Genomic DNA, 52,184 nt, shown 5'->3' with positions numbered 1-52,184 from the left:
ATATCAGAAAGCTTCTTTAAATCAGAAAAAGAGGGCTTCCTCTCTCCCCTCTCCCACCTTGAAACCGTTAGCAACTTATAACCAAGCAAAGAAGCAAACTCCTTCTGCGTCAAACCTTTATTTTCCCTCAATTCCCTTATTTTTTTCCCAATAATATCCATTCTTAATTATATAGTAAAAAATTTAAATTTATCCAATTCGGATTAATTTGATTTTATTTATCCAATTTGGATTAAAATTAAAATATGGAAAAACTAAAAGTTATTTATACTGGTTTTCCTTCACCTGCAAGGGATTATGAAGAAAAGCCTCTTGATTTAAATAAATTTATAGTTTCAAATCCCTTTTCCACTTTCTTTATGAGAGTAGAAGAAGATTTTGAAAGGGAGGGTATTAAAAAGGGTGATATAATTGTTGTGGATGCATCAATTGAAAAATTTGAAAATAGATTAATTGTGGCAGAATTTAAAGGTGATTTTGTAATAGGAAGAATTATAAAAGAAAAAGGTAAAAAATTTTTTATTTCAAAAAGTATAAAGGAAGAAATAAAAGAAAACATTGAGTTTGAAGTTTTTGGTATTATAACTTTTCTAATAAGGAAGCTTTAAAATGGCTATAGGTGTTATTGATTGTGATAATTTTTATGTTTCCTGTGAAAGAATCTTTAGACCTGATCTTAAAAAAGTTCCATGTATTGTTCTTTCAAATAACGATGGCTGCATAATAGCAAGGTCAAAGGAAGTTAAGGAAATGGGTATTCCAATGGGTGCTCCTTATTTTAAATATAAGAATATAATTGAAAAAAATAATATCTTTTTATTCTCATCAAACTACACCCTTTATGAAGAAATTTCAAATAGGGTAATGGGAATAATAAAAAGTTTTGCAAAAAAAATAGAAGTTTATTCTATTGATGAAGCCTTTATTGACCTTGAAGGAATTGAAAATAAAGAAGAGTTTTTAAAAAATATTAAAGAAAAAATTGAAAAATGGGTAAAAATTCCTGTTTCCATAGGAATAGGTGAAACAAAGGTTCTTGCAAAAATTGCTCTAAAATTTGCCAAAAAAAATGAAAATAAAAAAATTTTTAATATAATAAATCATCCTGAAAAAGATGAATTATTAAAGAAAATAGATGTGGAAGATATATGGGGAATAGGACCTGTATCAGCAAAATTTTTAAGAGAAAAAGGAATTTTTAATGCCTATCAATTTAAAAATTTGAATGAGGAATGGGTAAGAAAAAACCTCACTCTCAGAGGATTAAAAATACTTAAAGAAATTAAAGGAATAAAATGTTTTGAAATAGAAGAAAATTTAGAAAGAAAAGGTATAAGTTCGTCAAGAACCTTTGGAGAAAAAATAGAAAAATTTGAAGAACTAAAGGAAGCAATTACATACCTTATATCAGTAGCAGCAGAAAGATTAAGAAGCGAAAACCTTCTTGCCTCTAAACTTCATATCTTTATAATGAGCTCCCCCTTTGAAAAAAATTTTTATTTTAAAGATATGGGAATAAATTTACCATCTCCAACAGCTTATACACCGGATCTTGTTAAATTTGCTGAAAAAGTTTTAAAAATAATTTTTAAAGAAGGAATCAAATATAAAAAAGCAGGTATTTACTTTTGCGGACTTATAAAGGATGAGAAAAAAATAAAAAACATATTTTCTGACAAATTCACTTTTACTGAAAAAAAGAAAAAGATAATTTTTACTATAGATAAAATAAATAAAATATTTGGAAGAGAAACCATTTATCTTGCTGGAGAATTTATAACAAAAAAATGGGACATGAAACAAATTTATAGATCAAGAAGGTATACAACAAGATGGGAAGAGATAAAAGGGGTAAAAGTTTTATAAATATTAAAAAGGACTCATTCCAAGAAAAAGACGGGAAACCAAACTGGCAGGTAAAAAAACTAAAATTTCAAATAAGGGTATTCTCAAAAAACTTGAAATAAATATAAGCCCTGCAAGTAAAAAAAATCCATAAGGCTCAATCTCCTTATATCTTAATTTCCATTCAAAGGGTAAAAAAAGTATAAGAATTTTTGAACCATCTAAAGGAGGTATGGGCAATAAATTAAAAAAAGCAAGAATCAAGTTTATTACATAAGCTGAGAGAAAAATTTTATAAAGATAAAATAAAAAAAGATTTTCTGTAAAAGGAAAAAGAAAGAAGATTCTCAAAATAAGGGAAATTATAAAGGCAAGAATTAAATTGGAAAGAGGACCCCAAATTGCAACCTTCGCCATATCCTTTTCAGGGTTTTTAAAATAAAAGGGATCAACAGGAACAGGTTTCGCCCATCCAATGTGAACAAGAAATAAAAATATAAAACCAAGAGGATCAATATGGGAAAGTGGATTTAAAGTTAACCTTCCTGAAAATTTCGCTGTAGGATCACCTAATTTGTATGCAACTAAAGCATGCGAAAACTCATGTATTGTAAGTGCTATTAAAATTCCAGGTAAAAAAATCAAAAGGTTTACAATATCAAACATTTCAGAATTTTATTATAAATTCTGCTCTTCTGTTCTTCTCTCTTGCTTCTTTTGTGTTTTCATTAACCAAAGGTCTTGAGTCTCCAAAAGCGGAAGTATAAATTCTTTCAGGTGGTATATTCTCTTTTGTGATTAAAAATCTTACAATCTCGGTTCCTCTTCTTGCTGATAGCTCCCAGTTTGTTGGAAATAAATCCTTTTTCGTTTGAACAGGAATATTGTCGGTATGGACCTGAATTTCCAATTCTTTATAAGGAAATTCCTTTATAATTTTGGCAAGTTTAGAAAGCTTTTCTTCACCCTGTTTTGAAATCACATAATTACCTGGTAAAAAGATTTCATCAGTTGGAATTATCACTTTCATCAAACTCCCCTCTGATATTACTTTAAATTCTTTTGATAGCTCCTCTTTTGCCTTTAGAAGAGGTTCCGGTAAATTAAGAGAAAATGTATCTTTTTTCATAGGATTTAGATTTTCCAATTCTTTTGAAATTTTTAAAACTAAAAATTCATTTTCCCTTTTTAAATCCTTATTTTCAAGCTGTAAAGGGACAACTACAAAAAAATAACCGAATATCAATAAAGAGATGAGAATTAGAAATATTAAAAACAATAAAATATTTTTAAATTTCAATACCCCCCTCCTCAAATAGATATCTTTTTATTTTCTGTGTTGTTGTTTTTGGAAACTCCTCATCTCTCAGGGAAAAGGATCTTATCTTTTTATAATCAGCAAGTTTTTTATTCACTTCTTCTATCTCTTTTTCAATCCATTCCCTTACCAAATCTTCAGTAACATCAACATTTAGTTCTTTTGCTCTACTATCAATTTCCTCATAATTGGGGTATATTATAGCATGTATAATTTCTGTTTTAGTTTTTGGGTGAATTTTTGCCAGAACAATGCATTCTTTAATAAAAGGAGATTCAAGTAATTTTTCTTCTATTTCTTCAGGATATATATTTTTACCACCTTTTGTTACTATAACTGATTTTTTCCTTCCTGTAATATGAATATAACCATCCTCATCTATATACCCTAAATCTCCTGTTAAAAACCAACCATCTTTAAAAACTTTTTCTGTTGCCTTTTTATCCTTGTAATATCCTAACATAACAATGTCACCTTTAACAGCTATTTCACCAATTCCATTTTCATCAGGATCCATGATTTTTACTTCAACACCAGGAATAGGTGGTCCAACAGACTCAATTTTATTTTTACCTTTTGGAGGATTAACTGAAACCACAGGAGAAGTTTCTGAAAGACCATAACCCTGATATATAGGAAATCCTAATTTCTTGAATCCCCTACCTACCCATGGTGGCAAAGCAGCACCACCTGAGATTATATATCTGATCTTTCCAAACCCAATTCTCTCCCTTACTGTTTTAAAAAAAATCTTTGAAGTTTTCTCTCTTGTTATAGGATCTAAAAAATTTGTTAAAAGAGACATAAACTTAAAGAAAGCCTTCTTACCAGGTGAAAGGCTTTTTATATTTTTCTGAATACCATTAAACAACTTTTCAAGCAATAATGGCACTGTAAGAAATATTGTAGGCTCTGTTTCTCTCAAATCTTCAAGAAGCTCAGTTGGCTTTAAAGACCTTGCATAAGTTATTTTTGCCCCTACATATAAAGGTGCAAGAAAACCACATGTTCCCTCAAAAACATGATGAATAGGCAAAACAGAAAAAAGATGATCATTTTCATTAAAATCAAAGACCTTTAAAACTGCTTCAATGTTACTAATAATATTTTTATGAGAAAGCATTACACCCTTTGATGTTCCTGTTGTCCCTGATGTGTAAAGGATTATTGCAAGCTCATTTTCATCTCTTATAGCAGGATATTCAAGTTTTTCTTTAAAAAAAGAAACTTCTTTAAAAGAAAAAGTGCTCTCTTTTCCATTAGGAAAAGAAATTATCCCTTTTAAACTCTCAATTTTATCTTTTATTTCAAGAATATCAGACACAAATCTTTCACTCACAAAAATAAACTTACATTCTGAATGTCTCATAAAATGCTCCCAGTCATAAGGACTTGCTCTTGCATCAAGAGGAACACAAACTCCACCTGCCCATTGTATTCCCAAATAAGAAATTCCCCACTCAGGACAGTTTTCACCTAAAATTGCTGCTCTATCACCCTTTACAAAGCCTTTTGATTTAAGATAACCCCCAATAGATTTTATCATTTCAAGAACCTGCGAATATGTGAAAGTTTCAAAGGTATTTCCCCTCCTTATCCTTGAAAGCATTTGATCTTTTGAAATGGAGTAACCTCTCAAAAAAATATCTGCTATTTTTTCCATAAAAGAATTTTATCTTAATTTATTTCTCAAATTCCACAATTTTGCATATTTAATAAAAGTATGAAAGGCAGAACATACAGCAAGTATGAAACCTTGAAATCCATCAAGGAATCCGAGTTTTAAAAAATACATTCTTACAAAAAAATAAAAAGGTCTTAAGGTTAAATCAAAAATACTCACTCTTTTACCTTTTTCAAAAAGTTCTCTTGCTGAGAGTTCTGTGTAAAGATTTAACTTTTTTAAATAATGAAAAAGATCAGGATCTGTATAATGGATAATCCTGCCTTTTTTTATTCTTTTAGTTTTTCCGTAAATTAAAACTTTTTCATGAACAATGTTATCAGAAATTCTTGCTTTTCCTTTTTTAAAAACCCTTAAAGAAAAATCAGGATACCATCCTCCATGATATATTAATTTTCCAAGAAAATAAGAAATTCTATTCAAAAATAATCCATCAACTTCATTTTTTTTTATTTCTCTTTTAATTTCTTCTATAAGAATATCTTCAAGGACTTCATCAGCATCAAGGAAAATTACCCAATCAGAATTTACTTTTGAAAGAGCAAACTCTCTCTGATTTTTGAAATTATCAAATTTTCTTTCAAATAACAAACAATTTTTTCTCTTTACTATATCAATCGTATTATCTTTAGAACCTCCATCAACAACTATTATTTTATCACAGAAGGAGAGAGAATCAATTGCTTTTTCAATTGTATTTTCAGCATCAAGAGAAATTATTACACCTGTTATGTTGAACATCAATTAAAATAATTCAAAAATATTTTTCAGTCTCTTCTTTCCAGTTTTTCAAGTAGGGATCTTAATTTTTCAGCTCTTTTTGGATGTCTCAATTTTTTTAATGCCTGGGCTTCTATCTGTCTTATCCTCTCCCTTGTAACTCCAAATATTCTACCTACCTGTTCAAGTGTCATTGGTGGATGATTACCAAGACCGAATCTTAACTTAATAACCTTTTGTTCTCTCTTTGTTAAAGTTGATAGAACTTCTTCAATTGTTTTTTTAATAATTGCCTCTCGGGCAAGCTCAGAGGGAGATTTTGTAAACTGGTCAGCAATTACCTCTTCCATAACTCCCTCTTCATCTTTTCCTATAGGTTTATCAAGAGAAAGAGGCTGATGGGAAACATCAAGAGCTTGTTTTACCTTTTCTTCAGGCAAACCTAAAATATCTGAAAGTTCCCTAACAGTTGGTTCTCTTCCGTAAGTTTGTAAGAAATCCTTTTGTGCTTTTGAAATTTTTGTTAAAGTTTCTATCATATGAACAGGAACTCTTACAGTTCTTGAATTATCAGCAATTGCCCTTGTTATTGCCTGTCTTATCCACCAAGTAGCATATGTTGAGAATTTATAACCTTTTCTGTAATCAAATTTTTCTACAGCTTTTAAAAGACCAATATTTCCTTCTTCTATTAAATCAAGAAATTCAATTCCCCTATTCATAAACTTCTTAGCAGTCCCTATCACTAATCTAACATTTCCTTCAACCATCTTTTTCCTTGCATAATTATAAGCCTCTTTTGCTTTTTCTATTTCTTCTTTAATTTTTTCAAGTTCTTTGTAAGAAAAACCAAGTTTCTTTTCATATTCTCTTATTGAATTTTTTAAAACGTTTAATGTCTCCTTAACTTTATTTATTACAGGGTCATTATTTGAATTATCTTTCTCCTTTTCCTCTAATTCCTCTTTTAATCTTTTATATTCTAAATTTAAATTTTCAAGGGTTTTTATCTCTTCATATAATCTATCAACATTTTCCTGAACATAACTGAATTTCGGAACTATTTTTGTAAATAATTTTTCAAGTTCTTTTTTTTCTTCCCCATCTAAATCCTTTAAATTTTTCTTTTTATTTTCAAAAACATCTTCATAAAATTTCAAAAATTCCTCTATACCCTTTTGTACTCTCTTCTTTTCTTTTCTGTTAACAACCTTATTTGTCCAGTAGCTTGAATCAACTTCCAGTATTTCCTCAGGCTGCAATTCAAGGTCCTTAACTTTTCTTAGGAAAAAAACAAATCTTTTTAACCCAAAATCAGTTTTAAAAAGAATCTCCTTCATTTTTTCCTTAGAATCAAAAATAGTCTTTGCAAGAGCTACCTCTTCTTCCTTTGTCAGAAGTCTTAAATTGGAAATCTGCTTTAAGTAAGTTTTGACAGGGTCATCCTTTACCTTAATCTCAGGTTCCTCAATCTCTCTTTCTTTTTTTCTTTCATCTTCTTCAACAATCTCTATTCCTTCTGCAAATAGTGCCTCAATAACCTCATCAACAAGATTAGGAGGTAAATTGGTTGTTAGGTCATTTAAATCTTCCTGTCTTATTTGTTTATTTTTTTTGGCTTTTTCCATAATCCTATCTATAACACTCTGAATTAACATCTGTTCAATCTCTTTTCCTTCTATTTCATTATTTTTTTTATTTTTAATTCTTTTACTGTTTTTCACTGACATTTTTCCTCCTTTTCTTTTTGGCTAATAGGATTTGAACCCTTACTTTCCTTATACTCATTCCACTCCTTAAAAATTTTTTCTTTTTTCAATATTCTCTTCATTTTTTTCTCAAGCTTCTCAAAAGCAAACTCGTAAGGTTCAACCTCTCCTTTTTTTTCAAAATTTAAAAACTTTTCTCTTGCTTTAAATATTGCTTCCACCACCTTTTTCCTTTCATTATCACTTAACTCAAAAAGAAGCTCCTCCAGTGTGTTTCCTTCTCGAATTTTAATTAAAATTCTTTTTAAAAGCTCACTCTTAAATACCCTTTCATCTATACCTCTTTTTTCAATTTCTTCTTTATTAAATTTATTAAAAGAAGCTATTATACCAAAAAGACTGAACTCTGAAGGTAAAGCATCCTTACTTTCATTTTTTTCTTCTCCTAAAAATTTAACTTTTGACCTTATATATTCCGGAGATATTAAAAATTTTTCTGAAACTCTTTTAATAAACAATTCTCTCTCAAGCTCAGAGGGTATATTGGATATAAACTCTATCATTTCATTGAGGAGAATACTCTGAGCATAAGGATCATAAGGAATATTTTCTGGAAGAAGAGCATCAAGAAAATTTTTAGAGGAACTCAAAACTTTTTCCATTTCTTCCCTACTCTCTTTTTTTAGGTAAGAATCAGGATCTTCATTAGGAGGCAGTTCTGCGATTTTAACCTTCAAATTCGTTTTAAGTAAAAAAGGCAAAGTTCTTTTCATTCCACGTTTTCCTGCATTATCTCCATCAAATAGTATTATAATAATATCAGCAAATCTCTTCATAATCAAGGCTTGTTCAACTGAGAAAGCTGTTCCAAGTGGTGCCACAGTATTTTCAAAACCATTTTCAACCATCCTCATTACATCCGTATAACCTTCTACAAGTATAAGGGTATTTTCCTTTTTTGCCTTATTTTTGGCAATATCAATTCCATATAGATTTTTACTTTTCTTAAAAATCTTACTATCTGGAGAATTCAAATATTTGGGTTCACCCTCAAAGGCTCTTCCTCCGAAAGCTATACACTTAGAAAAAGTATTAAAAATAGGAAAAATAATTCTATCCTTAAAAAAATCCTTTAATACCCCTCCTAAACCTGTAATAAGACCAACTTCAAGGAGAAGTGAGGGGTTTATCCCCTTTTCTCTTGCTTTTTTAAGAATATAATCACCAGAAGATGGTGCATAACCTATTCTAAATCTCCTTATTGTATTTAACTTAAAACCCCTTTCTTCAAGATAGTTTCGTGCTTTTTCTCCTTCTCTTTCAAATAAAATCTTTTCATACTCATTAAGAGCAAATTCAAGAACCTCAAAAAGCTTTAAAATTTCCCTATCCTCAGAGATTCTATCTTCCTTTAATTTTATTCCAGCATCTTTTGCAAGTTCTTTTAAGGCTTCATACTTTGATATACCTTCTATTTCAGAGATAAGATGAACTAAATTCCCTGACTTTCCGCACCCAAAACAATAAAAAAGACCTCTTTCAGGATCAAAAGAAAGGGAAGGTTTTGTATCAGGATGAAAGGGACATAAAGATTGGTAATTTTTACCGCTCTTTTTCAAATCAAGATATCTCTGAGCTACTTCAAGAGGAGAAATTGAAGATATTATTTCATCATAAATATTCATGTTTTTTTAAATCTAATAACAGTTACTCCATCACCTCCTTCATTCCATGAAGGGTGAAAATATTCCTCTACAAAATCTATATTTTTAATAACATCAAAAACCATTTTTTTCAAGATACCTTTCCCTTCACCATGCACAATTCTAACTTCATTATAACCTGCTGCTCTTGCATCATAAAGGAACCTTTCAACAAGTTCCTCAGCTTCTTCCTTTTCCATTCCCCTTATTGATAAAACTCTGGAAGGTAAGGGAATAGAATAAAGGTTAATATCAATTTCCTTATGAATCTTTTCTTCAACCGGTTCTCTCAAATAACTCACAGGAACTTCCATTTTTTTACCTTTTACATCAAGAACCGCCTTATCACCTTTAATTTCCAAAAGTTTACCTGTTACTGAACTTTCCTTAACTGAATAAAAGCTACCTATTTCTAACCTTGAGGGGATTCTTTCTTCAACTTCGCTCTTTTTTTCTTCTATCTTTTGAATCGCTTTCTTTAAAATTCTTTTATCCTTTTTTTCTTCAAATTCCTTTAAAATCTTACTTATTTCTTTGTTCCATTCTTCAATTTTTCTTTTCAGTTCCTTTTTATATTCAGATTCCAGTTTTTCTCTTTCTTTTTTTAAATTTTCTCTTTCCTTTTCTAGCTCCTTCTTTTCTTTATCTATCTCAGCTTTCATTCTATAAATCCTATCAATTATTTCTGTAGATTCAGGCATTTTTTCAAAAATTGATTCAGGTAAATTACATTTTCTTGCAACGAGCAATGCATAACTGGGAGAAATTTTCATTACCTCAATCTTATATGTAGGTGATAGAGCTTCAAGATCAAGTGTAAAAGCGGAAATCAAGACTCCTTTTTCTTCTCTTAAATAAGATTTAATTTTATCATTATGAGTAGCACATATAGTTTTAATATTTTTATCTCTATATTCTCTTAATATACCAATACCAAGATTTCCACCTTCTTCTGGGTCAGTATTCCCCATGAATTCATCAAGAAGAACAAGTTTATCCTTAAAACTTTCAGAAAAGGATTTTTTTATTTCTTCAAGATAAAGAGTAAAACTTGAAAAACCTTCCTCTATTTTGCTTCTCTCTTCAAATCCAGCCATAAAAATTTTTTCTGGAATATAAAAATAACTTTGTGAAGATGAGGGAACAGGTATTCCTCTTTTAATCATTTCTATCAAAAGATAAATGGTTTCAAGAAAAGTAGTTTTTCCTCCACCATTTGGACCTGTAACAAGTAAAACACTCTCTTCTTCAGGAATTTCTATTGTGTACGGAACACATTTATTTTGTAGTTTTATTTTAAGTAAAGGATGATAAGTATTTATCAATTTGAATTTCTTTTCTTTTCCAAATTGTGGAATCTCACCTGAAATCTTATTTGTAAACAAAAACAGGGAAGTATAATAATCAAGTTTTGAAATGTAATACACCAGTTCAGAAATTTCCTCCTTTAAATCATTATATTCAGAAAAAACTTGATTCACTATTTTTCTTTCCTCTTCTTTTTCCATATCTTCATAATGTCTAAACTTAGAATTAAGGGTTACTATGTCTTCAGGTTCAACAAAATAACTTTCTCCGCTCCTTGAATAGGCGATAAGTTTTACATTTTGAGGTAAAGTTTTTAAACATATGGTAAATCTACCTTCCTTATAATAGATTTCTTCATCCCTTAAGATATTTTCCTTTTTGTACTTTTCAATAGAAATCTTAATCCTTCTTTCTATTTCCTGATAAAGCTCTCTCTTCTTTTCTCTTATCTCTCTCAATGCTTGAGATGCAGTATCCTTTATATTACCCTCATCATCAAAAGTCATTTCAAGTTTCTGGTAAAAAGATAAAATTTCATAATCGAAAGGTAAATATAAATCTGCATCTTCTTTAAGATTTTCTATCTCTCTTCTTATCTCAATTACATATCTTAAATAATTTCTGAACCATACAAAATATCTGGAAATAGATGTCCCTGCTTCTAATTTTTTAAAATCAGGTAAAGAAAAGTTTTTCTTTCTTAGTAAAACACTGTATCTTTTAAACTCTTCAAACCTTTCTTTAATTTTTTCGATATCATTTTCTTCACTAATATTTTTTAAATAATCCAATCCACCTTCGGTCTGTAAATATTGGGAAATAAATTCTAAAATTCTCTTCAAATACTATTTCTTAAGTTTTTCCTGAATTTGCTTTAATCTTCTAAGAACTCTTCTCCTTGCTGTGGCAAGCTCCTTTTTCCTCCTTTCAGATGGTTTTTCATAATGTTCTAATCTTTTTACCTCATCCATAATCTTATCTCTGTTTAAAATTTTTTTAAATCTTCTTAACATTTCTTCAAAACTTTCTCCTTCTCTTAGTTTTACTCCTGTCATAACTTTTTTCCTCCTTGCAGTTTAACGGGAATAGAACCCTTTATCCAGGAGGCCATCCCAAAATTCTGCCTCCCAGTATATGAAAATGTAAATGAAAAATACTCTGCCCCGCCTCTTTGCCATCATTTATAACAATTCTATAACCTTCTCCGAGATTTTTTTCAAGTGCTATTTTACTTGCAACTCTTAACAAATGCCCAATTAAATAACTATCTTCTTCTTTCACATCTCTTAAAGCACTAATATGCTTTTTGGGAACAATCAGAATGTGGACTGGAGCCTGTGGATTTATATCCTCAAATGCTAAAGATAAGTCGTCCTCATATACAATTTTTGAATTTATTTCTTTTTTTATGATTTTACAAAAAATACAAGCCATTATACATTCCTCCTTTCAGTTAAATATAGTAAAATGATTCCTGCAAATAAAAGTGCGGTTTCTGTTCTTAAAGTTCTTAATCCAAGATTCCACTCTTTAAAACCTTTCTTTCTCAAATAATTTATTTCTCCATCTGTAAAAGAACCTTCAGGACCTGCTACTATAACAGCCTTATTAAAATTCTTTTCCTTCAATTCAGGCATTGCTTTTATCCTTTCATTCAATAGAATTTTAAAATCATAGTCACTTACATAATCACAAAATTCTTCTAATTTCATAGGTTTTTCAATTAATGGTAATACACTTCTCCTTGATTGTTTCATAGCTGAAATTGCTATCTTATTCCATCTTAAAAACTTTCCCGCCCCTGGTTCTACCTCTGTTCTTTCAGTTAAAAGGGGAATAAACTTACTAACTCCAAGTTCAGTCCCCTTCTCTATCAAAAGTTCCATTCTTTCACCTTTCAAAATACCACAAGCAAATGAAAGTTCAAAGGGTATTTCATTAGGTTTTCTTCTTTTTTCAATAATATCACCCTCTGCATAACCATCTTCAGTTTTAGTAAGCAAAACTAAATATTCATCACCCTCTCCATTTACAACTTTTATTATATCTCTTGGTTTTTTCCTTAAAACTCTATATAGATGGTTATACTCCTCACCAACAATAAAAACTTTATTATCTTTTATATCACTTTTTTTAACATAAAAGTATCTTATATCCATTACTTTTTAATTTCCAATAATTTTTTTAAAATTTCTTTTTCTTCTCTTGAAACTTCCTTTGGAATCTCTACATCAATCTCTACAAAAAGATCACCCTTATTACCATTTAAATCCTTTAATCCTTGACCTTTAATTCTTAGAATTTCTCCAGTTTGAGTTCCAGGGGGAATTTTAAGTTTCAGCTTTTTACCATTTAAAGAATCTATTGATAATTCTCCTCCCAACACAAGAACTGGGTAAGGAACTTTTACTTTCATTTTCAAATCCTTACCCCTTCTTTCAAACCTATCATCTTTTATCTCATTAATTACAACTATAAGGTCTCCAGATTTACCTCCTCTTAAACCTGCATTACCCATACCTTTTAATCTCAACATTTGGCCTTCTTCAACTCCTGCTGGAATATTTATCTTAATCATTTCTTCTTTCATTACTCTTCCTGTACCCTTACAAACTTCACATAGATCTCCTATCACTTTTCCAGCTCCTCTACATGTGGGACATGTAGATTGAGTCACAAAATGTCCAAAAGGTGTTCTACTTTCCCTTCTAATATAACCTGTCCCTCTGCAAGTTTCACATGTTTTAAATGATTTAGATTTAGAGCCCGTGCCTCCACAGGTATCACACCTTACAAATCTTTTTACAAGAACTTTTTTAGATACTCCTGAATCAATTTCCTGTAAAGTTAAAGATATTTTTATTCTTAAATCTTCACCAGGTTCTTGAATGAAATATTCACTCTTTTCTCTTTCTCTCTTCCCTCCAAAAAGAAAATCAAAAATTGAGGAACCAAAACCAAACTCTTCAAAAATTCTTCCTATATCGCCAAAAATATCTTCAAGATCTTCAAAATGAGAAAAATCTCTCCACGTAAAATCTCCTTCTCTAAAAACTCCTGCACCTTTTAATCCTTCATGCCCATATCTATCATAAATCTTTCTTTTCTCCGGATCACTCAATACCTCATAAGCCTCTGATATCTCCATAAATTTCTTTGCTGCTTCTTCCTTATTATCAGGGTTTCTATCAGGATGATATTTTAAAGCTAATCTCTTATATGCTTTTTTTATCTCCTCCTGCGTTGCATCTCTACTAACCCCGAGTATTTCATAATAATCCTTCTTATTCATCTATTTTTTAATCAATAACCTCGTAATCTGCATCTACTGTTTTATCTTTTCCCTTATCCTCCTTTTTTTCTTCTACTTTTTCTTCTGGTGGAGTCCTCATACCCTCTGCACTTCTTCCTCTTCCTGAATAAAACTCAGCACCTCTTCCACGCTGATAAATTTCCTCTGTTGCCTGATACCAGACTTCTTGTAATTCTTTCATTTTATCCTTAATATAACCCGCATCATCTTTTTTCATAGCTTCTCTCAGTTCATTCAACTTCTCCATTACTCTGCTTTTCTTACTGGAATCAATCTTATCACCAAGATCTCTGAGTGATTTTTCTACAGTGTAAATAAATGAATCTGCCTGATTTTTTGTATCTATAAGTTCTTTTCTTTTTCTATCCTCCTCCGCATGCATTTCTGCTTCTTTTATCATTCTTTGAATCTCCTCCTCAGTTAAACCTGATGAAGAATGAACTCTTACTTTTTGTTCTCTTCCTGTTGCAAGATCTTTTGCTGATACATGTAAAATTCCATCAGCATCAATTTCAAATGTAACCTCAATTTGAGGAACACCCCTTGGAGCAGGTGGTATACCGTAAAGTTCAAATCTTGCAAGAGACCTATTATCTTTAGCCATTGGTCTTTCACCCTGTAATACGTGAATAGTAACAGCAGTTTGATTATCCTGAGCAGTTGTAAAAATTTCAGATTTTCTGACAGGAATAGTAGTGTTTCTTGGAATTATAACAGTCATAACACCTCCAAGTGTTTCTACCCCAAGAGAAAGAGGTGTAACATCAAGAAGGACAATATCTCTTTTTACTTCACCTGCAAGAACTGCTGCCTGAATTGCTGCACCCATTGCTACTACTTCATCAGGATTAACACCTTTATGAGGTTCTTTTCCAAAGAAACTTCTTACAGCTTCCTGAACTGCTGGAACTCTCGTCATTCCTCCAACAAGAATCACCTCGTTTATATCAGAAGGTCTCAATTTTGCATCCTCAAGCGCCCTCTTACATATTTCTATTGTTCTATCTATCAAATCTCTTACCATTGCTTCAAATCTTGCCCTTGTTAATTCTCTTTCAAGATGTTTGGGACCTGCAATAAAAGGAAGTGATATAGTTGTAGTCATCATTGTTGAAAGTTCAATTTTGGCTTTCTCCGCAGCTTCCTTTAATCTCTGCATTGCAGATCTATCCTTTCTCAAATCAATTCCTTCCTCTTTTAAAAACTCCTCAACAAGCCAGTCTATAATTCTCTGATCAAAATCATCACCACCTAAATGAGTATCACCATTTGTTGATTTTACTTCAAAAACTCCCTCTTCTGAAAGTTCAAGGATTGATATATCAAATGTTCCTCCACCTAAATCATATACAGCAACTTTAATATCTTTCTGCTTATCAAGACCATAAGCAAGAGCAGCAGCAGTAGGCTCATTAATAATTCTCAAAACTTCAAGCCCTGCTATTCTACCTGCATCCTTTGTAGCCTGTCTCTGAGCATCATTAAAATATGCTGGAACTGTTATTACAGCCTGAGTTATCTTTTCACCAAGATATTCTTCAGCACTTTCTTTTAAATACCTTAAAATAAATGCAGAAATTTCAGGAGGGGAATATATTTTATCTCTTATTTTAACTCTTGCATCATCATGCGGACCTCTTACAACTTCATAGGGAACTCTCCTAATCTCCTCCAGAACCTCATCATACCTTCTACCCATAAATCTCTTTATAGAATAAACTGTATTTTCAGCATTAACAATTGCCTGTCTTTTTGCTATGCTTCCCACTATTATCTCTCCTGTTTCTCTAAAAGAAACAACAGAAGGGGTAACCCTTCCACCTTCTTTATTCGGAATTACTTTTGGCTCATTTCCTTCCATAATTGCAAGACAGGAGTTTGTGGTTCCAAGATCTATACCAACCGCCTTTGCCATATTTTATTCCTCCTTCTCTAATTCAGATTTTTCGGGAATTGAACCCATTTCTTTCTTTTCTTCTTTAAAAACACCTACAATCACTTTAGCTGGATTTATTGCTTTACCCATAAATTTTAATCCTCTCTGAACACTTTTTATTATTTTTTTGTCTAAACTTCTATCAGAAACTTCCTTTAAATCAATAGCTTCATGAAACTCTGGATTAAAATCCTCGCCTTCTACTGGTTCTATTATCTCACCCCCTTCCTCATTTAATATATTAATAAATTGTTTGTAAATCATTTCTACACCTTTTTTAAGATTAAGAGTATCATTATTATTTTCATTAATTATTTCTAATGCTCTTCCTAAATTATCAATTGCTAAAAAAAACTTTTGAATCAATTCTTTTTTTCCTTCATTTTTAGCTCCTTTAAACTCTTCTTCTTTTCTTTTTTTAAATTTGTTAAAATCCATAATTGCACGGGTATAGAGTTCTCTAAACTCTTCTGCTTCTTTATAATTAAAAAGTAATTCTTCTTTAATTCTTTCAAGCCATTTCTTTTTTTCCATTATATTTAAATACTATTAAAGTAAATTTTTTTCAAGTTTATAAAGGTATATTTCCGTGTTTCTTTGGTGGTAAACCCTGTCTTTTATTTTTTAAAAGTTTTAAACCTTTTATAATCCATTTTCTTGTTTTACGAGGTTCAATAACATCATCAATATAACCGTAAGCTGCCGCATAGTAAGGATTAGCAAATTTTTCCCTGTACATTTTTGCAAGCTCTTTCCTTAATTCCTCCGGATTTTCTGCTTCCTGGATCTCTTTTCTGTAAATAATGTTTATTGCACCTTCAGGTCCCATAACAGCAATCTCTGCAGTTGGCCAAGCTAAATTTATATCTCCCCTTACCTGTTTTGAAGATAACACACAATAAGCCCCCCCATAACTTTTTCTTGTTATTACTGTAATCTTAGGAACTGTTGCTTCACAATAAGCATAAAGAAGTTTTGCCCCTTCCTTTATAATTCCCCTATGCTCTTGATAAACACCTGGTAAAAATCCGGGAACATCCTCAAAGGTAATTATAGGAATATTAAAAGCATCGCAGAATCTAACAAATCTTGCTGCTTTAATTGAAGCATCAACATCAATAGCACCTGCAAGATGCATTGGTTCCTGAGCAACTATTCCTACACTGAAACCCCCAATTCTTGCAAATCCAACTATTATATTTGGTGCATATTTTTCATGAACCTCAAAAAAAACTCCATTATCAACAACCCTTTTAATTATCTCCTTCATTTCGTAGGGGGCATTTGGATCTTCAGGAATAATATCATCAAGCTCTGGATCTTCTCTTTCTTCAGGGTCTCCTGTATCTATGAAAGGCGGCTCCTCCATATTGTTCTGAGGCAAATAAGTCAAAAGCGTTCTTATTCCACCCATAACTTCTTCCTCACTATCATAAACAAAATGAGCAACACCACTTTTTTCTGCATGAACATCAGCTCCACCAAGTTCTTCAAAAGTAACATCCTCATGTGTTACTGCCTTTATAACATCAGGACCAGTTATAAACATGTAACTTGTTTTTCTTACCATAAAAATAAAATCTGTTAAAGCAGGAGAATAAACTGCCCCACCTGCACAGGGTCCTAAAATTGCTGAAATCTGTGGAACAACACCTGATAAAAGAGTATTTCTTAAAAATATTTCTGCATAACCTGCAAGAGAAGCCACACCTTCCTGAATTCTTGCACCACCTGAATCGTTAAGACCAATTACAGGTACTCCAATCCTTAATGCAATATCAAGAATCTTTTTAATTTTATCCGCATGAGCAAGTGAAAGTGTGCCACCAAAAACTGTAAAATCCTGTGAAAATACTAAAACATCTCTTCCATGTATCTTAGCAAAACCTGTAACAACACCATCACCTAATATCTTGGGGAGATCAAATTCTGTGATTCTGTGTGTAACAAACATATCAATTTCCTGAAAACTACCTTCATCTACAAGAAGTTCTATTCTCTCTCTTGCTGTCTTTTTACCTTTTTCCTTATGTTTTTTTATTTTCTCCTCTCCCCCTCCCTTAAGGGCTTCTTCTCTTAATTTTTTTAATTTTTCAAATTTATCCATGGTATCACCTGAATTTTTCCTTAGTATCCAGAACAATTGTAACAGGACCTGAATTAACATGATAAACTTCCATATAAGCCCCGAACTCGCCTTCTATAACTCTCAAATTACTTTCTTTTAATTTACTAACAAAAAAATTAAACTTCTCAATCGCCTTTACTTTCTCTTCAGAATTGTCAAAGGAAGGTCTATTACCTTTTTTAATATCTGCACATAAGGTAAAATTAGAGATGACAAGTATATCTCCACTTACATCTAAAACACTCAAATTCAACTTTCCCTGATTGTCATCAAAAATTCTCAAATTTAAAATTTTATTAACTGCCCACTCAATCTCCTGAATCGAATCATTTTTACAGATACCCACAAATAAAAGAAGACCCTTATTGATACTCAAAACTTTGTTCTCATTAATATTTACATAACCTTCTTTTATTCTTTCAATAACTATTTTCATCTTACAAAAAAGTATAATCTTTTAAGCAAAAAGGTTCTATCTTCCCTTTCAAATCCTCTTCTTTTTGATATAATTCTTTCAAGTATTTCAATAGTTTTATCATATTCCCTTTTACTTATTCTATAAGGAGTTCCATCCTTTCCTCCATGGGCAAAAGAAAACCTTGCAGGATCTGTATAATCCGGTTTTTCTCCATATAAAATAACTGAAAGAAGGGTTAAGGCTCTTAAAGTTTTTTCACCCACTCCTTTTATTAAAAGAATATTTTCAAATTTATCAATATTTTTCTTATAAAAATTTATATTAATCTGATAAATTCTTTTCTTATCTAAATCACTTAATTTGATTTCATGTCTAAAGGGCATTTTATAAATTTCCTTAATTCCCCCTTCTTTAATCAATTTCAAAATGTTTTCTCTTATTTTTTTATTCCTTTCAGACACAAGATTTAAAACTGATTTTTCTTTTTTTTCAGCAATTATTCCTGAATGAGGTTCATTCGTTAAATCTACCAAATTTTTGGAAAAAATATGATATCTTCTTGCAGTTCTTTTCAAAGGATTCATTCCCTGCTGAATAGTTAACCAGTTTCCTTTACTATCAAACCAGAAGGTATGATGATAGAGAGTGTGCCCGTCCTGAACACAAATATTATCAATTTTCGCAGTTAAACGGGAAAGATTGATAAATTCAGATGAATTAATATTAACTTTATCACTAAGTTTTAAAATTTCTTCAGGTGTTTTTAAAGCTACTTTACCTTTTCCTCCAGTTATGTATATGGGGATATTTCTCTCTCTAAAACCCTCTTTCAAAGCACCTGTTAGAGTTGTTGTAAGTCCTGAAGAATGCCAGTCAAATCCAAGGAAACAACCAAAGCTTTGAAACCATAAAGGATCAGAAAACTTTTCCAATATTAATTCTGTGTCAAACTCTTCAAGCATGTATTCAACAATCAGGGATGATAATTTTTTCATTTTTTGAAAAAGCCATTCCGGTGCTTTTCCGGAATGTAAAGGTAAACTAATTATATCCATTTATTTTTATGGGAATTTAAAAGCAATCTCCAATCTGAAGTGTCCCAATGGATGGGGCCAAATTCCAAGAACTTTATCAGACAAAAGAACCCTTTCATAGGGGTGATATAAAAATATGCAAGGTGCATCTTCTAATATTTTCTTTTCTATCTCCTGATAAATTTTCTTCCTTATTTCAGGTATTCTAACTCTCCTTGCTTCTTCAATCAATTTATCAACAAGGGGGTTTGAATATTTTGCTTCGTTAGCTCCTGATTTAATAGAATTTGAATGATACATTGGATAAACAATACTGTCAGGATCACCAGTGTCTGCTACCCAACCAATTGTATGACATTCAGTTTTATCTAAATGAATAGATTCAAGAAATTCTTTCCATGGTTTTACTTCAAGTTGAACTTCAATTCCAAGCTTTTCAAAACACTCTTTAATAAACTCAGCATTTCTCCTGTATGCTATACTTTCAGAAACAGTAAGTTTTATTTTAATGGGTAATTTCACTCCAGACTTAGAAAATTCCTCTTTTGCTTTCTCAATATCAAACTCGTATCCTTTTAAATCAGGATTATAAACCTCTGATGAAGGAGCAAAAATTCCATTAGCCTTTATTGATCTACCTTTTAATATTTCCTTTATAAATTTCTCTTTATCAAAAGCATAATTCAAAGCTTTACGAAAGTGAATGTTATTAAAGGGATACTTCCTGTTATTAAAATCAAGCCTATGAATTGAAAGTTCTGGGACTGTTTTTATTTTCTGGAAATAATTAGGTGCTTTTTCCTTTAAAATTTCTTCTTCTTCATAGGAAGGCTCAAGCACATCTAATTCGCCTTTTAAAAACATATTTAAAAAACTTATTGTTTCTTTTTCTTTAATTAAAAAGATAATCCTATCCACATTAGCTCTTCCTGCAAAATAATCATCAAAAGCCACAAGTTCTATATACTCATCCTTTTTATAATCTTTAAGAATAAAAGGACCCAAACCTATTAAATCACCATTTTTCTCTCTTGTAATAGCTGCATTGACAAGAGAAAGATTATAAATAAAAGGAACAAAAGGATACTCAAGTTCTACTTCTATTCTATAATCATCTACAATTCTTATACCCTCAACAAAATTTTTTGTTCCTTCAATAAAATCCTTAGCTCCTTTTATCATATCAAAATAATTTCTGTAATTTCCTCTTAAAGTTCTCATCAAAGAATCTCTGACATCATGGGATGTCATAATTTCTCCATTATGAAACTTTACATTTTTTCTAAGGTAAAAAATATATAGTTTACCCTCTTTTTCTATTTCAAATTTTTCGACAAGAAAAGGTATTACTTTACTTGAAATTGGAGAAACCATAAATAAAGACCTGTGAATATTTTCAAGAATTGTGTTACTTGTAGCATCCGTTGCCATGTAGGGATTCAAATTAGCAGGATTACTATTTAGAGGTAACCTCAAAACAATTTCCTCTACAGATTTTTCTTCAAGGTAATCAATATGCGGTAATCTCCTTATTGTATCCTCTTTAACATCTGATATATTCCTCTTTGTATCTCCCATCAGCTTTTCAATATCCTTGAATTTTAGTGTCAATTGATTTATGAATTCTTCAAGCATCTCAAAGGTGTCCTTAAATTTTTCTATATCCCTTCCTATAATATCTGTCATTTCCCCTATCTTATCAAAACTTTCTTCAAGTATCTCAATTTCTTTTTTCATATCAAAAAAACTTATGTCCTTTTCATACTCAGTAAATAAACTCTCTTTAGCTATCGCTAAGCTTGTAATTTCTTTTATAAATCCTATAATCTCATCTGACAAAGATATAGAATTTCTGACTCTTTCTTTGAGCTCCATAGATAGGGGATCTTCTTTTATACCTGCCCTTGCTGTTTCAACTGATGAGTAAAGGGAGAGAATTTCTCCGTCTTTTAAATCTTCTTTCATCTGTCTCAAATACTTTAAAAATTTAAAATCGGTTCTTTCAAAATTAAAAGATTCTCGATAGGAAATTAAATAGGAAAAAAACTCATTTATAACTTTATCCATATTATTAATTTGATCCAGATAGTAAGAAACATTTAACTTGAAATTTTTAAGAGTTAACTCTTCTAAGTCCTTTATCCTTTTATCCTGGATTTTAATTTTTCCAACAATACTCCTTAAAATATCTAATTTTTTCTCCCATTCATCCTTACTCTTTTCAAAATTAGAAAATCTACCACTTAATTCTTTTATAATTAAGTCTATATTATTTGAAAAAAACTCGATCTTATTCTTTAGTCTCTTTTTAAGATAAGTAGGTGATGAGGAAGCTAAATCCATTATTTCATAAAGAGATTCAAGAATTTCTTCATTCCCTTTAAAAATCTCTGAATAAATAAGCACTTTCTCGGCATCATTAAAAAGGAGGGTACTTTTTGTTTCAAGATCTATTATGTTCCTAAACAATTCATCTAAAAGAGTTTTTCTCTCTGAATATATAAAAACAAGATCCTTTAGAGTATTCAAAAAATTCTTTATAGATTCTTTTAATTTTTCAAATATCTCGCTTAAAATTTTTTCATATTTATTTAATTCTCCAACCAGCTCCAGAATTTTGTTTTGTTTTAGTTTTAAAGACTCAAAATTATCTTTAATCTTTCCAACATCCAAAGAAAGAATTTTTGCATGCGATATAATCCTCTGTGCTAATTTTGATAATTCTTGAGAAACCACAGATAAACCTTTACCTTTCTCTCCAAGATGATAAGCCTTTATTTCAGAATTTCTTGAAACAATCTCTATATAGTGAATCTCTTCTAGCAATTTTTCAGTATTCTCTCCCAACTTCTCAAAGAATCTTAAAACCTTTTCTATCCTCTCAATTTCTTTGTTGTAAAAGGAAAGATAAAGAGGTAACTTATTATAGATTTTAAGTAACTCTCCTTCAACTTTACTGGAAATATCGCCTATTTTTAATGTTACATCCTCCATTTCTTTGAACATGTCAGTCATTTTTTTAAGCTCATTCTGTGTGCGAATTTTTATATTCTCAATTTTATCTCTTTCTCCAAAAACATAAAGACCGAGTTCGTAAAGTTTTTTAAAAAAATCAAAAACTTTTTGAGCCCTATTCATATATTACAAAAGATATATAACCAACAACATAACCCCATGATTTTTCTTTTATAACATCTTGTGAGGTTGTCATATATAAAACTTTCCTTCCAAATTTACCGTTTCTAAAAATTTTTAAAAGAACATATATTGCAGAAGCTCCACAGGCCATAATCTTTTCCTCCATTATTCCATTAAAAAATTCTTGGGGATCACCTCTTTCAAGTATTTCCTTTGAATGTATATTCACATTTTTACAATCTCTATAAGAATAACCGTGATAAAAATCCGAACTTGCAATTACAAGTGTCTTATCATCTATTTCCTTTTTTAAAACTTCTGCTATAATATCAAGAGTTTCTCTTTTGAATGTTCCTATTAGAATAGGAACCAATTTAAATTTATCTTTAAATTTATACTGTAAAAAGGGAACCTGAACTTCAAGGGAATGTTCATTACTGTGATAAATAGAATTAAATTTAAATACATCGTAATTTTTCAATCTTTTTTCAAAATCTAAATCAATTTCTACTTCACCTAAGGGAGTTTGCCATCTCTCATTTTCATCAAGGGAAGCATAATTAAAAGAATAATGATGAGAAACACCTAAAATTACTATTCTTTCATAATAATTTTTAAGATTTTTATAAACATATGAAGCTGTTTCTCCTGAGTAAATATAGCCTGCATGAGGTGTTATAGCTGATTTAATTTTTAAATCAATATCTTCAACATTTTCAAATAGCATACCTATTAAATTTTCAAGTTCTTTTTTTTCTGAGGGATAAAAAGCACCACTTACTGCAGGTTTTCTAATATTCATAAGATATACCTTGATACATCTTCCTCCTTTAATGCTTTTGATAATATTTCATCAACATAGGAAGCTGTAACCACATAAGGATTTCTGTCTAAATAAGGCATTCTAAATAAAGCATCTTCAAGAACAAGGTTCATCACAGTTTGCAATCTTCTTGCTCCAATATCTTCCATTTTTTGATTTGCAAGGTAGGCGTAATGCGCTATATTTTTAATTGCCTCTTCCTCAAACTCTAAAGTAAATCCCTCTGCCTCAAATAAAGCTTTAAACTGTTTCAAAAGAGAATTTTCAGGTTCAACCAAAATCCTCTCGAATTCCTTCTCACCAAGTGGATGTAACTCTACTCTTATAGGAAATCTTCCTTGAAGTTCAGGTATCAAATCCTGAGGTGAACATTTACTGAAAGCACCTGCTCCTATAAAAAGAATATTATCAGTTTTTACAACACCATACTTTGTCCATACACTTGTTCCCTCCACAATTGGTAAAAGATCTCTCTGAACACCTTCTCTTGAAACAGACGGTCCATGCTCTTCCCCCTTACCTACTATTTTATCAATCTCATCTATAAAAATTATACCTTTTTCCTGTGCAAGCCTTAGTGCTTCCTGTTTTACTTCTTCAATGTTGATAAGCTTATTTGCAGCTTCTTGAGTGTAATATTCAAGTGCATCCTTAACTTTCATTCTCTTTATAACTGTCCTCTTTGGGAAAATATCTTCCATAACATCCTGTAAACTCTGAGCAATTGTATCCTGACCCAAGGGTACTGGAATAACAGAAACAGGAGATTGTTTTACTTCAATATCAATTTCTCTATCATTATAAAATCCCCTTCTTAAATGTTCTCTTATTGTCTCTCTTGGAGAAAACTGAGTTCCTGCAAGTATTTCTATAATTTTATCCTCTGCAAGTTCCCTTGCTCTATTTTCCACTTCTTTCACTTTTTTCTGTCTCAACATATTAAAAGCAACCTCCACTAAATCTCTAACCATACTCTCTACATCCTTCCCAACATACCCAACCTCAGTGTATCTTGTAGCCTCAATTTTTAAAAAAGGCGAACCAGTAAGCTGAGCAAGTCTCCTTGCTATCTCAGTTTTTCCAACACCTGTTGGTCCTATCATAAGAATATTAAAGGGATGAATCTCTTCTCTTATCTTACCCTTTACTCTCATTCTTCTCCACCTATTCCTCAAAGCAATAGCAACTGCTTTTTTAGCTTCTTCTTGTCCAACAATATATTTATTTAACTCCTCAACTATCTCAAAAGGGGTCTTTTCCTCGTTATAATATTCAATCATTTCTTTATTGTAAAGTATTTTATATCCTTAAGTGAACCAACTCTATCTTCATTAAAAATTGGTTCAACTATGTCCCCTGTATCTATCTCAGTATCAGGATCAAGAAAATGTATTATTCCACCTTTAGCATCAGGAACACCAATTAGGGCAATTTTTTGAGGCTTATCAAGAGGATTTCCATCTAAATCAAGATAAGATTGAGTCATAGCAAGAACAACAAAGGGACCTTCAACATCAACAAATTTCTCAATTCTCTCAAAACAATCCTCACAATAAATTCTTGGAGGCAAAATTATTGATTCACAATTCTCACAGTAACTTCCTTTAATTTTTCCCTCTTTTAACCCATTATAAAAAATTTCTCCACCATTTCCCACAGTATAAAGCCACCAAACCGGAATATCACCTTTTTGCACTTTTACATCACTTAATCTTTCAATAAAATCTTTAAAGGGCATTTATTTCCTCCTTTTTATCGGTTTAAAATATAAAATATCTGTGATTGCTCCTTCCCTTTCATGTTCTTTTTTCCAGACTGCTTTTACCCTTACACCTATATCAATATTTTTTAAAATCTCTTCCAAGGAATCACCTGCTTCACCTATTTTATGTAATATTCCTATATTTTCTGAAGCACCATCAAGTCTTATTACAGCAGGAATTTCTGGTTCCTCTCTTCTTGAAGCATCCCAGTTAACATAAGAAACAGAAAAGGTAAGAATTTCACCTTCATCTTTTAGTAAAATCCATTCATCAGTTGGTCTGAAACAGATTTCACAGAACATCCTTGGCGGAATAAGAACCCTATTACAGGAATAGCACTTTCTTGCCAGAATTTTACCCTGTTTTAAACCCTCAAAAAATTTAGTTAGAGCTATTCCACAATCCCATTCATACTCAAGTTTACTTTTCCATTCCACTTTAAAAACTTTTTCAAAATCTTTTGTATCCAGTGGTGTTCCTTTAAATTCCATTTTTTTACCTCCTATTTAGATAAAATAACAACTGTTCCAACCTGCATCAAGTCTCCCCATGCCTGTGCTAAACCTCTCTTTACCTCTCTTTTAACCTGCCTCTTACCTGCTTCTCCTTTTAATTGCAAATAAATTTCAATAACCTTCATAAGTCCGGCAGCTGCTATCGGATTCCCAACTCCTAAAAGACCACCTGAAGGACATGAAGGAATCCCATTTTCCGTATCCCTGTCCCAGAAACCTTTTTCAAGTAATTTAGGTGCCTCACCTTTATCAGCAAGCAAAAGACCTTCAAGATGATGAAGTTCCTTGTAAGCAAAAGGATCATAAGGTTCAACTACATGAATCTCTTTTCTTGGATCTTTTATTCCTGCCATATCATAGGCCATCCTTGCTGCATACTCTACATATTTTGGATAATAAAGATCCCTATTTGTCCAGTAAGAAGTATCAAGACACCATCCTACTCCTTCAATCCATATGGGTTTGTCAGTTCTTCTTTTTGCTTCATGTTCTGATGCAATTACAATAGCACAAGCCGCATCTGTTACAGGTGAAACCATTAATCTGTAAACTGGATAGGCAATAACTTCTGAATCAAGAATATCTTTAACAGTGTACTCACCAGCAATTCCCTTCTGACTGCATGGGTGATCCATTCCATTTTTCTTATTCTTTACAGACACAAGAGCAATTGTTTCGAGGGGTATTTTATGAACTTTCATATATCTCATCATTTCAAGAGAGAATATCCATAAAAGATTTACTCCTAATGGTCTTTCAAGGAACTGATCATAAATGGAGTTAAAAGCACCTTGAGGATGTGGCATACAGGAAGACATTTTTTCTTCAGCAACAACAAGGCATGTATCAAAAATACCACTTGCAACAAGATAAAAACCATGAATTATTGAAAAAACACCAGAACCTCCTCCAACATAAGACCTCATATAGGGTTTTCTTTTACCACCTGCTCCATCTGAAAGCCAATCACCTTTCATATGAACTCCATCAAAAGTATCAGGTGCTGTTGCCATTACAACACAATCAATCTCACTTATATCCATTTTTGCATCTATAAGAGCCATCTTTGCTGCTTCAAAGCTAAGCTCCTTACCTGTTTCTTTTGCTCTTCTCATAAATTTTGTCATCCCTGCACCAAGAATTGCAACTTTCTGTGCCATTTTAACCCTCCCTTTTTAAAATTAAAACTCCTCCACTTGCAGAAGGAAATCCTTTCCATGACGCAACTAAAGCCGTCTCAGGTTCTCTTAATTGAACATTTGAAGCACTTCCCCTCAACTGTAAAATAGCATCATATATAGCCCTTGCACCATTCATTAAAGAAAAATTTCCATTACCTAAATTTCCACCTGTAGTATTCACAGGTAATTCTCCACTTAAATCGTAAAAACCATCTCTCATTAGCCATGCTGACTCTCCATACCTTGCAAGAGATAATGCTTCAAGATGCTGTAATTCCTTGTAAGAAAAAGTATCATCAATCTCTGCAAAATCAATTTCTTTAATAGGATTTCTAATACCTGCCATTGAATAAGCTTTTCTTGCTGCAACACTCAAATATTCCGCATCACCATCCCATCTTTCAATATTGGGTGTAAACATTCCAAAACCAACTCCCTGGATTTTTATAAAGTCTCTATTTCTTTCTTTTGCTATTTCTTCATTTGCTAAAACAATAACACATGCTCCATCAGCATTGGGAGAAATATCAAGTTCCCTTAAAGGTTCAGATACAGGTTTTGAAAGAAGAACTTCCTCAGGAGAAATTATAGAACCAAAAGGACTTCTCCCAAATAATAAAGCATTTGCCTTATTTTTTGCAACCACATGAGCAGTATCCAATTCATCATAACCTCTTGAATCAAGAAACATTGCCATTTCAAGAGCTATAAGTGCATAAGGATTTATTTCAAGAGGTCTAACATATACAGGGTCTAAAGCCATTGCAAATAAATGATGATGATTTTTAATATTTGATAATTTAGAATGAGCTTCAAGGACACCAATTTTAAAATATCCTGTTTTAATTTGAGCATATAAAGAAGCAATACCTGTAATTGCATCAGCGCAAATTGTATGAACTGGCTTCAATACCGCACCAAGTTGATCAGGAACATATTCATCAAAAATTGATGTTCCTTCTTCAAAATCTTCTGATAAAGAAACGAAAGTATCAACATCTCTTGGTTCTATTCCAGCATCAAGATAGGCTTTCTCTGCTGCTTCGTAAATAAGTTCTCTAAAACTTACATCAGGAGAAATTTTACCTCTTAAAGCAATTCCCACTCCTATTATGTAAACATTCATTTTACAAAATAATATTAAAGGGGTTAGAACCTTAATAAATGATTATAAAACAAACTATGAACCAGTGGCAATTGAAAGTGCAAAAACTTTTTCAGAACCTTTTGATTTTAAAACCTTCGCACATTCTTCAAGGGTTTTCCCAGAGGTTAAAACATCATCAAAAAGTAAGATTCTTTTATATTTTACTTCATTGCTTTTAATAACTTTAAAAGCATCCCATACATTTTCTTCCCTTTTTTTAAATTCTTTAATTCTTGACTGAGGTCTTGTTGGTTTCAGTCTTATTAAAATATCATTTCTATAATTTATTTTAAAAATTTTTTTAACACTTTCAAGAATTAAAACATTCTGATTAAATCCTCTTTCCCTTTCCTTTGAAGGATGAAGTGGGACTGGAATTATCACATCAAATGGAGGCAAAACTTTTTCAATTCTTTCAATCACAAAGGGAACAAAAAATTCTGAAATTTTTGTATACCTTCTGAATTTATAACTTTCTATAAGCTCTTTAATTATATCATTATAATTAAAAATTGCATAAACTTCATCAATATATTTTAATTTAATACTGCATTTATGACCCTTTAAACTCCTTCCGCATTTTTTACAAAAAGGTGGATGTATTTTTGACCTTAAAATAAGTTCTAAACAACTTTTGCAGAAAAATTTATCTTCTTTTAAATTTTCACAGATTAAACAAAGAGGAGGAAAAAAGAAATTTAAAATATCTTTAATAATAGATTTTAACACACTTATAATTATAAAATAATGAACAAAAAAATTTACATCTTCCCTACCTGCCTTGGAAATTTAATTTATAAAAATTTAATTAAAAAAACAAAAAAATTTCTTCAAGAAAAAGAATTTGAAACTCAAATTTTAAATAAACCTTTTTGCTGTGGACAGGTTTTTTATAATACCGGAAACTTTAAAAAAGCAAAAAAAATTGGGAACTTAATTTTAAAGGAATGGGAAAACAAAAAAATTTTATTCTTTTCCGGCTCCTGTCTTGAATATGTCTTAGAAAATTTACCCTTACTTACAGAGAAAAAAATTTCTTTTTATGCTGAAGAAATTACAAATTTTTTAATCAAAGAGAAAATAATTGAATTACCTTATTATTTTCATACTTCCTGTCATTTTAAAATTTTTAAAAACAAAAGACCAGAATTTCTTGGTTGCTGTGGTTTCGGTGGTGTATTCTCATCCATTTATCCTAAAATCTCTGAAAAAATTCTTAAAGCAAAATATAAAGAAAAGCAAATTATCTCAATAGAACCAGGATGTTCCCTTCACATGAAATCAAAGGGATTTGAAATAATTCATCCTTTAGAAAAAATTTTATTTCATGGAAAGTAACAGAGTTTTAATAAATATAAAAAGGGCTTTTGATAAAAGAAACAATGCAATCAAGGAAATAAATTTTGAGGAATTAAGAGAAAGGGCAAGAAATATAAAAGAAAACTCTATAAAGAATTATAAAGAACTTCTAAAAATTTTCATAAAAAAAATGGAAGAAAAAGGAGCAAAGGTTTTTTTAGCCAGAACACCGGAAGAGGTAAAAAGCGTAGTGAAAGGAATTCTTGAAAAGGAAAAATCAAAAAAAATAGTTGCTTCAAAATCTATGACTCAAGAAGAAATTGGGTTAAAAAAATTTTTAAGAAAGAAGGGTTATGAGTTTAACGAAACTGATTTGGGTGAATGGATATGTGACCTTGCAGGTTCACCACCTAAACATATTGTAGCTCCTGCAATACACTTTTCAAGATTTGATGTTAAAAATCTTTTTGAAGAAAAATTTAATGTTAAGTTAAGTGAAAATATAGAGGAACTTACAAATTTTGCGAGAATAAGATTAAAGAGAATTTTCGAAGAGGCTGATACAGGCATTTTAGGAGCAAACTTTGTTTTCGCTAAAGAAGGAATAATTGGATGTTTTGAAAATGAAGGTAACCTTGGAAAAACTTTTTATTTTCCAAAAACCTGTATAACAATATTCGGTATTGAAAAATTTGTTGAATCAGTCAAAGACTTTCCAGTGTTTTTAAGAATTTTACCAAGGAGTGCAACGGGTCAGAGAATAACATCTTATGTGCATTTACTTTCAGAAAAAAATGAGGGAAACTGGTATATAGTAATTCTTGAAGGTAAAAGAGGAGAAATTGCAATGAGTGAAGAATTTAGAGAGATACTTTACTGTATAAGATGCGGAGCCTGTTCAAATATATGTCCTGTGTATGGAGTTGAAGAAGCTGAAAATTACAAAGGACCTTATAAAGGACCAATAGGGATATTATGGAATGCTCTTTTATATAACTTTTACTCAAATGCTTTCTATTCCACCTTATGTGGTTTTTGTGATACTGTATGCCCTGTTAAGATAAAAATCTCTGAGAAAATTAAAAGAATAAGAAAAGAAAAATATTTACCTTTCAAAATTAAACTATTTTTAAAAATTTATTCAATTTTGAATAATTATCCATCTTTACTAAAAACTCTCTCAGAAAAAATTCCAATTTCAATTGTAAGTCAAATTTTAAAAAATAAAGAAAAAATTCATTATCAATATTTTGAAGATTTTACAGAGGAAGAAGAAAAAACAGAACATGAAAAAAACTTTGAAAAGAACTGGAAAGAGGTAAAAGGGGAATTTGGGGAAAGGGGAAAAGAATTCAAATTAGAGTATGCTATTTCTGAAACAGGAACCTGCATTTTAAATTCAAGGGATTTTAAAGATTTCTTTAATGAAGAGGAAGTATTTTTCAGGATAAAAAGGGAAAAAATATTAGATTATTTTGAAAATTTTTTTGAGGAAAAATTTAACTTTAATGGGAATTTACTTTTTGTCAGCGGACCATCAAGAACTGCTGATATAGAAAAAAAATTAATACTTGGTGTTCATGGACCCTGGAGAACCTTTATTAAGATAGAAGATTAAATTTTTAAAGCTGCCAGATTTCCTCTTCAATTTCTACATTTAATTTAAACATATAAAATTGCGAATCAAGAACTTTTTCTCCCTTTTCAAAACCCTCTAATCTATAAGGCACATAATCTTCAGTAAACCAGAATATTTCTTCATTAAAACCATAGAATTTTTCAGGATTTAAAATTTTAACCTTTATTTTTTTACCCTTAAAACCTTTTTCTTCAAAATTACCTATATATTCCATTTCATACCCTTCATCCATGTATTTTAAAAATCTAAGGTAGACACCACTTATTCCAGCATCATAAGTTTTAAACCCCCTTATAGATACTACTCTTCCATCATCAGGTTTTAAAGTTAATACAATACCTTTAATTAAACCACCCTTTCTGCCCCTAACTATATTTTTTTCAGGATTATACATTGCTTCTGAATCTTTATTTTTTCCTTTTAGAACTTTTAATCTTGTCCATAAGGGTTTTTTAAAGTAAACAAAATAAGAAGCCTCTTCAATTTTATCACCTTTTTTCTGAAAGGTGTTATATTCACATATACAGGTTTTTATAGATTCCCATTTTTCCTTTACCTTAATTTTAAATTCATCAATATCTATCTGGGTTTGAGATAAAATAAAAAAAATTGTTGTAAAAAACATAATTTTTTATTATAATTTTATTTTGGAGTTGAACCTGGTTCTATCCCTACTATTATAAAAAAAGCAAGATTAAAAAACAAATAATGAAAGATATAAAAATTAAAACACCAGTTGATGAAGAAACAATTTTATCAATAAAAGCAGGTGATCCAGTTTATATTTCAGGTATTATATACACAGCAAGAGATGCTGCTCATAAAAGGATGCTTGAAGATTATAAAAGTGGTAAAGGTCTTCCTATTGATTTAAAGGGTCAGATAATATATTATGTTGGTCCAACTCCAAGCAAACCCGGACAGGTAATAGGTTCTGCAGGTCCAACCACTTCAATAAGAATGGATCCCTATACTCCTTTTATCCTTGAAATGGGCGTAAAGGCAACAATTGGAAAAGGAGAAAGGACTCCTCCAGTTATTGAGTCTCTTAAGAAGTTTAAAGCACTTTATCTTGTTGCAGTAGGAGGGGCAGGTGCTTTAATTTCAAGAACAATAAAAAGGGTTAGAGTTATTGCTTATGAAGATCTTGGACCTGAGGCAATAAGAGAGCTGGAAGTTGAGGATTTTCCAACAATTTGTGCAATTGATGCTTACGGAAACAACCTATTTGAACAAGGGGTTGAAAAGTTCCGTAGAGAATAAAATATTTGTAGGCACATCGGGCTGGGCTTATTCATGGAATGAAGGAGGTAATTTTGAATGGTTTGTTAAAGAAAGCAGTTTAAATGCTATTGAATTAAATGCTTCCTTTTACAGATTTCCACTTTCTTCTCATATAAATTCCTGGGCAAAGAAAACTTTTAATTTAAGATGGAGTGTTAAGGTGAATCAATTTATAACTCATGTTTTTAAATTTTCTGAAAAAGCTTTTTCTACATGGGAAAAATTTAAAAATCTCTTTAAACCCCTTGAAAACTTCATAGATTTTTATCTATTTCAAACACCACCTAATTTTTCTGATAAAAATAGAGAAAAATTGGAAAAATTTATAAAATTTACAAATTTAAAGGAAAAGTTTGCCTTTGAGCCAAGAGAAGAATCCTGGTTTAAAAAGGAAAATTATAAATGGGCAAAAAATCTAAATATTACTTGGGTTTCAATGGATGCACCTATATTTCCAAGAGATATTATAAATCTTAACGGAATAGTCTATTTAAGAATGCACGGTAGAACAGACTGGTACTCCCATTGTTATGAAGATGAAGAATTAAAAGAAATTGCTGAAAGAATTATGAAAACAAAACCAGAAAAAATTTATGTATTTTTTAACAACAATCATTCCATGCTGGAAAATGCAAGAAGAATGAAAAAAATACTTGAAAATTCTGTTTAAAAAATATTTTTAAAATTACTATTCTACTCTTGGAAGTTCATCAAGGCTTTTTAAACCAAACATTTTCAAAAATTTCTCTGTAGTTCCATAAAGTAAAGGAGCTCCTTTTATTTTTTTTCTTCCCACAACCTTTATAAGTCCTTTTTCAAGCAAACTTCTAAGTGTGAAATCTGCAGATGCTCCCTTTAAAATTTCTATCTCAGCTTTTGTAATAGGCTGTTTATAAGCTATTATTGCAAGAGTTTCAAGCATTGCTTTTGAAATTCTAAAAGAATTCTCCCCTCTTAATTTCTTTACATAATCAGCATAATCTTCTTTCGTATACATTACATAACCACCAGCAACTTCAAATATTCCAAAAGCTCTTTCTTTATATTCTTCCTTTAATTTCTCTATTTCCTCCTTTACCCTTTCCTCCCCAAATCCTGTAATATTTGAAATCTTCTTTAAGGTAAGAGGCTTTGATGAGGCAAAAAGCAATGCCTCAATAATTCTTTTTAAAGACCTTTCATCTTCCATTTTTCTCTAAAATATAAAAAGAATATTAAAGATAAAAAAGAATCAAAGAGAAATTCAAGGAAATTATTTTGAAAGAATCTCATAAATGTTATAAGGGAAAAAATTAAAGAAAAAGATATGAAAAAAAGATATTCCTTTACATCAATAAATTTAGGTGTATAAAAGCATATTGATATTAAAGCAAAAAAAGAAGAAATTGAAGAAGCAAGTGCAAGTCCTACATAACCCATAAATTTAAAAAGTAAAGGAGCAAAAACTAAAAAGGAGGTCAGCATATTAAAATGGGAAATATTTGCCTCAAGAATTTTTTTCTGTGAATAAAAATAATTCAAATGAACATTAAAAAGAGAGGAAGGAAGAATACCAATTGAAAACATTATAAAAGCAAGAGCAGTTTTATAAGTATCAAGGGTTGTAAACTTACCCCTTTCAAAAAATAATTTCACAATAAAATCAGAATGAATAATCAAAATTAAAGATAAAGGAAATAAAACAATTAAGGAAAATTTGTAAATTTTTTTAAGATAATCGAGTTTTCTTTCACTTTCACTCATATAGGGAAGGGAAACTGTTGCAAGACCTATTCCGAGTATTGCAATTGGGAAATGTCTCAATCTGAAAGAATAGGATAGATAGGAGAGTTCTCCTTCAGGTAAATAGGAGGCAAGGAATGTTGTAAAAATTATGATAATTTCATTTGTTAACATTGCAAATAAAACAGGAATTAAAAGTTTAAAAAAATCTTTGATTTCAGGAATTAAAATATTTTTTGTAAGAAATAATTTTATTTTTCTTATTACAAAAATAAATTGAAAGAAAGCCTGAAAAAAAGACCCTGCAACAACAGCAATGGAAAGAGAATAGAGAAAATATTTACCTTTTAAACGAAGAAAAGAATATGTAAAAATTCCTATGGCAAGAAAAGTAAGATTGAAGAAAAAAGGTGCAAAGGAAACAGGAAAAAATTTTTTCTCAGAATTTAAAATAGAACCAAAATAACCTGCTAAAATAATAAAGAAAACAAAGGGAAACATAATTAGAAGAGTATTTTTTGCATAAATAAATTTAAATTCAAAATTTTTAAAACCCGGTGCAAAAATTAAAATCAAAATTGGTGAAAGTAATATTCCAATAATAGTAAAAAATAAAGAAACTGAGAAAAAAATTGTAAAGGTCGAACCAATAAATCTTTCATATTTAACAAGATCTTTTTTATTTTCCACAAATAAAGGAACAAGGGAAACCTGCATCATCTGTTCTCCAATAAAAATTCTTAAAAAGTTCATTATTCTGAAAGAAGCATAAAAAACATCTGAAAGATGTGTGGCACCCAGAGAATAAGCAAGGAACATTTCCCTTAAAAAACCAAATATCCTTGAAAATAAAGTTCCTGTTCCAAAAATTAAAAGGTTTTTTAAAGTTTTTGACCCTACTTTTTGACCTCTATTATATCCTCTGGAATCCATTTTTTCCAGTCTGCTCTTGATGGTTCTTCAGGAATTGATGAATAAACCAAAAGATAATTACCATCAAGATTTATATCCACAAAAATAAATTGAATTTTTCTTTCACCGGTATAAATCCAGGATTCCCAGGCTCTTTCACTTTCAGGATAATAAGAATTATTAACATAAGAGGGTTTACCATATTTTATAAGTATTCTACCACGATCTGTATTTCTCCCTCTAAGTTTTAAACCCATAGAAAAATTTTGATCAGCAAAATTTATTCTGTTAACAAGTTCGGTAATAAATTCATTTGCTTCTGTTTCTGGATCAGGATCAAACTTTTTCCAGAATTTTTGGACAAAGAGTTTTTTCCCATTAAAATCAGTTATTCTTTTAAACTCCTCCATTTCTTCATTTGAAGCAAAATAATCTATAAAAAATAGGTAATTTTCATAAAACTTTCTCACATTTTCTTCTTGAAGTTTTTTCTGAGAAACATAACTGAATTTTTCTTCCTTAGAAAATAATATATTCCCATTTTTAATCACACTTATCACTAAATTAAAATCACCTGTTCCCAGTTTATATAAGGGTATCCTTGCACTTGTTTCACCCCTTTGAACTGGAGGAGCTTTTTCTTCTTGTTCATAAATTTTTTCTCCATCTTTAAAAATTTCATATCTTAATATCTCATCACCTTCAAAACCATAAAGTTCATAAAAATAGTGTAAGGAAGTATCAGGAAAAACAAATAAAAATGGCAATCTTATTTCAAATCCAAAATTTTCTCTATTAAAGAAATAATCCTCCTTCTTTCCTATTTGAGGGGTTATAAATATGTCAGAAATAAAAGGAAAATTAATTTTTAAGTCTTTCCTAAAATTCACCTCTCCAATTTTTGTTTTTGTTGAAAATTTAACCTTTATCTCGTAATTACCATCTTCAAGGTTTAAAGCAAAAACATCATAAATTTTTGTTTCTTCAGTCGTTTTTCCTATTTTAAAAGTCTTTGTCCACTTTTCACTTCCCCCTTTTCCCCGTGAAACTTCTTTCCAAATAACCTCAATATCAAATTTACCCTCTTCAAAACCCATCTTTTTTTCAAGGGAAATCTGATTAACATTCAAGGAGTAGTAACATTCAACTGTAAAAACTTTCCCTTTATAAACTGCAAAGGGGAAAAGATGAAACTCAAAATTCCCCGTTGATAAAAAAACCTCTGAAATAAGAAGAAACACAAACATATCAGTATTGTGGATCTATTTCTCTTAAATCATTAATAAGCTTATAATCACCGAAACCTGTTTTATCAACAAAAATAAATCTCAATCTGAGGTTGGTATAATACCAAATCTGATAAGGATAATAACCAAATTCAAAGGGATGGTCTTCTATAAAATCTGGAGGACCGAATCTTATATAAATCCTTCCTCTATCAGTTTTATATCCTTTAATTGGACCTGAAAAATTCTTCATTACATATTGAAATCTTTCAAGAAATTTAATTTCCAGTTCATTGTAGGGTGTTACAGGATCTATATCTCTTCTATCCCAGAAATCTCTCCAAGCCTTTTCCCTTTCCTCGGGTTTAACATTTAAAAGTTCTTCAATATCACTCCTCTGAAATATTATGTTTAAAGCATCTACAATATCATCCCATTCATAAATTGAAAACAAATCTAAATTTTTTAATAAATACTCATCTTCAAATTCAACCTTTCTTTTTTCTGAATTAAGTTTTACCTTATATTTCAAAATTTCTTCATTAAATTCTAAAAGGTTGAGAGTTTCAAAAATCCTATTTATTCCTCTTTTAAATTCAAAGGAGAAACTTTTAAAAATTTCATTTTTTTTAAAAAATATAATCTCACCCTTTCCTTCCTCTTTTGAATCAAAATTTATCAAAATATTATAAAGAGAATCCGAAAGTGGCGGTTTCTTGTATAATACAGTGTCTCCATTTTTTTTAAAGAAAATTATATCACCAAATTTAACAAAATCTTTATTAATGAAAGTCTTTGAAAAACTCCATCTTTTTTGAGAATTAAGGTCAGTAACTTCAATATTTATTTTATTTACACTTTTTGAAACAGTAATCCATTTTTCAAAAACAATTTTATTTTCCCTTTCTCTTGTTTCCTCATATTTTTCAAAGGAGAACCTTTTAAAAAACCTTACAAAATATTCATCCTTATCTTCTGTTGTGCTATTTATATCAATCCTAATTCCTCCTGAAAATTCCTTTTCCTCTTTTTTAAAAACAAGAATGTAAGGAGAAATTTTAATATTTATTAAAATTGAATCTCCATCTTCATGAATTTTCTTAATAACGTAAAAATTAATTGTATCAGGAGTTATATAGGAGTATATAAAAGTAAAATAAAAAATCTTAAAAAAAAATATCACCAGTTAAATCCTCCCAACCCTGAAAGCATTGACGCAAAAAATGCAGAAGCTACTATTGCTACAATGAAAATAATAATACCTAAAATTATTCCCACAATTATTAAAATTCCAATTAACTGAAAAAGAAATCTAATTTTTGAATGATATTGAATTAAGTCAGCTTCACTTTTTGATATGGAAGCTCTTTCTGCTGATGAAGCTGCCTGAAGTGCAACTATTCCTATCCATATAGGAATCCACGCAATAAGTATACCTATTATGGTTATTGCCTCTAAAATACCTGCTATTATATTAACTATACCAAAAAATTTAATCCAACCTGTTCCCTTTGAAGCACTTTCATAGATATCCATTTTATTACCTCCAAACTAAAAGGGATTGAACCATCATAATTATTTTAAGATAATTAAAGGGAAAGTGTAAAGGTAATTTTTGAGAAAATACCAAATAAAAGTAAAATACCCAGAATAAAAAGAAAAAGACCAGCTATAATTTCAACTTTTCTTAAATGCTTTCTAATTTTTAAAAACATTAAGAAAAAGAAATTAATAAAAAGACCTGAAATGATAAAGGGAATAGCAAGACCAAGGGAATAGAAAGCTAAAAGAAAAGTTCCTTTTAAAGGAGAAGCTGAAGTGGCTGCAAGAGCAAGTATTGCGGAAAGAATTGGACCAATACACGGAGTCCAGCCAAAACCAAATCCAAATCCAACAAGAAAAGACCTTAAAAAAGGTAAACTTGATTTAACTGGATTTAATTTTTTTTCCACATCAAGAAACTTAAATCTTAATATCCCAATAAGATGTAAGGAAAGAAGAATTATAAAAATTCCCGCTACTTTTTCCAGAATAAATTTTTTTTCAATAAAAAAAGATCCAATAAAAGATGAAGCAAATCCAAGGAATAAAAAAATTGTTGAAAAACCAAAAACAAATAAAAGAGAATGAATTAGAATACCAAAAGAAAAAGAATTACTATTCTTTAATTCTTCAATAGATGCACCTGTTATATAGGATATATAAGCGGGAATTAAAGGCAATATACAGGGAGAAAGAAAAGATAATAATCCTCCCAAAAAAGCTGTTAATATAGAGGGTGTTTCCACAGGTAATAATAACATTATAAAATATTAATTTGCAAGGGCTTTTTATAAGTATTTATAATAAAATCTATGGAAATACCCAAAAAATACAATCCAAAAGAGGTTGAACCCAAATGGGAAAAATTCTGGACTGAAAAAAATCTATACCAGGCTGGAAAGGGTAAAAATAAAAAACCCTATGTTATAATGATGCCTCCTCCCAATGTCACAGGAATGTTACATATGGGTCATGTTCTAAATAATACTTTACAGGATATCTATGCAAGGTATATGAGAATGAAAGGATTCGATGTTTTATGGCTCCCTGGTGTAGACCATGCTGGTATTGCAACTCAGAATGTGGTTGAAAAAGAATTGGCAAAAGAAGGAAAAACAAGATTTGAGCTGGGTAGAGAAAAATTTGTAGAAAGAGTATACGAATGGAAAGAAAAGTACGAAGAAATAATTAAATCTCAACTTAGAAGACTCGGTTGCTCCTGTGACTGGACAAGGTACAGATTCACAATGGATGAAATTATGTCAAAAGCTGTTCTTGAAGCCTTTGTTAGACTTTATAAAAAGGGACTAATCTACAGGGGTAAATATATTGTTAATTTCTGTCCAAGATGTGAAACAACCTTATCAGATGAAGAAGTGGAAAGAGAAGAAGTAAATGGAAAACTTTATTACATAAAATATCCACTTGAGGAAAAAGATAAATTTGTTACTCTCGCAACAACAAGACCTGAAACTATGCTTGGAGATACAGCAGTTGCTGTTCATCCTGAGGATAAAAGATATAAGGACTTTGTGGGAAAATATGCAATTTTACCTTTTATTGGAAGAAAACTAAAAATAATAGAGGATGAATCAGTGGATCCTGAATTTGGAACAGGTGCTGTTAAAGTTACCCCCTCTCATGATCCTGTTGATTTTGAAATAGCAAAGAGACACAATCTACCCTTTGTTACTATTATGGATACAAAAGGAATAATAAATGAAGAAGGCGGAGAATTTAAAGGTCTTGATAGATTTAAAGCAAGGGAAGAGATAGTAAAAAGGCTCCAAAGTATGGGACTTCTTGAAAAAGTTGAGGACTATAAAATTAATCTCGGTAAATGTTATAGATGTGATACAGTAATTGAACCCTATCTTTCTGAACAATGGTTTTTAAAAATGAAAGAAATGGCGCAAAAGGCTTATGAAGCAGGTGAAAAAGGAGAAGTTAGATTTTACCCACCTTCATGGAAAAAACTTTATGATTTATGGCTTTTAAATGTTAGAGACTGGGTAATATCAAGACAGTTATGGTGGGGTCACAGGATACCTGTTTATTACTGTGAAAACTGCAAAAATGAAATGGTAAGCACAAATAAACCTTCAAAATGTGATAAATGTTCTTCAACAAAAATAAAACAGGATGAGGATGTTCTTGATACCTGGTTTTCTTCATGGCTATTCCCTTTTTCAACTCTTGGATGGCCTGAAAAAACCCCTGATTTAGAAAGATATTATCCCGGCTCTTTACTTGTAAGTGCATGGGATATTCTCTACTTCTGGGTAGCAAGGATGATTATGGCTGGTATTGAATTTCTTGGAGAAGTTCCTTTTAAGGATGTTCTAATTCATGGTCTTTTAAGAGATGAAAAAAGAAGAAAACTCTCAAAATCACTTGGTAATTCACCTGATCCTGAGGATTTATTTGATGAGTTCGGTGTTGATGGAGTGAGGTTCTCTCTTATTTCAATTGCTCCAGAAGGTAGAGATATTATTTTCAGTGAGGAAAAAATGAAAATCGGCAGAAACTTCTGTAATAAAATGTGGAATGCCTTAAGACTTCTCTTAACATACATAGATGAAGGAAAGGTATTAGAATATGAATTGCCAAAAAATCTTGAGTTTGAGGATAAATGGATTTTAATGAAGTTTAATGAAGCTTTAAAAAATGTAAATTTAAGTCTTGAAAACTATGATTACCCAGAACTGGCAAAGTCAATATATAACTTTTTCTGGTTAAATTATTGTGATTATTATCTTGAAGCAATAAAGGATAGGTTGAAAGATGAAAAAAGAAAAACTAATGCCTTAAAAGTTGCTTTAATTGTATTTGAAAAATTTTTAAGGATGGCTCACCCCGTAATACCTTTTATAACTGAGGAATTATGGCATAAACTTCCTTTTAAAAGAGAAAAGGAAAGTATATCATTAACAGAATGGGTTACTGAATTTGATATCAATTTTGAAAGGGAAAAGGAAGAATTTGAGTTTTTGATAAAATTAATAGAGCTTTTAAGGGAAATAAAAGGTATTTATAGGATTCCTTTGAAGGAAAATATAAGGATATTTATTAGAGAAGAAAAAGAAAAAAGATTTAAAGAATTACTCAATTATCTTGCAAAGGCTTTAGTTCTTGAAAAAGAACCTGAAAAAAATTATCTCGGTTATGTAATAAATGAAAAGGAAATAATTGTTGAATTTCCTGAAAGGATTAATATTGAGGAAGAAAAAATTAGAATAGAAAAGGAAATAAAGGAACTCGAAAGTCTACTTGCTGGTATTGAAAAAAGATTAAAGAATCCCGAATTTTTAGAAAAAGCGCCAGAAAAAGTTATCAAAGAAACAGAGGAAAAAAAGAGAATTTTTGAGGAAAAACTTAACAGTTTAAAAAAGTATTTAAAATAAAAGGAGTCAACTATGAAAAATTATAAATTTAAAAGTATGGAAGAATTTCTTTACTATTTTCCGCAAGAACTTATTTTTTACAAAAATTTTAAAGAAAAAATTTTATTAAATTTTAAGGAAGTTAATTTTATCGGAATGGGTGGTTCTGGTATTGGAGGTAAAATTCTTTCTCCCTTTTTAAAAATAAAACATAATGTTATAAATGATTACTATTACGATTTAATAAGTAATGAATCTTTAAACATTCTCATAAGTTATTCAGGTAATACAGAAGAAACAATAAGTTTTTTTGAGCCCCTTAAAAAGCAAAAAATTATAGGAATCTCTTCAGGTGGAAAATTAGAAGAACTTTTTAAAAAGGAGAATTTACCCCATTTTAAACTTCCAGAAGGTTATCCTCCAAGGTGTGCCTTACCTCTTATGTTTTCCCTTTTGAGTTTTATTCTTTCAGACCATATAAATTTTAAATTAGAGGAGTTAGATGATTTAAAAAATTTTTTAGAAGAAAAAAGAGAAAAATTCTCATCAATTGAAGGAGAATGTATGGAAATGGCTCAGAAAATTTATAAAAGACCTCTTTTTATTTATACATCGTATCCTTACTCAGGTTGTGTTTTTAGAATAAAAACTCAGTTTAATGAAAATTCAAAACATTTTGTTCACATAGATTTCATACCTGAAATGAATCATAATGAGATTGAAGGCTTAAAGGAACCAGCTGAAATTATTGAAAGAGCTTGGGTTATTTTTATAAAAGGAAAATATATAAATGATAGAAATAAAAAAAGGATTGATGAAACAATAAAAATTATTGAAGATGAAGTAATGGGGATAACAGTTTTTGAGCCTGAAGGAGAAAAACTTTTAGAGGAAATTTTTTATACAATTTACTTTTTTGATTATGTTTCAATTCACCTTGCAAAATTGAATAAAGTTAATCCCCTTGAAATAAAAAGAATTGAAAGTTTAAAAAAGGCTCTTTTAGATTGAAAGCTATAATTCCTATTGCAGGAAAAGGAACAAGAACATATCCTCTATCTTTTGCAACACCAAAACCACTTTTAAGAATCAAAGGAAAACCAACCCTTTATTATGTCACAAAAATTTTAAAAAAATTTAATATAGAAAAAGTAGTTTATGTTATATCACCAAATTTAATTGAATCTATTGATGAAATTAAAAAAATAAATAATTTAAAATGCGATTTTGTGATTCAGAACAAACCCCTTGGTCTTGGTGATGCAATTTTATGTGCTGAAGAAAAAGTTAAAAAGGGAAAATGCTTAATAGTTCTTGGTGATTCTATTATTGATTTAGATATTAAAAATTTTAATAAGAATAAAAATTACATAGGAGTTTTCAATCATCCGGACCCAAGGAGATTTGGTGTTGTAGTTCTTGATAATAATAAAATAGCTCAAGTAGAAGAAAAACCGGAGAAACCAAAAACAAATCTTATAATATGCGGAATATATTATTTAAGAAAAATTGAAATTCTTTTTTCAGCATTAAGAGAAATAGAAAAAAGGAATTTAAAAACAAAAGGTGAGTTTCAGTTAACTGATGCTTTTAAAATACTTTTAGAAAAGGGCGAAGAAATTTATCCTTTAAAAGTAAAAAAATGGTTTGATACAGGAACTCTTGATGAAATTCTTGAAACTCACAAAAAAATTTTAAAGAAAAGGGAAATTCTTGAAAAGAAAAATATTAAAAATACAAAAATAATTCCACCTGTATGGATTGATAAAAATGTAATTATAGAAAATTCAGAAATAGGACCTTTCGTATCAATTGAAACTGAATGTGAAATAAAAAATTCAAAAATTGAAGGTGCGATAGTTTATAAAGGGACGAAAATATTAAATTCAATAATTAAAAGGGGAATTATAGGCGATTATTCGGTAATTGAAAATTTAAAATCAGAAGAAATTTTTATAACAAATAAAAGCAAAATTATCTCTTAAATATCTCCCTTATAATTGCAGTATCTTTCAAACTCAAATAAAGGGGTGTGTCCTTTAATATCTATAACTCTTGCTATGAGAAATTCACCTGGTTTAAAATTTCCTTTAATAATACCTTTAATATTTTCTCTTGTTTTAACATTTGAAAAATTTTCAAACTTTTCAGATTCTCCTTCGGTTAAAACAAGAAATCTCCTTCCCAACATTTCCTTTCTTTTTTCCTCAATTATTCTATTTACTTCCTCAATAAGAATTTTTAGTCTTTCTTCTTTAATATTTTCAGGAACTTTATCTTTAAATCTTCTTGCAGGTGTATTGGGTCTTTCAGAATATTTAAACATAAAAGCCATTTCAAATTTTACACTTTTTACAACAGAAAGTGTATCTTCAAAGTCCTTATCATCTTCACCTGGAAATCCTACTATTATATCAGTTGTTATTGTTGAATCCTTAAATTCTTCCCTTATCATATAACAAAGGTCAAGGAATTCTTCTTTTGTATAATCCCTTTTCATTCTTTTTAAAATTTTTGTTGAACCAGACTGAAGGGGTAAATGGAACCAGTGGGAAATATGTGAACTTTCTTTTATTGCTTTAAAAACCTTATAGGAGAAATCCCTTGGGTTTGGAGATAAGTATTTAATCCAGAAGTTACCCTTTAAATCTTTATCAAGATTATAAATAAGGTCAGCGAAATCAAAACCTGTCTCTTCATCAAAGTAGGAATTCACATTTTGGCCTAAAAGAAATATTTCCTTTGAACCTTTATTAACTAATTCCTGAGATTCTTTCAATATAGAGCTATAGCTTCTATTAATTTCCCTTCCCCTTGTATATGGAACAATGCAGAAGGAACAGAAATTATCACATCCTATTGAAATATTCACATAGGAAGTAACAGGGTGGGTTGGTTCAGGTATATCTTTATATTCAGGAATTTCATCAAATCCAACTTCTATAATTTTTTTATTTTCTTCGATTAGGGCTTCAGCTATATTAGAAATCTTGTGAATTTTTCTTGTTCCTAAGATTGCATCGACTCCCAGTTCAAAAATTTTATCCTTTTCACTTTCAGCCACACACCCTGCAAAAATTACCTTTTTACCTTTTCTTTTAAATTCTCTTGCATAAATTTTTGCTCTCTTTTCAGCCTTTCCTCTTACAGAGCAGGAATTAATAAGAACAATATCTGCATTTTCTGGGGTATCTTCTATAAAACCTTTCTTTAGTAAAATACTTCTCATTGTCTCAGAATCCCTGACATTCATCTGACAACCGAAAGTAATTATAGAAAATTTCTTTATTCCCATATTTTTATCCTTTAAATTATAAATTAAAAAAATACAGATTAAAAATGCAAATAAAATTTTTATAAGGTAAAATATACTATGGATATAATAAAACTTTTAATTTTTGGAGTTTTAATCAAGGATACCCTGGTTAAAAATCCGTATCAAATAAAGGAAAAGCTGAATAATTTTTTTACCCTGAAAGAAAAATCTGAAAGAGAAATTGAGTTTACTCTAATTTTTAAAAAGGATATCGAAAATTTCATATTACTAGCTGAAAAAGACATAAAAAGAAAATTTATATTTAAAGAATTGAAAATGAAAATTGAATTCAAAATGAATCCCTTATCACCTCAGAAAACTGAGATAATATTAAATTCTGAAGCAGAAGTTTTTGGATGGTACGATAAAGTTTTTATACCACCAACTTATTTAAAAAGAGAATCCAAAGGGATAATTGAAAGAAAAATTTTGGATTACTTAAAGGAAAAAGAAAACTTTGATATAAAATATGAAAATGAAAATTCCTTGAATATTTTCTCTTTACCCTTTGATCAAAATATTGATATAATAAAACCACCTGACAATAAAAATCAAAACGAAACTACAATATCAATAAATAAAAATAAAATTGTATGCGGATGGAATGATTATAGGGGATACCCTGGATATGTAACTGTTGGAACAACCTACTCTCATAACGGTGGTATTACTTTTGGTAATAACCTTTTTCCTGCAAGGGGTCTTATGGCTGATTCCAATCAGGGTGATCCTGTTATAGATTTCGGGAATGGTGACACAGTTTTTTTTACCTTTATAAGTTTTAATCGTGGAAGTTTTACCGGAGACCTCGGATTTTGCAGATCTTTTGATGGAGGTAAAACATGGGAAACTCCAATAAATTTAACAAATACTCCTTTTGACCTTGATGACAAACCCTGGATGAGTGTGTATGGTGATACAATTTTTATTGTGTGGGATGTTATTAGTTCGACTTATGGTGTTTATCTCATGAAATCTACAGATGGGGGTAATAGTTTTTCTTCACCTCTGTATTTAACTTCATCAGGTATGGCACCCATACCAAGGAAAGGAAGGGGTGATACTATTTATGTTCTCTGGACTTATGATTCTCCTCAAAATCCAGCTTATGATTATGGGATATGGTTAATAAAATCAGTTGATGGAGGAAATACTTTTGGTTCACCAATTCATGTAGCTGATTATTACTATAACTCGATACTTCCATGGAGAGATTATGTGTTACCTTCCTTTGATGTTGACAGGAAAAATGGTAATCTTTATGTGGTTTATCATTCTTCTGATCCATCTCATACTCAATTTGATGTTTATTTTACAAGATCAATTGACGGTGGGCAAAGTTTTTCAGTTCCACAAAGACTTAACCTGAATACAGTGAGAAGTCAATTCTTTCCCTCAGTGTCTGTGGATGACTCAGGATATGTTCATGTTGTATGGTATGATACAAGAAAAAGTATTGACAGTCTTGAATTATATTACAGAGTTTCAAAAGATTTCGGGTTAAATTTTTCAAATGAAATTAAAGTAACTGATAGAGCACGAAAACCCTACAGGCAGAATTTCATAGGAGATTACATAGAAGTTTGCACAAAAGATTATATTGTGGGAACAGATTTTTGTCATTCTGACATAAACTACACATCTGATGATATATGGTTTGCAAGATTAAAAAGGGATAAAACACCCCCTCAAGTTTCTGTTATTTTTCCTAATGGTGAAGAAACATTTTATGCAGGAGATACAATTTATGTAAAGTACAGTCTTTATGATAATTCTGGTATTTCCTTAATAAATTTCCACTATTCAATTGATGGAGGAAATTCCTTTATAAAAATTGATTCAATTTTTCATTTTGATACTCTTTTTGAATGGATAATTCCAGATACAACTTCAAATAACGTTTTATTCAGGGTTGATGCAAAAGATTATGTGTGGAATAGTTCCTTTGATACAAGTGATGGTCCTTTTTCAATAATAAAGTTAAATACTTCGGAAAAATACAAAACAGAGAAGGAAAATTTAAGAATTCCAACTATTGTTTCAGATATCAGTGGTTATAATTCTTTTAAATTTTTACTTTTTGATTATTCAGGTAGGAAATCAACTATAAAAAATCTAAAAAGGGGAATTTATTTTGTTAAGTTTAAAAACAGGATTTACAAACAAGTTTATATAAATAAATAAGAAAATAAAAAGCGTTGTTTGGGTATAGAGGGTTCCAACCTATAAGGATTATTGATAAGCATTTTGAATTTTTCTGACTCAATTAGATTACATTGAGTGCCTACTACAAAATGTTCTTGATTTTGCTTTTTCCATAAATATATTCCAATCCTTCTTAACCCCAAAAAGCATCCTTTGCTATATTGTCGCCATATTGTCAATACTTTTTCTGAAATAGAAGAAGTTTATATATTTTCTTTTCTATTTCTTTATCTATATCAGGTAATGCCCCTAATATTTTCCATACAATTCTTCCTTTTTTATCAACTATGATGTGAGTGGGAAAAGAAGAAATATTAAGTTTTCTGTGTAAATCTTTATCCTCAACCGCAAGAAGATAATCAAAATTCTGTTTCTTTAAAAAATTTTCTATTACCTCTTTACTTTCATGTGTTATCGCAATAAAAACAACATCCTTTTTATCTTTAAACTTTTTAACAAGTTCATTAAGCTGTGGAATTTCTTTAACACAGAAACTGCATCCTGTGCTCCAGAAGTTACTTTTTTTCTCTTTCTTTAAGTCATATAATTAAACTTTCTGGTTGGGATAAATATGCTGACAATAGCGCTATACCTCTAAAACCCATTGACTTGTAAAGTATGCTGCGTGTAAAAAGGAAGGATTATTTTTTTCTTTCCAATTTTTAGTGCAAAAGAATACAGCTCATCCATAAAATCATAATGGTATTTATAATATTCTTTTTCTTTTGTCCATAAGGCTTCAAATTTCTTGTAATTAGCAAAAATAGCATCTTGAGAGAAATAAAAATAGCCAAGGAAGGAAAGCGCATAAGGTACCGGTTTATATAGAATCCAAGATGAATTTACCTTTTTTATCCTCAAAGAAAAACAAAATTAGGGAAGTATTTTTATCATATGGAGTTATTGAAATTTTATCTTTATTTTCAATCCTTTCAACATGTGGAATTGCTCTATATGGGTCACCACCTGAAAGTTCAAGCCACCAAAAATATATTGAAAATTTTTTTGATAAATTTAATTTAATTTTATCTTCAAGTAATTGAATTATCAAAGTTTTTTTCTTTATAATTAAATTATGAAAAAAATCTTAAGTGAAGAGGATGTTATAAAAATAATTGAGAAAAAACTACCGGAGATCATGGAAAAATCGCCACTTTTCAGGCTAAAAATTGAGGAAATAATAGATAAAAGAGCAGTAACAAGAGAGGAAATAAAAGAAATACTAAATGAATTAAAAGCACAAAGAGAGGAATTAAAATTACAAAGAGAGGAATTAAAGGCTCTAAGAGAAGACACTAATAAGAGATTTGAGGAAATAAATAAAAGATTTGAAGAATTAAGAGAAGACACTAATAAGAGATTTGGGGAGATAAATAAGAGATTTGAGGAGATAAATAAAAGATTTGAGGAGATAAATAAAAGATTTGAAGAAATAAATAAAAGATTTGAAGAGGTTGACAGGAGGTTTGAACTTCTAACAAAGGAAATGAGGGATGGTTTTAAGACTTTAAGAGATGCCATAACCGCAGTAGGGGCAAGATGGGGTATTTTTGCAGAGGAAGCTTTTAGAGAGAGTATGAAAGATATTTTAAAAGAACTTGGATTCTATAATGTTGAGAAATGGGAGGAATATGATAATGAGGGGATGATTTTTGGTTATCCATCGATAGTTGAGGTAGATCTTGTTATAAAAGATGATAAACATTATTTAATAGAGATAAAAAGTAGTGTATCGGATGGTGATGTTTTGAAGTTAAAAAAAATTGGGGAGTTTTATGAGAAAAAAACAGGGGTAAAACCGGAGCTTTTTATAGTTTCTCCTTATATAAGGGAAGAAGCAAAGGAAAAGTGTAAAGTTTTTGGAATAAAGTTTTACAAAAAAGATTAAAAATCAGGATTGTAAAAATACCATAACATTTTAAACTGGTAAGGATTAATATCGTGTAGTCCTTTTTAACTCTAAAAGCATCTTTTCTTGACTCACTACCTATTTTTCAAAAATTGAAAAGCAAAATCAAGTTTTTTTAAAATTTTTTTAAGGCAAAATGAATATCAAAGAACTTATAAAAGAATCACAAAAAAATATACCTTTAAACTTTATAAAATCAATTATAAATGATTTTTCAAGATTTCATAGAATACAGGTCTCAGAAGAATATTCAAAAGCTATTTCAGAACTATCTTATCTTTTAAAAAATGAAGAAATAAATTTTAGAATTCATAAACTTCCCTTTAATAAAAATTCCAAATATTTTTTTCAGAAATTCTTTCCTTACTGGAAAATTAATAAAGGGTATTTAAAAATAATTGAACCCTTTACAGAAATTATTGCAGATTACAGGGAAATTCCACTCTCAATAATTCCGAGAAGCAAAAAAACTTACGGTATTTACGAAATTGTTGATTTTGAAAAATATAAGGGAGAAAAAGATAAAAAAATTTTTTTAACAGAGAACTTCAGAAAAACTTTCTATGAAATAAGAGGTTATGATGCTGGAATACTTTATTTCGGGATGCCTGAAATTGAAGGAGTAAGGGAAGAGGGTGATCTTGAAGATTCAATACACTATGTTTCTTTCTGGGAAGAAGGCTTTTTTGGATTTTCAATATCACCAAGAAAGGGCAAAAAATTAAAAAAAATTTTAAAAAAACATAAAAAATTAAAGGCTGAGATAGAAATTGTTTCTGAATTTGGAGAAGGTTTTATTGAAATAGTTGATATATTTTTTAAAGGAGAAGAAAATAAAAAGGAAGTATGGCTTGTATCTCACTTTTGCCATCCCTCGCCCTTTGCAAACGATAATCTCTCAGGTGTGGCTGTTTCTCTTGGAATTGCAAAATACATTAACGAACTTATAAAGAAAAATAAAGCAAAACTTAAGAGAAATTTAAGAATACTACTTCTACCCGAAATGACAGGAACAGTAGCCTTTTTGAAAGAATTCTTCAATGAAAATATTGAAGTTATATCAGCATTAAACCTTGATATGGTAGGAGAGGACCAGGATAAGTGTAAAAGTGTTATGACGGTTGAAAAAGAACCATTTTTTATAAGAAGTTTTGCAGGGTATCTTGCAGGTTTAATAATGAACTATTTACCTGAAGGGGCTAAAAATTTCAGAGGAACATCAGAAATACCTCTTTTCAGAAAAACAATGTCAGATTACTCAGGTGGTTCAGACCATTATATTTTAATTTCACCTGAATTTGGAATCCCCTCATGTATGATAAATTACTGGCCTGATAAATTTTATCACACAACAGCTGATACAACAGATAAGATTTCAGAAATTTCCTTAAAGAATTCTTTTTCTCTTGCCTATGCCTATTTATACTTTCTTCTAAACTTTGAAAAAGAAGATGTTTTATTTTTAAAAGAAAAAATGAAAGAAATTTTTAAAAGAGAAATATTTGAATTGAAAATAAAAGAAGTAAAAAAAGAAGAATTTATAAGGGAATATTTTGGTCTTATAAATGCTTTTAAATCTTTAAATAAACTTGAAAAAAATATTAGTATTAAAGATGATTTAAAGGAAATTGAAGAATTTATAGAAAAAGAAAAAATAAAAAAAGAGAAAATTGAAAGAATAAAGACAAAAGAGAAATTTATCCTAAGAAAAAAAGAAAAGGGTGTACCCCTTTCATTATCACTTCACTTGGATTTGAAAGAAAGAAAAATTTATGATAATAAAAGGGAAAAAATAAAAAACTTACCTCTTCTTATTGATTTAATTTCCTATCTTGCTGATGGAAAAAGAGATTTCGAAGAAATCTTAAACACTTTAAATCTTGAAATAGGAAAATTGAAAATTAAAGATGTTCATTTTGCAATAGATATACTTGAGAAAATTAAATTTATGGAAAAAATTTAAAAATAAAGGTATTATTTATTATGAAATTTGAGGAGGGATTTATTTTTCAAATAGTAAGAACAATGAGGGAGGAGGCTCCCTCAAGGTTTCTTGCACCGCCTGCAAATGTTTATGAAACTGAAAATGAGTGGATAATTGAACTTATTATGCCTGGAATTGAAAAAAATTCTCTTAAAGTGGTTTTAGAAGATGAGATATTAAAGGTAGAAGCAAAAAAAGAAAAAAGTGAAGAGTTAGCAATGTGCCATCACTGTTATGAGTGGCCCTATTCAGAGTATAGGAGAATAATTGAATTACCAAAAGAAATAGAGTCTTCTCAAATATCTACGAGTTACAGAAATGGAATTTTAAAAATAAGAATACCTAAAAGGATAAAAAAAATTATAGAAATTGAAGTAAAGGAGGAATAATATGGAAGAAAAAGAATTTGAATCCCATATTCCTGAAGTTCTTCCAGTTATTCCTGTTAAAGGAGGGGTAATTTTCCCTGGAATAGCAATTCCTTTTACAATAAAAGAAGAAACTTATCAAAAGTTAATAGATGAGGCTTTAAAGCAGGATAAAATATTTGGCTCATTTTTACAAAAAGAGGAAAAAAGAGAATTTGAGCCTGAAAATATTTTTAAAATAGGAACTGCAGTGTATATTCACAGGATGTTCAGAGCTCCTGATGGCTCAATGAGGCTTTTTATTCAGGGTATAAAGAGAATTGAAATTCTTGAATTTGTGAAAAAAGAAATAGGATTCTATGCAAAAGTTAAAATATTACAGGATGAGCTTCCGAAGGATAATAAAATTCTTGAGGCTTTAAAACATAGTATCCTTTCAACATTAAAAGAAATTATTCAGGCAGTTCCTTATATTCCTGAAGAAGCACTTATATTTTTATCAGGTATAGAAGATTATTCAATTTTCACCGATATGGTTGCATCCTCCATAAATATAGAACCTCTTGAAAAACAAAAATTACTTGAAACCCTTAATTTAGAAGAAAGAATGAAAAAAGTCTTATCCTTTTTAACTGCTGAAAAGGAGGTTGCTTCTCTTTCGAAAAAAATAAAAGAAGAAGTAGATGAATCAATTGAGAAAACAAGAAGAGAACATATATTGAGAGAACAGTTAAGGGCTATTCAAAAAGAATTAGGAGAACTTGATGAAACTGAAAAGGAAATTCAGGAATTAAGAAAAAAAATAGAAGAAAAGAAAATGCCTGATGAGGCAAGAGAAGTGGCTTTAAGAGAATTAGATAAACTTTCAAGAATACACCCTGCCTCACCAGAATATTCTGTATCAAGGAATTATATAGACTGGTTAATTGCTCTTCCTTGGAGTGAAGAAACTGAGGATATCCTTGATTTAGAAAGAGCGAAAAAAATCCTTGATGAGGATCACTATAATTTAGAAAAAGTCAAGGAAAGAATTCTTGAATTTCTTGCAGTGAGAATAATCAAAAAAGGAAAACTGAAAGGTCCTATTCTTTGTTTTATTGGACCTCCTGGTGTTGGTAAAACTTCTCTTGGTAAAAGTATAGCAAGAGCCTTAGGGAGAAAATTCATAAGGATGGCTCTTGGTGGTATAAGAGATGAAGCAGAAATAAGGGGTCACAGGAGAACATATGTTGGTGCATTACCAGGTAGAATTATCCAAGGGATAAGACAGGTTGGGACGAAAAATCCTGTATTTATGCTGGATGAAGTGGATAAAATTGGTCTTGATTTTAGAGGTGATCCTGCATCTGCTCTTTTAGAAGTTCTTGATCCTGAACAGAACTATTCCTTCCGTGATCACTATATAGAAGTGCCCTTTGATTTATCACAGGTATTTTTCATCGCTACTGCCAATACTCTTTATACAATTCCGCCTCCTTTACTTGATAGAATGGAAATTATTGAAATTCCAGGGTATGTGGATAAGGAAAAATTATTTATAGCAACCAGATACTTAATACCAAGACAGAAAAAGGAAAACGGTCTTGATGGTATGAATATTAACTTTACAAAAAAAGCATTAGAAAAAATAATAAATGAATATACGAGAGAGGCTGGTGTAAGACAACTTGAAAGGAAGATTGGTGAAATTATGAGAAAAATTGCAATGGAAA

The 52,184-nt window shown here is 30.1% G+C and carries 48 protein-coding genes; 14 read left to right on the top strand and 34 right to left on the bottom strand.

All coding sequences use genetic code 11. The annotated features are described in order from the left end of the window. On the bottom strand, positions 1-161 hold a 161-nt coding region (locus tag ABIN73_07045; GenBank protein MEO0269479.1), incomplete at its 3' end, for a helix-turn-helix transcriptional regulator. 84 nt (positions 162-245) lie between these two features. Between ABIN73_07045 and ABIN73_07040 the strand changes: the two genes are divergently transcribed. Together ABIN73_07040 and ABIN73_07035 are read left to right on the top strand one after the other, a co-directional pair. Beyond that, entirely contained in the window at positions 246-608 is a 363-nt protein-coding gene (locus ABIN73_07040) for a S24 family peptidase (GenBank protein MEO0269478.1), read from the top strand. Position 609: 1 nt separating this feature from the next. Next, on the top strand, positions 610-1,866 hold the full coding sequence (locus ABIN73_07035) for a Y-family DNA polymerase (protein MEO0269477.1): 1,257 nt from the start codon (positions 610-612) through the stop codon (positions 1,864-1,866). 3 nt (positions 1,867-1,869) lie between these two features. Here the strand turns inward: ABIN73_07035 and ABIN73_07030 are convergent, their stop codons facing one another. From ABIN73_07030 to ABIN73_06915, 24 genes are read right to left on the bottom strand one after another with little or no spacing between them, the layout of a single operon-like run. Then, positions 1,870-2,511 carry a site-2 protease family protein gene (locus ABIN73_07030; protein MEO0269476.1) on the bottom strand — a complete coding sequence of 214 codons (642 nt, stop codon included), beginning with the start codon at positions 2,509-2,511 and terminating at the stop codon, positions 1,870-1,872. A gap of 1 nt (position 2,512) precedes the next feature. Further along, positions 2,513-3,145, bottom strand: a complete 633-nt coding sequence (locus ABIN73_07025) for an OmpA family protein (protein MEO0269475.1) — start codon at positions 3,143-3,145, stop codon at positions 2,513-2,515. Then, positions 3,135-4,826, bottom strand: coding sequence for an AMP-dependent synthetase/ligase (locus ABIN73_07020; protein ID MEO0269474.1), 1,692 nt, complete (start codon positions 4,824-4,826; stop codon positions 3,135-3,137). Before ABIN73_07020 ends, ABIN73_07025 begins: the two co-directional genes overlap by 11 nt. Positions 4,827-4,835: 9 nt before the next feature. Further along, complete coding sequence (locus tag ABIN73_07015; GenBank protein MEO0269473.1) at positions 4,836-5,588, bottom strand: glycosyltransferase family 2 protein; 753 nt, start codon at positions 5,586-5,588, stop codon at positions 4,836-4,838. 26 nt (positions 5,589-5,614) lie between these two features. Continuing rightward, on the bottom strand, positions 5,615-7,297 hold the full coding sequence (locus tag ABIN73_07010; GenBank protein MEO0269472.1) for a sigma-70 family RNA polymerase sigma factor: 1,683 nt from the start codon (positions 7,295-7,297) through the stop codon (positions 5,615-5,617). Further along, entirely contained in the window at positions 7,288-8,961 is a 1,674-nt protein-coding gene (dnaG, locus tag ABIN73_07005) for a DNA primase (GenBank protein ID MEO0269471.1), read from the bottom strand. The genes ABIN73_07010 and dnaG overlap by 10 nt, the downstream gene beginning before the upstream one ends. Next, entirely contained in the window at positions 8,958-11,078 is a 2,121-nt protein-coding gene (locus ABIN73_07000) for a Smr/MutS family protein (protein ID MEO0269470.1), read from the bottom strand. The genes dnaG and ABIN73_07000 overlap by 4 nt, the downstream gene beginning before the upstream one ends. A 54-nt stretch (positions 11,079-11,132) precedes the next feature. Continuing rightward, on the bottom strand, positions 11,133-11,342 hold the full coding sequence (rpsU, locus tag ABIN73_06995; GenBank protein ID MEO0269469.1) for a 30S ribosomal protein S21: 210 nt from the start codon (positions 11,340-11,342) through the stop codon (positions 11,133-11,135). 40 nt (positions 11,343-11,382) lie between these two features. Then, a complete protein-coding gene (locus ABIN73_06990; GenBank protein MEO0269468.1) occupies positions 11,383-11,724 on the bottom strand; it encodes a histidine triad nucleotide-binding protein in 342 nt (113 codons plus the stop codon). Beyond that, a complete protein-coding gene (locus ABIN73_06985; GenBank protein MEO0269467.1) occupies positions 11,721-12,446 on the bottom strand; it encodes an RsmE family RNA methyltransferase in 726 nt (241 codons plus the stop codon). Before ABIN73_06985 ends, ABIN73_06990 begins: the two co-directional genes overlap by 4 nt. Next, positions 12,446-13,579 carry a molecular chaperone DnaJ gene (dnaJ, locus tag ABIN73_06980; protein ID MEO0269466.1) on the bottom strand — a complete coding sequence of 378 codons (1,134 nt, stop codon included), beginning with the start codon at positions 13,577-13,579 and terminating at the stop codon, positions 12,446-12,448. Before dnaJ ends, ABIN73_06985 begins: the two co-directional genes overlap by 1 nt. A 7-nt stretch (positions 13,580-13,586) precedes the next feature. Then, positions 13,587-15,515 (bottom strand): molecular chaperone DnaK, encoded by a 1,929-nt coding sequence (gene dnaK / locus ABIN73_06975; GenBank protein MEO0269465.1) that lies wholly within the window; start codon positions 15,513-15,515, stop codon positions 13,587-13,589. Positions 15,516-15,518: 3 nt separating this feature from the next. Further along, on the bottom strand, positions 15,519-16,070 hold the full coding sequence (gene grpE / locus ABIN73_06970; GenBank protein MEO0269464.1) for a nucleotide exchange factor GrpE: 552 nt from the start codon (positions 16,068-16,070) through the stop codon (positions 15,519-15,521). 37 nt (positions 16,071-16,107) lie between these two features. After that, positions 16,108-17,643 carry an acyl-CoA carboxylase subunit beta gene (locus ABIN73_06965; GenBank protein MEO0269463.1) on the bottom strand — a complete coding sequence of 512 codons (1,536 nt, stop codon included), beginning with the start codon at positions 17,641-17,643 and terminating at the stop codon, positions 16,108-16,110. A 4-nt stretch (positions 17,644-17,647) separates the two neighbouring features. Continuing rightward, entirely contained in the window at positions 17,648-18,100 is a 453-nt protein-coding gene (dtd, locus tag ABIN73_06960) for a D-aminoacyl-tRNA deacylase (protein ID MEO0269462.1), read from the bottom strand. Further along, positions 18,097-19,137 carry a DUF763 domain-containing protein gene (locus tag ABIN73_06955; GenBank protein ID MEO0269461.1) on the bottom strand — a complete coding sequence of 347 codons (1,041 nt, stop codon included), beginning with the start codon at positions 19,135-19,137 and terminating at the stop codon, positions 18,097-18,099. Before ABIN73_06955 ends, dtd begins: the two co-directional genes overlap by 4 nt. Positions 19,138-19,143: 6 nt before the next feature. Further along, positions 19,144-22,254, bottom strand: coding sequence for an ABC transporter substrate-binding protein (locus ABIN73_06950; protein MEO0269460.1), 3,111 nt, complete (start codon positions 22,252-22,254; stop codon positions 19,144-19,146). Continuing rightward, complete coding sequence (gene amrB, locus ABIN73_06945) at positions 22,247-23,056, bottom strand: AmmeMemoRadiSam system protein B (GenBank protein MEO0269459.1); 810 nt, start codon at positions 23,054-23,056, stop codon at positions 22,247-22,249. The genes ABIN73_06950 and amrB overlap by 8 nt, the downstream gene beginning before the upstream one ends. Next, a complete protein-coding gene (gene hslU, locus ABIN73_06940; protein MEO0269458.1) occupies positions 23,053-24,357 on the bottom strand; it encodes an ATP-dependent protease ATPase subunit HslU in 1,305 nt (434 codons plus the stop codon). The genes amrB and hslU overlap by 4 nt, the downstream gene beginning before the upstream one ends. Beyond that, positions 24,354-24,815, bottom strand: coding sequence for a zinc ribbon domain-containing protein (locus ABIN73_06935; GenBank protein ID MEO0269457.1), 462 nt, complete (start codon positions 24,813-24,815; stop codon positions 24,354-24,356). Before ABIN73_06935 ends, hslU begins: the two co-directional genes overlap by 4 nt. Next, complete coding sequence (locus tag ABIN73_06930) at positions 24,816-25,331, bottom strand: Zn-ribbon domain-containing OB-fold protein (protein MEO0269456.1); 516 nt, start codon at positions 25,329-25,331, stop codon at positions 24,816-24,818. An 11-nt stretch (positions 25,332-25,342) separates the two neighbouring features. Next, positions 25,343-26,515 carry a thiolase domain-containing protein gene (locus tag ABIN73_06925; GenBank protein ID MEO0269455.1) on the bottom strand — a complete coding sequence of 391 codons (1,173 nt, stop codon included), beginning with the start codon at positions 26,513-26,515 and terminating at the stop codon, positions 25,343-25,345. 1 nt (position 26,516) lies between these two features. After that, positions 26,517-27,662, bottom strand: a complete 1,146-nt coding sequence (locus tag ABIN73_06920) for an acetyl-CoA acetyltransferase (protein ID MEO0269454.1) — start codon at positions 27,660-27,662, stop codon at positions 26,517-26,519. 54 nt (positions 27,663-27,716) lie between these two features. Beyond that, positions 27,717-28,412 (bottom strand): ComF family protein, encoded by a 696-nt coding sequence (locus tag ABIN73_06915; protein MEO0269453.1) that lies wholly within the window; start codon positions 28,410-28,412, stop codon positions 27,717-27,719. Positions 28,413-28,430: 18 nt separating this feature from the next. On the opposite strand from ABIN73_06915, the gene ABIN73_06910 reads away from it, so the two are divergent. Together ABIN73_06910 and ABIN73_06905 are read left to right on the top strand one after the other, a co-directional pair. After that, entirely contained in the window at positions 28,431-29,021 is a 591-nt protein-coding gene (locus ABIN73_06910) for a (Fe-S)-binding protein (GenBank protein MEO0269452.1), read from the top strand. Then, positions 29,011-30,600 (top strand): LUD domain-containing protein, encoded by a 1,590-nt coding sequence (locus tag ABIN73_06905; protein MEO0269451.1) that lies wholly within the window; start codon positions 29,011-29,013, stop codon positions 30,598-30,600. The genes ABIN73_06910 and ABIN73_06905 overlap by 11 nt, the downstream gene beginning before the upstream one ends. A gap of 4 nt (positions 30,601-30,604) precedes the next feature. Here the strand turns inward: ABIN73_06905 and ABIN73_06900 are convergent, their stop codons facing one another. After that, positions 30,605-31,246 carry a hypothetical protein gene (locus ABIN73_06900; GenBank protein MEO0269450.1) on the bottom strand — a complete coding sequence of 214 codons (642 nt, stop codon included), beginning with the start codon at positions 31,244-31,246 and terminating at the stop codon, positions 30,605-30,607. Between the two features lie 68 nt (positions 31,247-31,314). Here ABIN73_06900 and ABIN73_06895 point away from each other — a divergent pair, with 68 nt between their 5' ends. Both ABIN73_06895 and ABIN73_06890 read left to right on the top strand, forming a co-directional pair. Next, positions 31,315-31,884: a Fe-S-containing hydro-lyase gene (locus tag ABIN73_06895; GenBank protein ID MEO0269449.1), complete on the top strand. Its 570-nt coding sequence runs from the start codon at positions 31,315-31,317 to the stop codon at positions 31,882-31,884. Continuing rightward, positions 31,862-32,575 carry a DUF72 domain-containing protein gene (locus ABIN73_06890; GenBank protein MEO0269448.1) on the top strand — a complete coding sequence of 238 codons (714 nt, stop codon included), beginning with the start codon at positions 31,862-31,864 and terminating at the stop codon, positions 32,573-32,575. Before ABIN73_06895 ends, ABIN73_06890 begins: the two co-directional genes overlap by 23 nt. A gap of 18 nt (positions 32,576-32,593) precedes the next feature. On the opposite strand, the gene scpB is transcribed toward ABIN73_06890, so the two are convergent. The 6 genes from scpB to ABIN73_06860 are packed head-to-tail and all read right to left on the bottom strand — an operon-like array spanning position 32,594 to position 38,068. Next, the gene (gene scpB, locus ABIN73_06885; GenBank protein ID MEO0269447.1) at positions 32,594-33,094 is read right to left on the bottom strand and encodes an SMC-Scp complex subunit ScpB; all 501 of its coding nucleotides are present in this window, start codon (positions 33,092-33,094) and stop codon (positions 32,594-32,596) included. Further along, a complete protein-coding gene (gene murJ, locus ABIN73_06880; protein MEO0269446.1) occupies positions 33,073-34,560 on the bottom strand; it encodes a murein biosynthesis integral membrane protein MurJ in 1,488 nt (495 codons plus the stop codon). Before murJ ends, scpB begins: the two co-directional genes overlap by 22 nt. Further along, complete coding sequence (locus ABIN73_06875) at positions 34,524-35,786, bottom strand: GWxTD domain-containing protein (protein MEO0269445.1); 1,263 nt, start codon at positions 35,784-35,786, stop codon at positions 34,524-34,526. The genes murJ and ABIN73_06875 overlap by 37 nt, the downstream gene beginning before the upstream one ends. 1 nt (position 35,787) lies before the next feature. Beyond that, positions 35,788-36,948 (bottom strand): GWxTD domain-containing protein, encoded by a 1,161-nt coding sequence (locus ABIN73_06870; protein ID MEO0269444.1) that lies wholly within the window; start codon positions 36,946-36,948, stop codon positions 35,788-35,790. Beyond that, the gene (locus ABIN73_06865) at positions 36,945-37,301 is read right to left on the bottom strand and encodes a DUF5362 family protein (GenBank protein ID MEO0269443.1); all 357 of its coding nucleotides are present in this window, start codon (positions 37,299-37,301) and stop codon (positions 36,945-36,947) included. Before ABIN73_06865 ends, ABIN73_06870 begins: the two co-directional genes overlap by 4 nt. Before the next feature lie 53 nt (positions 37,302-37,354). Then, positions 37,355-38,068 (bottom strand): cytochrome c biogenesis protein CcdA, encoded by a 714-nt coding sequence (locus ABIN73_06860; GenBank protein MEO0269442.1) that lies wholly within the window; start codon positions 38,066-38,068, stop codon positions 37,355-37,357. 51 nt (positions 38,069-38,119) lie between these two features. Between ABIN73_06860 and ABIN73_06855 the strand changes: the two genes are divergently transcribed. From ABIN73_06855 to ABIN73_06845, 3 genes are read left to right on the top strand one after another with little or no spacing between them, the layout of a single operon-like run. Continuing rightward, positions 38,120-40,711, top strand: coding sequence for a valine--tRNA ligase (locus ABIN73_06855; protein ID MEO0269441.1), 2,592 nt, complete (start codon positions 38,120-38,122; stop codon positions 40,709-40,711). Between the two features lie 12 nt (positions 40,712-40,723). Beyond that, entirely contained in the window at positions 40,724-41,701 is a 978-nt protein-coding gene (locus ABIN73_06850; protein ID MEO0269440.1) for a bifunctional phosphoglucose/phosphomannose isomerase, read from the top strand. Further along, entirely contained in the window at positions 41,698-42,675 is a 978-nt protein-coding gene (locus tag ABIN73_06845; protein MEO0269439.1) for a sugar phosphate nucleotidyltransferase, read from the top strand. The genes ABIN73_06850 and ABIN73_06845 overlap by 4 nt, the downstream gene beginning before the upstream one ends. Here the strand turns inward: ABIN73_06845 and miaB are convergent. Beyond that, positions 42,672-43,985: a tRNA (N6-isopentenyl adenosine(37)-C2)-methylthiotransferase MiaB gene (gene miaB / locus ABIN73_06840; GenBank protein ID MEO0269438.1), complete on the bottom strand. Its 1,314-nt coding sequence runs from the start codon at positions 43,983-43,985 to the stop codon at positions 42,672-42,674. The genes ABIN73_06845 and miaB overlap by 4 nt on opposite strands. Before the next feature lie 78 nt (positions 43,986-44,063). Between miaB and ABIN73_06835 the strand changes: the two genes are divergently transcribed. Then, complete coding sequence (locus ABIN73_06835) at positions 44,064-46,190, top strand: sialidase family protein (protein MEO0269437.1); 2,127 nt, start codon at positions 44,064-44,066, stop codon at positions 46,188-46,190. Positions 46,191-47,031: 841 nt separating this feature from the next. On the opposite strand, the gene ABIN73_06830 is transcribed toward ABIN73_06835, so the two are convergent. Further along, positions 47,032-47,262: a hypothetical protein gene (locus ABIN73_06830; protein MEO0269436.1), complete on the bottom strand. Its 231-nt coding sequence runs from the start codon at positions 47,260-47,262 to the stop codon at positions 47,032-47,034. A 24-nt stretch (positions 47,263-47,286) separates the two neighbouring features. Between ABIN73_06830 and ABIN73_06825 the strand changes: the two genes are divergently transcribed. The 4 genes from ABIN73_06825 to lon all read left to right on the top strand — a co-directional run. Next, a complete protein-coding gene (locus ABIN73_06825) occupies positions 47,287-48,099 on the top strand; it encodes a DUF3782 domain-containing protein (protein MEO0269435.1) in 813 nt (270 codons plus the stop codon). A gap of 157 nt (positions 48,100-48,256) precedes the next feature. Beyond that, entirely contained in the window at positions 48,257-50,083 is a 1,827-nt protein-coding gene (locus ABIN73_06820) for a DUF4910 domain-containing protein (GenBank protein ID MEO0269434.1), read from the top strand. Between the two features lie 20 nt (positions 50,084-50,103). Beyond that, a complete protein-coding gene (locus ABIN73_06815; protein MEO0269433.1) occupies positions 50,104-50,493 on the top strand; it encodes an Hsp20/alpha crystallin family protein in 390 nt (129 codons plus the stop codon). A gap of 1 nt (position 50,494) precedes the next feature. Beyond that, positions 50,495-52,184: endopeptidase La (gene lon / locus ABIN73_06810; protein ID MEO0269432.1), on the top strand; the 1,690-nt coding region annotated here is incomplete at its 3' end.

The sequence above is a fragment of the candidate division WOR-3 bacterium genome (assembly GCA_039804025.1).
GTDB lineage: Bacteria > Hydrothermota > Hydrothermia > Hydrothermales > JAJRUZ01 > JBCNVI01.
The sequence above is the reverse complement of the archived record's forward strand: the minus strand, read 5'-3'. Positions and strand labels throughout refer to the sequence as shown.

What these genes read in the sequence shown, in the direction of transcription:
- ABIN73_07040 (MEO0269478.1), top strand. Translation starts at nt 246, where the DNA reads ATGGAAAAACTAAAAGTTATTTATACTGGTTTTCCTTCACCTGCAAGG.
- ABIN73_07035 (MEO0269477.1), top strand. Translation starts at nt 610, where the DNA reads ATGGCTATAGGTGTTATTGATTGTGATAATTTTTATGTTTCCTGTGAA.
- ABIN73_07030 (MEO0269476.1), bottom strand. Translation starts at nt 2,511, where the DNA reads ATGTTTGATATTGTAAACCTTTTGATTTTTTTACCTGGAATTTTAATA.
- ABIN73_07020 (MEO0269474.1), bottom strand. Translation starts at nt 4,826, where the DNA reads ATGGAAAAAATAGCAGATATTTTTTTGAGAGGTTACTCCATTTCAAAA.
- ABIN73_07015 (MEO0269473.1), bottom strand. Translation starts at nt 5,588, where the DNA reads ATGTTCAACATAACAGGTGTAATAATTTCTCTTGATGCTGAAAATACA.
- ABIN73_07010 (MEO0269472.1), bottom strand. Translation starts at nt 7,297, where the DNA reads ATGTCAGTGAAAAACAGTAAAAGAATTAAAAATAAAAAAAATAATGAA.
- dnaG (MEO0269471.1), bottom strand. Translation starts at nt 8,961, where the DNA reads ATGAATATTTATGATGAAATAATATCTTCAATTTCTCCTCTTGAAGTA.
- rpsU (MEO0269469.1), bottom strand. Translation starts at nt 11,342, where the DNA reads ATGACAGGAGTAAAACTAAGAGAAGGAGAAAGTTTTGAAGAAATGTTA.
- ABIN73_06985 (MEO0269467.1), bottom strand. Translation starts at nt 12,446, where the DNA reads ATGGATATAAGATACTTTTATGTTAAAAAAAGTGATATAAAAGATAAT.
- dnaJ (MEO0269466.1), bottom strand. Translation starts at nt 13,579, where the DNA reads ATGAATAAGAAGGATTATTATGAAATACTCGGGGTTAGTAGAGATGCA.
- dnaK (MEO0269465.1), bottom strand. Translation starts at nt 15,515, where the DNA reads ATGGCAAAGGCGGTTGGTATAGATCTTGGAACCACAAACTCCTGTCTT.
- grpE (MEO0269464.1), bottom strand. Translation starts at nt 16,070, where the DNA reads ATGGAAAAAAAGAAATGGCTTGAAAGAATTAAAGAAGAATTACTTTTT.
- ABIN73_06965 (MEO0269463.1), bottom strand. Translation starts at nt 17,643, where the DNA reads ATGGATAAATTTGAAAAATTAAAAAAATTAAGAGAAGAAGCCCTTAAG.
- dtd (MEO0269462.1), bottom strand. Translation starts at nt 18,100, where the DNA reads ATGAAAATAGTTATTGAAAGAATAAAAGAAGGTTATGTAAATATTAAT.
- ABIN73_06955 (MEO0269461.1), bottom strand. Translation starts at nt 19,137, where the DNA reads ATGGATATAATTAGTTTACCTTTACATTCCGGAAAAGCACCGGAATGG.
- ABIN73_06950 (MEO0269460.1), bottom strand. Translation starts at nt 22,254, where the DNA reads ATGAATAGGGCTCAAAAAGTTTTTGATTTTTTTAAAAAACTTTACGAA.
- amrB (MEO0269459.1), bottom strand. Translation starts at nt 23,056, where the DNA reads ATGAATATTAGAAAACCTGCAGTAAGTGGTGCTTTTTATCCCTCAGAA.
- hslU (MEO0269458.1), bottom strand. Translation starts at nt 24,357, where the DNA reads ATGATTGAATATTATAACGAGGAAAAGACCCCTTTTGAGATAGTTGAG.
- ABIN73_06935 (MEO0269457.1), bottom strand. Translation starts at nt 24,815, where the DNA reads ATGCCCTTTAAAGATTTTATTGAAAGATTAAGTGATGTAAAAGTGCAA.
- ABIN73_06930 (MEO0269456.1), bottom strand. Translation starts at nt 25,331, where the DNA reads ATGGAATTTAAAGGAACACCACTGGATACAAAAGATTTTGAAAAAGTT.
- ABIN73_06925 (MEO0269455.1), bottom strand. Translation starts at nt 26,515, where the DNA reads ATGGCACAGAAAGTTGCAATTCTTGGTGCAGGGATGACAAAATTTATG.
- ABIN73_06920 (MEO0269454.1), bottom strand. Translation starts at nt 27,662, where the DNA reads ATGAATGTTTACATAATAGGAGTGGGAATTGCTTTAAGAGGTAAAATT.
- ABIN73_06910 (MEO0269452.1), top strand. Translation starts at nt 28,431, where the DNA reads ATGAACAAAAAAATTTACATCTTCCCTACCTGCCTTGGAAATTTAATT.
- ABIN73_06905 (MEO0269451.1), top strand. Translation starts at nt 29,011, where the DNA reads ATGGAAAGTAACAGAGTTTTAATAAATATAAAAAGGGCTTTTGATAAA.
- ABIN73_06900 (MEO0269450.1), bottom strand. Translation starts at nt 31,246, where the DNA reads ATGTTTTTTACAACAATTTTTTTTATTTTATCTCAAACCCAGATAGAT.
- scpB (MEO0269447.1), bottom strand. Translation starts at nt 33,094, where the DNA reads ATGGAAGATGAAAGGTCTTTAAAAAGAATTATTGAGGCATTGCTTTTT.
- murJ (MEO0269446.1), bottom strand. Translation starts at nt 34,560, where the DNA reads ATGGATTCCAGAGGATATAATAGAGGTCAAAAAGTAGGGTCAAAAACT.
- ABIN73_06875 (MEO0269445.1), bottom strand. Translation starts at nt 35,786, where the DNA reads ATGTTTGTGTTTCTTCTTATTTCAGAGGTTTTTTTATCAACGGGGAAT.
- ABIN73_06865 (MEO0269443.1), bottom strand. Translation starts at nt 37,301, where the DNA reads ATGGATATCTATGAAAGTGCTTCAAAGGGAACAGGTTGGATTAAATTT.
- ABIN73_06860 (MEO0269442.1), bottom strand. Translation starts at nt 38,068, where the DNA reads ATGTTATTATTACCTGTGGAAACACCCTCTATATTAACAGCTTTTTTG.
- ABIN73_06855 (MEO0269441.1), top strand. Translation starts at nt 38,120, where the DNA reads ATGGAAATACCCAAAAAATACAATCCAAAAGAGGTTGAACCCAAATGG.
- ABIN73_06850 (MEO0269440.1), top strand. Translation starts at nt 40,724, where the DNA reads ATGAAAAATTATAAATTTAAAAGTATGGAAGAATTTCTTTACTATTTT.
- miaB (MEO0269438.1), bottom strand. Translation starts at nt 43,985, where the DNA reads ATGGGAATAAAGAAATTTTCTATAATTACTTTCGGTTGTCAGATGAAT.
- ABIN73_06835 (MEO0269437.1), top strand. Translation starts at nt 44,064, where the DNA reads ATGGATATAATAAAACTTTTAATTTTTGGAGTTTTAATCAAGGATACC.
- ABIN73_06825 (MEO0269435.1), top strand. Translation starts at nt 47,287, where the DNA reads ATGAAAAAAATCTTAAGTGAAGAGGATGTTATAAAAATAATTGAGAAA.
- ABIN73_06820 (MEO0269434.1), top strand. Translation starts at nt 48,257, where the DNA reads ATGAATATCAAAGAACTTATAAAAGAATCACAAAAAAATATACCTTTA.
- ABIN73_06815 (MEO0269433.1), top strand. Translation starts at nt 50,104, where the DNA reads ATGAAATTTGAGGAGGGATTTATTTTTCAAATAGTAAGAACAATGAGG.